This is a genomic window from Burkholderia sp. B21-005, assembly GCF_020843965.1.
Taxonomy (GTDB): Bacteria; Pseudomonadota; Gammaproteobacteria; order Burkholderiales; family Burkholderiaceae; genus Burkholderia; species Burkholderia ambifaria.
In genome coordinates this window covers 230,103-287,773 of record NZ_CP086302.1, presented here as the reverse complement: position 1 = coordinate 287,773, position 57,671 = coordinate 230,103, and the positions used below count along the sequence as shown (strand labels likewise).

The window sequence follows — 57,671 nt, the reverse complement described above, 5'->3', positions numbered from 1 at the left end:
AACACGGAAAGTTTTCCCTTTGGATGACGACTGGAACCCGGATTGCACGTGACGCGCCCTCGCCATCGAATGGCGGGGGCGTACGCGGACCGCGACGTAGCGCCGATTACCGACGCTTCGCAATCCTTTCTAAATGGCGAATGGCACGCGGACTGCGAGCGTCTGCGTTCAATGCGCCGAGGCTGAGCTATCCGGCGGATACCGTTTGAACAGCACCGATGCATTGACGCCGCCAAACCCGAACCCGTTCGACAGTGCGATCTCGATGGGAACGTGCCGTGCGGAAGGCCCGATCAGATCCAGGCCGGCGGCAGCTTCGTCGGGGTGCTCGAGATTCAGCGTGCCGGGCATCACGCCATCGCGCAGCGCGAGAATGGAAAACGCCGCTTCGATGGCGCCCGCCGCCCCAAGCAAATGCCCGGTGGCCGACTTGGTCGAGGAAATCGCCGGGCCGGCACCCACGCCGAAGACGGTTTTCAGCGCCTCGATTTCTCCGGAGTCGCCGACTGGCGTCGAAGTCGCATGCGCGTTGACGTAGCCCACCTGTTCCGGGGCGACGTCGCCCATGGCCAGCGCCAGCTTCATCGCCCGCATGGCGCCGGATCCGTCGTCGGGTCCGGCGGTCATGTGATAGGCGTCCGCCGTGGTTCCGTACCCGATGATTTCCGCGATCGGGCTGGCGCCGCGTGCGATGGCATGGTCCAGCGACTCGACCACCAGCATCGCGGCCCCTTCGCCCATGACGAAGCCGTCACGGGCGCGGTCGAACGGGCGCGAGGCCCGGGTCGGCTGATCGCCGAAACCGGTCGACAGCGCGCGCGCCGCCGCGAATCCGCCCAGGCTGACCTTGTCGAAGGCCGCTTCAGCGCCGCCGGCCAGCACGACATCGGCCTCGCCGTTCTGGATCAGGCGCATCGCATCGCCGATTGCCTGCACACTCGCCGCACAGGCAGTCACGGGACAGCCGAGAGGCCCGCGAAACTGGTGCTTGATCGAAATCTGGCCAGCCGCCAGATTCGACAGAAAGAACGGAATGGTGAACGGCGACAACCGCCGCACGCCACGCGTCTCGCCAATTCTCACCGCCTCCGCCAGACCGGGAAATCCACCGATGCCCGATGCGACGACCGTAGCGGTGCGCTCGCGCTGATGCTCGGTTTGCGGTGCCCATCCGGCTTCAGCGAGCGCCTCGTCCGCGGCGACCATCGCCATCTGGATGAAGCGATCCATCTTCCTCAGTTCCTTGTTCGGCACCGAAAGCTCCGGATCGAACCCGCCGTCGGGATCGTCGGTCTTGCCCTGTACGGTCCCGCCGACCTTGGCGGGCAGTTCACCGACGATGTCGTCGCCGAGCCGGCGCAGCCCGGAGCCGCCTCCGATCAAGCGCTGCCACACCAATTCCTTACCGCAACCCAATGGGGACACGATGCCAATACCGGTTACTACCACTCGAAGCGTCATTTCACCTTCCCCCTTCGGGCCGGGATCAGCCGAGCCACGTCGTTAAAACTGTTCATCTTCAGGCACACCCTTTCAGATAATTCATTGCACCGGGGCACGGCTGCGGCGGACCGCAGTGCTTCCCGGTGCGTGCGCATCGAGCGTTCACACCGCTTGTCCGAACGCGTGCGACATAGGCAGGGCGCGCGACAGGTTGAACGGCACGCTGTGCTCCAGCGCGTCGAGGTTCAGCGCCGCGCGCGTTTGCTCATCGATCTCGATCCAGAACGGCAAGGTCGGCTTGCCGTCGATCATTTGCGGCGGAGCAGCGCGATGCACGTTGACGCCCATCCGCTTCAGCAGCCGTTCGTTGCCGAGCACGGAGAAGGCAATGAGACGGTCGGCGCCATGTGCATGCGCGACACGGACGATTTCGGACATCAGGGCGCGCGTGTTTTGCCACGACTCTTCCGCGCTCAGCGACTCGCCGCGCGGCATGCTCATCGCGAAGCGGGACAGTTCCCACACGTTGCGCGCACAGGGAAGGGATGCGCCGCCCATCAAATCCGGAAACACCTCACCGAGCAGATAAGGCTCATCGGTCGGCAGCAGCCGACCGCATCCGACGATTTCGCCGTTGCGGTCGCAAGCGACCACATAGAGGGTGTCCGCGTGATCGAAGTCGTCAAATTCGATGCCGTCGCCGGTGGGTAATGACCAACCGAGTTCCTGTATGAAGACCTTATGCCGAAACTCCGCAAGTCGATTCATCGTCTCGCGACTCAAATCAGCGCTTCTTCCCGACAATAAAGTCAGCATCGTAAATGCCCTCTCTCTCTTATCTCAGAATTGTTAGCGCGAATTGGACCCGAAATTGCCAAGTCAAAAAAGCTGCCCGAATGGGCAGGGTCAGGCGTTCGGGCGAGATTCTTCGCGGCGAATGCGCTGGGACATTACGCCGTGCAAACGGGGGTGGAATTCAACGGGCGAGTACTACGCGAGCCGGTCGGAAAAACCGGCCGGAGCGCACTTGATTATCGGAGGGCCGCGTCACGGCATGGATGACCGTGGCTGTCATCGCACCATTGCCACACGGATCACGAGGATCGACGGAAATCGGGGGCGGAGCGGCATAAATGGTGCCGCGAAGCATAGGGTTTCATGCAAGATAACCCTATGCATTGAAAACAAAATCAGTGACCTGCGAAGATGGCCGATTCAAGTTCGCGCTGACGCACTCCCGAGCACAGCCAGCTCTGGATCAATTCCTGGCTGTATCGCGCTCCATAATCGTCACCGTTCATGTTGAGGAGTATCACGTTGCTGCTGACGTCGTCCTTCCCGACCCTCACGTCGGACTGGCCCACAGCCACATGCCATACGCAACCGACGCTCGCCGTCGGTCGCGTTTCGGTGCAGATCAGTTCGTAGTAGCCGGCATTGACGGCGCTAATGCCCTCGCCCCACAAGTCATGCAACACGTTCGGGGCTTGCTGACACATATGCTGGCGGAAGCGCAGCGCGTAAAACGCCGGCAAGGTCAATCGTACGTATCCATCGTTCAGTTTTTCTGGCATGTCCGTTCTCTCGACGTGGCACCTGTTAAAATCGCTGCCGCATAGTTTGGCAAGATTCGCGGCTATCGGCTAGGCGAAGGCCATTGCAACGCTTGTAGCGCGCCCGCGTTGTGATTCGTGATAACCGGCGCGATCATGTGCATATTATTTACGATTATTACAGATCATCCCAACAATGCCACCGCATTATCAGGATGTACAAGTCGCCATGCCCACATGCAAACCCCATAACTGGAGCAATCAATATCGAGCGCGGATCCCCTCTGAATCCGCCATCACGCAGAAAATTCGCGCACAACACCATGCTTGTCACTCGATACTTGAAACAATGAGCCTCCCTCTTGAATAATTTGTTGAAAAAACCGGTCAACGCACCAACCACACGATATAGCCCGCCTTCGTGGGCAAGATTGACCGCAAGGGAATGATATGCATGCCTGGAGAGAGAAGTATCTGAATGGATACGCTACGGCAAAATCCGAGACCGACGTGTTTCGGGAGTTCACGGCTGACGTGCGAGCACTTGGATTCGAGTACTGTTCGTTCGGTCTGCGCGTTCCGCTGCCGGTCAGCAAGCCGCAGTTCATGCTGCAGTCCAACTATCCGCAGACGTGGGTCGACCGCTATGTGAGCCAGAACTATTTTGCCGTCGACCCGACGGTTCGGCATGGGCTCAGTCAGATGAGCCCGTTGATCTGGCGCGCCGATAGCCAGACACAGAGCGTCGAGTTCTGGGACGAGGCGGAACACCATGGCTTGCGCCACGGCTGGTGCATGCCGTCCATCAGCCGCACCGGGGCGATCGGACTCGTGACCATGGTGCGATCGGGCGAGCCGATCGACGAGCGCGAGCTCGCGGAAAAGGGCTACCAGATGTCATGGCTCGCGAACATGGCCAACTATGCGATGAGCATGCATCTGCTGGCGCAGTTCGTGCCCGAATATGCCGTCGAGTTGACTGCTCGCGAGCGCGAGACGCTGCGATGGTCTGCCGCGGGGAAAACCTATGCCGAGATCGGCAAAATCATGCATGTCGACGACCGCACCGTCAAATTTCACCTCGTCAATGCAATGCGCAAGTTGAACGCGACCAACAAGACCGAAGCCGCGGTCAAGGCGGCGATGCTGGGACTTTTATTCTGACGATGTTCTCTTCATCGACCCTGTACGAACCTTTCCGCCGTTCCTAGGTTCGCTCGTCGCCCCCAGAGGCGCACCGGCACATGGCGTCAGCCCCATACTCGCGCCGTGCGGCCAGGCGACCGTTCGCCTCGCTGCGATGACGCAATGGCCGGCGTCATTCCTCTGACGATTCAGGCTTGGCGTTTGCCAAGCCTGCCACCCGCCCCTACCTGAACCCGCAGCCGGCTCGCGCTTGTCTTTCGCCACGCTGCGGGCGCGGCTTTTTGCCTGGTGCCCGAACGCGCGCGCGGGTTTTTGCTCGATTCCAGACGCCCATCCGACAGTCGGGCCGATCGCCCGTCAGCCCCGCCCCGCCCCCGATTACCTAGGTAATTGACACGTATAGACCTAGGTAATTGTCCTCCCTACCATGGGTTTCGACGCGACCCAAAGCGCCACACACGAAGAGGACACGACCATGACCACCCAGGACGTCGACACCAGAACGTTACGACGCGTGATCGCTGCAGCGTCGATCGGCAATTTCGTCGAATGGTTCGATTTCGCCGCATACGGCTTTCTCGCCACCATCCTGACACGCGAATTCTTTCCGAGCGGCGACCCGACGATCGGACTCCTGAAGACGTTCGCCGTCTTCGCGGTGGCCTTCGCATTCCGCCCGCTCGGCGGCCTCGTCTTCGGCGTCATCGGCGACCGGATCGGCCGCAAGCGCACGCTCGCGCTGACGATCCTGCTGATGGCCGGCTCGACGACGTTGATCGGCCTGCTGCCGACCTACGCGAGCATCGGCTACTGGGCGCCGTTGCTGCTCACGATCATTCGCTGCGTGCAGGGCTTTTCCGCCGGCGGCGAATACGCCGGCGCATGCGCGTACGTGATGGAACATGCGCCGCGCCGCCGCCGCGCGTTCTTCGGCAGCTTCGTGCCGGTATCGACCTTCTCGTCATTCGCTTGCGCGGCGGTGGTCGCCTATCTGCTCGAGTCGTCGCTGTCGTCGCAGGCGATGATCGAGTGGGGCTGGCGCGTGCCGTTCCTGATCGCGGCACCGGTCGGCCTCATCGGCGTCTACCTGCGTGTCAACCTGAATGAAACGCCCGCGTTCCAGGCGCTCGAAGGCAAGCACGACATTGCGCATGCCCCGCTGATGGAAACGCTGCATTCGCAGTCGAGGAATATCCTGAAGCTCGGTGCGTTCGTGTCCGTGACGGCGCTGTCCTTCTACACGTTCACGACGTATTTCGCGACTTACCTGCAAGTGGCCGGGCACCTGTCGCGCGGCACGTCGCTCCTCGTGACGGTGCTGGCCCTCCTGTTCGCCGCGGCACTGTGCCCGGTCGCCGGCCTCTTCTCCGACCTCGTCGGTCGCCGCGCGACGATCGCGACGACCGGCATCTTCATCATCGTGTCGGTGTATCCGGCCTTCTCGCTGGGCGGCTCGGGCGTGTTGTCGCACTCGCTGCTCGGCGTCGCGCTGCTCGCGATCGGTGCGGTGTTCTCCGGCGTGGTGACGGCGCCGCTGATGTCGGAAGTGTTCGCGACGAAAACCCGCTATACGGCGTCCGCGATCACCTACAACCTCGCCTACACGATCTTCGGCGGCACCGCCCCGCTCGTCGCCACGTGGCTGATCTCCGCGACCGGAACCAACCTGTCGCCTGCGTACTACCTGATCGCCGTGTCGATCTTCGCGATGATCGGCGGTCTGTCGCTGCCGGAAACGTCGAAGACGGCACTCGAGGAAGCCGGCCCGGCAACCGGCAGAGCCGCCCAGTCCGCCAAGCGCGGCGTCGAACGCGCCGTTTGAGCGACCGTCCCGCACAACATCAACGCACGGAGCGACACGATGACCAGCCTTCATGACGCCAGCATCATCATCGATGGCCTGAACATTTCGAAATTCGAGCGCTCCGTGTTCGAGGACATGCGCAAGGGCGGCGTCACGGCCGTCAACTGCACGGTCTCCGTGTGGGACGACTTCCAGAAGACGATCGACAACATCGCGGAAATGAAGCAGCACATCCGCGAATACAGTGAAATCCTCACGCTGGTGCGCACGACGGACGACATCCTGCGCGCGAAGAAAGAGAACAAGACGGGCATCATCTTCGGTTTCCAGAACTCGTATGCGTTCGAGGACAACCTCGGCTACATCGAAGTGTTCAAGGAACTCGGCGTGAACGTGGTGCAGCTCTGCTACAACACGCAGAACCTCGTCGGCACGGGCTCCTACGAGCCGGACGGCGGATTGTCCGGCTATGGCCGCGAAGTGATTCAGGAGATGAACCGGGTCGGCATCATGGTGGATCTCTCGCACGTCGGCGCGAAGACGTCGTCCGACGCGATCGCCTGTTCGACGAAGCCGGTCACCTACTCTCACTGCTGTCCGTCCGGCCTGAAAGAGCATCCGCGCAACAAGACGGACGATCAACTGCGCGAAATCGCGGAGGCCAACGGCTTCGTGGGCGTCACGATGTTCATGCCGTTCCTGCGGCGCGGCGCCGACGCGACCATCGACGATTATCTCGAAGCGATCGAATACGTGATCGACGTGATCGGCGAGGACAAGGTCGGTATCGGCACGGACTTCACGCAGGGCTACAGCACCGAGTTCTTCGACTGGATCACGCACGACAAGGGCCGCTATCGTCGTCTGACGGACTTCGGAAAGGTCGTCAATCCGCAAGGTATCCGAACGATCGGCGAATTCCCGAACCTCACGGCCGCGATGCAGCGCGCCGGCTGGAGCGAATCGCGCATCAAGAAGGTGATGGGCGAAAACTGGCTGCGGGTATTCGGCGAAGTCTGGAACGGTTGAATCGCCCAATACCAACGAACCCGCCATGCACCCGCAATTGCCCATCGACGTCGATCCGGATACCGGTGTCTGGACGACCGACGCGCTGCCGATGCTGTACGTGCCGCGCCATTTCTTCACGAACAATCATGTCGCTGTCGAAGGGACGCTCGGCCGCGAAGCCTATGCGTCGATTCTCTACACGGCCGGCTACAAGTCGGCCTATCACTGGTGCGACAAGGAAGCTAAGCAGCACGGCATCAGCGGCATGGCCGTGTTCGAGCATTATCTGAAGCGGCTGTCGCAGCGCGGCTGGGGCTTGTTCACCCTCGTCGAAGCCGATCCGGCGACGTCACATGCGCGCATCCATCTGCACCATTCGTCGTTCGTGCTCGCCCAGCCCGACAAGCACGGCAAGCTGTGCTACATGTTTTCGGGCTGGTTCGCCGGCGCGATGGACTGGGTCAACGACACCGCGGCCGACCCGGCGGGCAAGGGCCCGCGCGCGCACTCGGCCGAAGTCCAGTGCGCGGGCGAAGGACACGATTGCTGCGTCTTTCAAGTCGGGTGAGTGTTCGGCAAGCGCTACAATCCGGCAGGAGCGAACCTGCCCGATAGCCTTGGCCCGAACGCGGTTCGGGCCCGTCGACAAGCTGCCGAACATGACCGACACGACGCCCCGTCTCGATTACGAAGATCTCTTCCGACATCTGCCCGTCGCGGCGATCGTGGCCAGGGAGCGCATCATGGTCGAGTGCAACGAGAAGGCGCTGCAGCTGTTCCGGGCGACCCGTGACGACATCGTCGACCAGTCGTTCGCGAAGCTGTATCCGCAGCAGAAGGACTTCGCGACGACCGGCCGGCGCCTCGCGCCGCTGCTCGCGAAACATGCCGGGTTCAGCGACGATCGCATCATGCGCCGTGTCGACGGCAGCCATTTCTGGGTCACCGTGTGCGGCTTCGGATACAACTCGAAGCGGCCCTTCGAGCTGGCCGTCTGGACCTTCACGGACCTGTCGGAGAGCGCAAAGCATCCCGACGTCACGAGCACGCTGACCGATCGCGAGCGCGACGTCGCGGCATTCCTGGTTCACGGCCTGACGAGCAAGGAGATCGGCAAGGAACTAAACATCAGCCCGCGCACGGTCGACATCCATCGCGCGAGCTTGCTGCGGAAGTACGAGGTGCGCACGACGCATGATCTGATCGCGTGCTTGCTGGCGTGAGGTGCGTGCGGGTCAAAAGCAGCTGCTGCGTCTGAGCCATAACGAAAAAGACGCGCTGTAGATTTTCGCGGATGTCGGTTTCCGACCCATCGCCGCCGTTCGACGAGGCTCGCTTCTACGTCAGCAATGTGTCGGTTTGCAGACGTCCGCGGGAGCGACTGAACTGATCGACGTTGCAGCCTGCCGGTGGCACTTGTACCGCAGCGGGGTACGCATTTTCTGAAATGGCCCTCTTGAACCCCGTGGCTCCCAACTAGCTGAACCGGAGGATCGTCATGGTGGCAGCAAGGCCTGGCTCGTTGTCAGCGAACTCCAAAAAACCATGGTGCAGCGTCGCCACCGCTTTGACGAGCGCGAGCCCGAGTCCGACGCCAGGGGTTCCCCGGCTTCGGTCGCCGCGATAGAACCGCTCTGTCACCTTGGACCGTTCGGCGAGCGGGATACCGGGTCCGTCATCCGACACCGTGACGTCGATACGGTCGTCACGCTCACACAGCGACACCTCGACCTCGCCGTTGTCCTGCGCGTACTTCAGCGCGTTGTCGATCAGGTTACCAATCGCTTGCGCAAGCAGCAACGGGTCGACGTCGGCCAGCACCTCCCTTTCCGAACATAGCAACAGCGTCAGCGAAATGCCGCGCAACTCCGCGACGGGCTGATAGAACTCGACGGCATCCGACAGGATAGTCACGACGTCGCTTTTGACAAAACCCGAGCGCCGCACGCCCGCATCGATCTCGGCGAGACGAAGCAGCGCATTGAAAATACCGATCACGCGGTCCACGTCGGCCATCGCCACTTCGAGCTGGCCCAGCGTGTCTTCGTCGCCCTTCTTGCGCAGCCCGAGCAGCAGCACCTCGAGTCTCGAACGCAGTTCGGTGAGCGGCGTGCGCAGATCGTGCGCAATCGCGTTCGACACATTGCGAACGCCGTCCAGCACTTCGATCAACGCGTCCTGCGCCTGGACGCGCGTCTTGATCTCTTCTTCGAGCCTCGCGTTCTGTTCCTGCTGCAAGCGTTGCAATGCATGCAGCTTCAGATGCATCTGCACGCGCACGGCCACTTCTTCCATTTGCAGCGGCTTGGTCACGAAGTCCATCGCGCCGACGCGGAAACCCGTGATCTTGTCCTCGATCTGCGTCAGCGAGGTCATGAAAATCACGGGGATATCCCGCGTGACGGGATTGTCCTTGAGCGCGCGGCAGGTCTGGAAACCGTCGAGACCGGGCATCATCACGTCGAGCAGGATCAGGTCGGGCTTGACCAGTTCGGCGCGGCGCAGCGCTTCGTGGCCGTCGCGCGCGACGGCCACGCTCAGCCCTTCGGCTTCCAGCGTATCGACGACGAGCGCCAGATTCGCCGCCGTGTCGTCGACCACGAGCACGACGGGCGCGTCTTTGTTGTGCTCTCGCATCGTCAACTCCCTTCGTTGTTCAGATGATGTTCGATCAACGAAAGCAGGGCCTGCGATTCGTAGGTCATGGCAAGTTGCCGCAAACGCGCGGCGAACGGTTCATACTTTTCATGCGAACTCACAAGACGATCGGCGAGCCGGCTGATGTCGCGCATCGAGCCGAGCAGCGCATAGCGGTGCAGCGCCGTCATTTCCTCGCGCGGCGGGATGATCATCGGCCGGCAAGCTTCGCAGGATGGGTCGGCTCCCTGCTGTGTAACCAGGCCGAGCAACATTGCGATCGCGCCTAATAGGCGGTCGAGATTGAGCGGCTTTTGGAGAAATACGTTTGCGCCCGCGTCGATGTTCGCGCGTGCGTTCTGTTCGGAGGCGTCGGCGGATACGACGATCACGGGCGTCGCTGCCAGTGCTGGCGAACGGCGCAGATGGTGCAGCGTTTCTATGCCGCCCATCAAGGGCATCACCGTGTCGAGAACGATCAGTTCGGGCGCGCACGCTGCAGCCTTGTCGAGCGCATCCCGCCCATCGCTGCTTTCGATCACACGAAAGCCCGCCTGTCCCAGCACTTCCGCCAGAAGCGTGCGGTTCGCGGGGACATCATCGACCACCAGAATGACCCGGCGCGCGCCATCAAGGCTGCCCGCCTGAAGACGCGGTACGCATTCGCCCAGCCCCGCCGCCGACGCGGGCGCATCCAGTTCAAAACCAAACACGCTGCCCTCGCCGGCCGAACTTGTGACTTCGATCTCGCCGCCCATCATGCGGACGAGTTGCCGGCTGATCGCGAGACCCAGCCCGGCGCCGCCGCTGCGCCGCGTGTGATCGCCCGCCTGTTCGAACGGTTGAAAGATCGCTTCCAGCCGGTCGGCGCTCACGCCGATACCGGTATCGCGCACCTCGAAGCGCAGGCGCCCCTCCGCGCCTCGGCTGACCGACAGCGTGACCCCGCCGTGGTCGGTGAACTTGACGGCATTCGCGAGCAGATTGAGCAGCACCTGGCGTAGCCGGCGCTCATCGACACGGACCACGGCAGGCAGATCCGGCGCGGCCACATAGTTCAGCACGAGGCGCTTTTGCTGCGCGCGCACCGCGACGATTTCCGCGATCGTCTCGAGAAACCCGCGCAGCGACACTTCGCCGACCTGCAGTTCCAGCTTGCCAGCGCCCAGACGCGCGAAGTCGAGAATATCGTTGATCAGCGTCAGCAGATGCTGCCCGCTCTGCTCAATCACACCGACGCTCGCCAGCTGGCGCGTGTCGAGCCGCGCGTCACGCTGCAGTATCTGCGCATAGCCGAGAATGCCGTTGAGCGGCGTGCGCAGTTCATGGCTGATGTTGGCGAGGAACTGGTCCTTCGCGCGGCTGGCCGCTTCCGCCGCGTCCTTCGCGACGCGCACCGTGTCTTCCAGCGCCTTGCGCGCGGAGATGTCCTGAATGATCACGATGACGTGGGTCGTCTGACCTGACGCGTCGTGCTGAAGCGCAACCGACAGCGTTACCCACACGCGTTCCCCGTCGAACCTGACAAGCGGCACTTCCTCCGAATAATGTTTGAGCTTGCCTTCCGTCAGCAGGCGGAACCGGTCAATGCTCGCCACGCTGAAATCATCATCAATTAGCTCGTGCAGCCGTCGCTGTTGCAACGCGTCACGCGGCCAGCCGACGATCTCGCCCGACCGATGATTCACACGCAGAAAGCGCCCATCAAGATCGCAATGCGCGACGCCGACCGCGGCGTTTTCGAAGGTGCCGCGAAAGCGCTCTTCGCTCGCGCGCAGCGCCTGCTCGGTCATTTTCAGTTGCGTGATGTCGACCAGACTGCCGACGAAGCGCACCGGCTTGCCCGTCGCGTCGCGGCGCGCGGTGCCGCGCACCAGCACCCAGCGGTCGCTGCCGTCGCGATGCCGCAGCCGGTTCTCCAGTTCGAACAAGCCTGCGCCGCTTTCGAGGAACGACGCGACCGCGCAATCCGTACTGTCGCGATGATCGGGATGCAGCACGCTCATATACGCTTCGTAATCGAGGCGCGCTTGCGGCGTGTCGAAGCCGAGCCACTCGTAGATGTTCGAATAGCGAGCGAAGCCGCGCTTGTGATCGCCTTCGGGCATGTCGATTTCCCACACGCCGACATTCGAGCCGTACATCGCCATTTCGAGTCGCGCATTGGTCTCACGAAGAATTTCCGCTTCCTGCGCGCGGCGCTTTTGCGTCACGTCGCGAAACACAATCACGATGCCCTGCCGCACGCCGCGTTCGTCCGTCATCGGCGTGCCCGTGCATTCGACCGGCAGGTCGCTGCCGCCGCGCGCGCGCAGAATGGCGCGCGCGGGCAGCCCGCCGTCGCTCCCGGTTTGCAGCACGGCGGCCATCGGATCGTCGATCAGCGCGCACGTGTTCTCATCGTGCAGACGGAAAACCTCGCATAGCCGCCGTCCCGTCGCTTCGCTGCGCGACCAGCCCGTCAGCGCTTCGCCGGCGAGATTGACGAAGGTGACGAAGCCATCCACATCGGTCGACAGCACGCCGTCGCCGATACTCGACAGCGTGATCGCATAGCGCTGCTCGCTCTCGCGCAAACGCCGCTCGGCGCTGTGCTTGTAAAGCGCCATTTCGACGACGGTACGCAACTGCGTGTCGTCGAAGGGCTTGAGCACGTAGCCGTACGGTTCCGCTGCCGTCGCGCGGCGGATCGTCTCTTCGTCCGCATAGGCGGTGAGAAACACGACGGGAATGTCGCGCGCTTCGCGGATACGCCGCGCGGTGTCGATGCCGTCCAGTTCGCCTTCGAGCCGCACGTCCATCAGCACCAGATCCGGCTTGCTGTCTGCGGGCAGCGTGTCGACCAGCGCGAGCGCTTCTTCGCCGCTACCCGCGCTGCCGATCACGACATAGCCCGCGCGGGTCATCTGTTGCGCGATATCGCGTGCAACGATGCGGTCATCCTCGACGATCAAGATTTTCGCGCTGGTCATGGCGTGTGGCCGTCAACGTTCGGCTGCATTGAAATGAATGGTGAAAGTGGTGCCGTGCTGCTGCGCGATATCGACGCGGCCGCGCAATTGCAGCACGAGGTCGTGAACGAGGCGCAAGCCGAGCGTTTCATCGCGTTCGAACGAAAAGTCGGGCGCGAGGCCGACGCCGTCGTCGGCGACGATCAACGCGCATCGCTGGTCGTCGATCGCCTTGAGTTCGACCTTGAGCACGCCGCCGCGCTGATCCGGAAACGCATGCTTGAGCGCATTCGACACCAGTTCGTTGATGACGAGACCGCACGACACCGCGCGGTTCATGTCGAGCTGAATGTCGTCGACGTCGATCTGCAGGTCGACGCCCAGTCGCCCCATGTCGTAGACGCGTGCCAGATGACCGCATAACGTCTTCACGTGCGCCGTCATCGCGATGCGCGCGAAGTTGCCCGCGCGATACAGGTTCTCGTGCACCATCGCCATCGAGCGCACGCGATTGCGGCTGTCGGCGAACAGTTCGGCAACGGCCTTGTCCGTCACGCGCTCCGCTTGAAGATTCAGCAGGCTGCTGATCAATTGCAGATTGTTCTTCACGCGATGATGCACTTCATGCAGCAGCGCATCTTTCTCGGCGAGCAAGGCATGCTTCTCTTCGAGCGACGCATTTTCGAGCGACACGGCCGCCTGTGACGCAAGCAGCCTGAGCACGGCGAGACGCGCGGGCGTGAACACGCCCGGCGCGAGTTCGTTCTCCAGATACAGCACTCCGATCAGCTTCGACTGCTTGACGAGCGGCAGCGACAGCACCGAACGCGAATGCTGCGCGGCGAAATGCTCGTCGGTCGACCAGGTCTGGTCGGAGAATGCATCGTCGATCAGCAAGGCGCGTTGCGTGCGAATGCTTTCGAGCAGCACGGCGCTCGACAGATCCTGCGCATTCACCGGTCTGCTGCCGAAGCGCACTTCCGGTCCTTCGCGCGCCGCCACCGCGGTTGCTTCGATCCACAACGCGTCGGCGCGCGGCAGCACGAGCAGCGCGCGCCGCGCGCCCGCATGTTCGAGCATGATGGTCATCAGCGTGCGCATCAGACGCTCGGGAACCAGTTCGCCGGAGATCGCCTGCGACGCCTTCACCACGGTATCGACGTCGAGTTGTTCGGCGACGACGCCGGGCGCCGGCGCCTGCTCGACGGGCTCGCGCAGCAGCTCAGCATAACGCCGATCGAGCGACTTCACGCGCGCGATCGCGCCCCAGCGCAACCACGCGCGGCGCGCGTTGCGGACATACGCGGCCGCCGTCGTCGTAAAGCCGCGCGCCAGATAGAACTTCGCGGCAATCTCGTGCGCGAGCGCTTCGTCGTGCGGGAAATCATGCTTGCGCGCGAGACGGATCGCTTCTTCGTAGCTGTTCATCGCTTCGAACTCGCGGCCCGCGATGCGAGCGATTTCGCCGCTCATCAACGCCGCGCGGCTGCTGAAGTTGCTCGGGCAGTGCTCGGCCCACAGCGCCAGCTGCCGCTGATCCGCGGCGAGCTTGTCCAGATTCCCGGCCTTGGCGATTTCCGGCGCGCCGTCGTGCCAGCTTGCGCGCGTGAGCCCCGCAAAGAACTGATACTCGGCGATTTCGAAATGACCCGACGATGTCCACAGCAACGGCGACGCCTTACTATCCGCATGCATCGCGCCTTCGATATCGCCGGCCAGATAGCGCGCCTGCAGCTTGCGGATCCAGTACCAGCACGCCGCGATCGCGAGACTCGGATCGCCGTCGAGGCGCTGCTCGAACGCCGCGTCATCGAAGCGATCGGGAAGCGTGTCATGCGCGTCGAGGTTGCCGCGCAACGATTGAATCAGCGCGAGTTGCGCGGTGATGATGTCGACGATGAGGCCGAACTTCGCGGCCTGAACGATCTGCAGGCGACGCTGCGCTTCCTGCTCGACTTCCGCGAGCGGCTCGCCCGCGGCGATCAGCGTCGTGACCGTGCAGCAACTGCTGAAGCCGATGTAGGTCAGGTCCCCGCCTTCGCTCGCGACTTCGAACGCGCGGCGCAGCAAGGGCAAACCGGTACGGATCGGCTGCGTCCACGGCGTCACGTGATACGCGAAGCACATGTAGACGCGCGCCTTGAAACGGTCCAGCCCGCGCTTGTCCACGAGCGCGAGGCCGAGCTGGCCGAAGCGGTAGCCGGCGTCGTAGTCGTCGAACAGCGGACCCGCGACCATGCCGAGATACGCATAGCCGAGCGACGACGCATCGCTGTTGCCGTGCAGCAGGCTCAGGTTCGCCATCCGGCACAGCACGAGACACACGAGGTTTTCATCGCTGAAGAACGCGGGCGGCAACACGGCCGTCAGCACGTTCATCGTCGCGGCCAGTCCGGCATCGTCGAGCAAGGGCAGATCGACCAGCGTTTCGATCGGCGCGCCGCCGATGCCCCGCAACAGCGTGTCGTATTCTTCGCGCGCCGCATCGCGGCCCGGATGCGGATTCCAGTCGATGCCGACATGCCGCAGATAGTCGAGGCAGGTCTGCACCGCGAGGTTCATCCGATCGAGCGCCGTGTAGAGCGTGACGCGCAGAAACGTGACGGCCGCGCGGTCGGCCAGCGTGCGCGCGCGCGTGTCGAGCATCGACAGCCGTCGTTCGCTGCTTTCCATGGCGCCCGTCAGAAACTCGCATTCGGCGAGCTGGCATTCCAGCTGGAATTTGCGGGCATAGTCCGCGTCCCAGCCTGCTTCGCCGAGCAGTTCGCTGCCCGTCGACAGGTACGCGAGCGCCGAGCTGTACGCCGCCGACGCGCGTGCGCGCTGCCCCGCCTCGAGATTGAAGTCCACCACCCGCGCGCGTTCGGCGGGATCGTCGAGTAGAGGAATGACGCGGTTGTACTGGTTGACGATCTCGAAGATGCTGCGCGCTTCGTCCGTAGCCGGCTGCGCCGCGAGAATCCGGCCGATCCGCAGATGCGCCTGCGCACGCAACTGCGGCGGGATCAGTTCATACGCTGCCTCGTGCACGCGGTCGTGCACGAACGCATAGCCTTCGCGGCTGCTGTACAGCAGGCCGGCCTCGACGCCATCGGCGAGGGTCGTGGCCACCTGCGCCTCGTCCAGGCCGCTGATGCGCGCGAGCAGCGGCGACGTCGCGCGGCCGCCCAGACACGCGAACTGTTCGAGCAACGCCTGCGTGCCGCGCGGCAACCGTTCGATCTTGCCGACCATCAAATCGACGATGGTGTCCGCGAAACGCGCTTCGCGCAGCCTTTCGTTGTCCCACGTCCAGATGCGGCAGTCGAGATCGAACGCGAGGAAACGCTCGTCGGCGAGAAATTGCAGAAACTGCACGACGTAGAACGGATTGCCGCCCGTGCGCTCGAACACGAGACGGCTCAGGCCCTCCAGTTCGGGCCGCGTGGTCGTTAGGGCGTCGCCGATCAGATGCGCGACGTCGTCAGGTTGCAGCGGCGTCAGCATGATTTCGTCGACGCGCGTGCCCGTCTGCCGGATCAGATCGACTGTGCGTCTGAGCGGATGCGCGACGCCCACTTCGTTGTCGCGATACGCGCCGACCACGAACACGTTGCGCGCGCCCGGCCCGCACAGCTGTTCGAGTACGCTGAACGTGCCCGCGTCGCTCCATTGCAGGTCGTCGAGAAACAGCACGAGCGGCTGGCCGTCGCACGGGAACGCAGCGATGAAACGCGTGAACACGGCGAGAAAGCGCATGCGTGCTTCCTGCGGCGCGAGTTCGGGCACGGGCGGCTGCGGCCCGACGATCGCCTCCAGCTCGGGAATCAGATCGACGATCAGCTGGCCGTTCGCGCCGAGCGCATCGTGCAGGCGCTGGCGCAGGTCCGCGTGTGTGCGCATGCCGTCGTCGATCAGCTCGCGGATCAGCGTCTGGAACGCCTGCGCGAGCGTGGCGTACGGAATGTCGCGCTTGTAGCGTTCGAACTTGCCCGATGCGAACCATCCGCGTGACGCAGCAGGCGTCATGCGCAACCCGCTCACGAGCGTCGATTTGCCGATGCCCGAATAGCCCGACACCAACGCCACGCCAGTCTCGCCGCTCTGCACGACGCGCTCCAGCGCGGCTTCGAGCTTGTGCTGCTGCTTCTGGCGTCCATAAAGACGAAACGGCCGTTGCAGCTGATCGGGCGCATCGGAGGCACCCGACGCGAACGCCTCGACGTTGCCCGATGTGCGCCATGCGTCGAGACAGCGCCGCAGATCGTGTTCGAGCCCTGCTGCGGTCTGATAGCGCTGCGCGGCGTCCTTCGACAGCAGGCGTGCAACGATCGCGCTCAGTTGCGCGGGCACGCCGTCGATGCATTCGTCCACTGGAACGGGCACTTGCGCCGTATGGCAATGCAGCCATTCCGCCGCCGAAGCGGCCCGATACGGCAACTTCCCCGTCATCATTTCGTACAACACGACGCCGAGCGAGTACAGATCGGCACGCGAGTCAGACCAGCGGTTCATCAGCCCCGTGCGTTCGGGCGACAGATAGGGAAGCGCTTCGACGGCGATCGCGGGCGGGCCGTCGCGCGGACGCTCGCGCGGCGCACGGGAGACAAGGCCGAGACCCGTCAGCGCGATGGCCTGGGTCGCATCGTCGATGAGAATGTTGCCCGGCCGGATGTCGTTGTGCGTGAGGCCGCGGCTGTGCAGGGAGCGCAGCGCCGACGCGAGGTTGACGGCAAGGGTAAGGAACAGGCCTATCGGCAACGGCCCCGCTTGCGCCACGCGAAGCGATCTGCCGCCCGGATCCTCGAGCACGAGCGTCGCGTTGCGCTCGTCGCGCAGCAGCGCGTGAGGCCGCGTGACATGCGCGCCGTCGAGCATGCCGCGCAACTGATACGCGTGCTCCAGACGCTCGTGGCTTTCCGGCTGCGGCTGCGATGCCGACAACGTGACCGTCAGCCAGCTGTCCGACGCCCCCGGGCTCGTCAGGCGCGACAGCACGAACTGACCATCGTCGCTCAATGTCGTTACGTCGTAGCCCGTCAGCATCATGATTCCTATCTCGCGAGACGCTCTGGGTCAGTCGGCGGCAGTGAGCATGTAGCCCGCGTTGCGGATGGTCCGCAGCAGCGAGCGGTCAAAGCCCGTGTCGATCTTCTGGCGCAGCTTGCTCACGTGCACGTCGATGACGTTCGTTTGCGGATCGAAATGGTATTCCCAGATGTTTTCGAGCAGCATCGTGCGGGTGACGACCTGCTCTGCGTGGCGCATCAGATATTCGAGCAGCTTAAACTCGCGCGGCTTGAGCAGGATCGCATTGCCCGCGCGCGCTACTTTCCGCGACAGCAGGTCGATGCAGAGATCGCCGACCTTGAGCTTCGTGTCGAAGCCGTTGTCCTGCGAACGCCGCGCGAGCGCTTCGAGCCGCGCAACGACCTCGCCGAACGAAAATGGCTTGACGACGTAATCGTCGCCGCCCGCCTTCAGCCCGCGAATCCGTTCGTCGACTTCGTCGAGTGCGCTGAGGATCAGCACGGGAACCTTGCTGCCCGCCGCGCGCAGCGCCGCGACGATCTTGAGTCCGTCGATACCGCCGGGCAGCATGCGGTCGAGCACGATCGCGTCGTAGGATTCCCCGATCGCGAGCGCCATGCCGTCGCGGCCGTTGTCGGCCCAATCGACGACGTGGCCGGTTTCAAGCAGGCCTTTCTTCAGAAAGCCCGCCACCTGCTGATTGTCTTCGACCAAGAGGATTTTCATTTCTGGATTCGCGGCCCGTCGGTCACGCGTCGTGTGCGACCTGACAGAAAGGCCGCCGACGTGTGCAGGTCGGGCGAAATAGTGCACCGTCGCGCTGACCTTTCATTATCGCCTCGTCGGGACAGATGAAGCGACCGCGCCGTATTAAATTTTTTTAATCAAGGCGCGCGTGGGCTACCTGCCGCCGTTTGCCAGCGGGGCTCGGCGGCATCCGACCGCGCACATTAACAAACGTTAACGGTATCGCAACGCTCCGAAAAGCCGCCGCTTCATAAGATGACGGTGCGAAACTCACGCGCACCGAGCCCCGCCGGCAGGTGCAACCCATTCACACTTTGTCAGACGATGCTTATGAACACGGTGATGGAACAGCCGGCCAGGCCGCAGTATCGAAGTACCCCCGAGCATTCCGTCATCGCGCTGGGGGAATTCGAACTGAACCTCGGCATGCGTGCGCTGTGCAAGGCGGGACGCGAAGTGCCGCTCGGCTCGCGCGCGTTCGACATTCTATCGGTGATCGTGCTTGCATCCGGGCGCATCGTGTCCAAGGACGAACTGATGGACACCGTATGGCCCGGTGTGTTCGTCGAAGAAAACAACATCCATGTGCATCTGAGCGCGGTCCGTAAAGCGCTCGGCGACCATCGTCAACTGATCGACACCGTACCGGGGCGCGGCTACCGATTCAAGGTATTCCACGGCATGTCAGCGGAGCCCGGACGCGACGTACCGACTGAGCGGCATGCGCCGCTCTTCCGCAACGCGGATACAATGACCCCGCCGAGGCATCGATTGCCGGGCAGAAGAACGCTGCTCGGTCGCGCCACGGCTCTTGATGAAATTGAGGGTCGCTTTGCGCTCAGCCGCGTGGTCACGCTGACGGGGCCAGGTGGCGTCGGCAAGACTTGCCTCGCCATTGAACATGCGCACCGCACGACCGCCGCCGGCACGTCAGATGTCGTATTCATCGACCTCGAGGAAGCGGGATCGCTCGCGGCCGTCTCGCAGATCGGGCCCGCGCCCTCGCGGCCCGCCGGTACACTGCTCGTACTGGACAATGCAGAGCACATCGTTGACGAGGTGGCGGACCTCGTGGAACGGCTGATCGGCCAATGGCATGGCTTGCGCGTGCTGCTCACGAGCCGCGAGCGCCTTCGCATCGCGCCCGAGACTGTGTTCCGCGTCGAACCGCTAGCGCTACCGGCAGACGAGTCGTGCCGCGACAAGCTGATGCAGTCGCCTGCCGTCGAGCTGTTCCTGGAGCGCGCAAGCCGATGCGGCGTGCGAGTTGACGACGAGCATCAACTCAGGCTCGTCGCTGAAATCTGTCGCCGGCTCGACGGGCTTCCTCTTGCGATCGAGCTCGCCGCCGGGCGTGCGTCCGTGTTGGGTATCGAAGGGGTGCACCAGCGTCTCGAAGAACGCTTTCTGCTTCTCGCAGGCGGTTATCGCACGGCGCAACCGCGACACCGAACATTGCGCGCCGCATTTGACTGGAGTTTCCAGCGGCTCACGCACAACGAACAGGCCGTCGTTCGTCGCATCGCACGGTTTGACCATGCGTTCACGCTGGATTCGGCGTACTCCGTCGTTTGCGACGACAGTGTCGACCGCACGACCGCGCTCGACTGCATTGCTCAACTGGTCGAAAAGTCGATCCTCGACGTGAGCTTCGTCGGTGTCACGGCAAGCTACCGTCTCTCGGAATCGGCTCGCACGTACGCACTTGCGCTTGGATCGGGTAATGAACCATGCAATGTCGCAAAGCAGCGCGCCCGCTACCTGCAGTGAGCGACGGATCCGAAGTGACAGTTCAGCGGCAATTTTGAATGGATGCGAGCATTGCCGATCCGGCGGGCCGGGCTGCACGCCAGCGGAGTGGTCCTAACGTTTTCTCCCGGGCACCGTATCGGGTTGCCTGCAACTAGCGACGACCAGCACCCGACTTTTCCCCTGCTCGTCTCACCCGCTGCTTCCCGTTACCGTGTGAGGTTAGCCGCCTTGGGGTATTAGGAAAAGTCTGCTACCTGCGAGACAGGCGTCATTCGATCATATGAGGTGAGCGGCCGCTTTTGGCCGAACCCGGTCGGTTGGCATCGGGGCGGCGGCCGACTGGCGGATGCCGACCCACTTCGGCCCGTCGCCCCAGCTCGACGACAATGACGGCGTTCAACATACAACAGTCGCTCGCGCGACGTCAGCTTCGCCGGGCTATCGAACGCGCGCGCATTTGATCCAACGCATCCTTCGTTTTGGCGCACCTCGCTCCCGCCTCATGCTGCTTCCGTGAAGGCGAGGTAAGCTCTGTTAGATACTGCGTTGGAGGCCTTTGTCGCTGTAAGCAGTTTCTATTGCCATGAGGAAAACGGAACATCTGTCTGAAACACTCGATATACAAACGATACGCGTTCCCGCAGGAACGATTGCATTGAGGGACGACAGAATTGGCCGTAGATGGTCTGTCGAGCTGCCGCATTTTTTGATCGGCCGCTATCCCATCACGCAGGCGCAATATGCTGCGGTAACCGGACAATGGCCATCGTCGCATGTCGCCGCGCAATGTCCAGTAGTCAACGTATCCTGGATTGATGCCACCCGGTTCTGCAACATGCTTTCAAAGGCAGCCGGCCTTCTCGACTGTTATGAATTTCATGGCGATGGAACGGGGGCTTCTCTTGTCCCGGAAAGTAACGGCTATCGCCTGCCCACCGAAGCTGAATGGGAGTACGCTTGCCGCGCCGGAACAAATGGTCCGAGATACGGCAAACTCGGCGATATAGCCTGGTATAGAGAAAACTCGGGGGGCCACACGCATGAGGTGGGTCAAAAGCAAGCAAATGATTGGGGGCTTTTCGACACGCTAGGAAACGTTTGGGAGTGGTGCGCCGATCTATACGACCCGGAAGTCTATGGTTCGTATCGCGTGTTTCGTGGCGGCGGATGGGCGGATGCCGAACGAGGCTGCCTTGCGACGAATCGACGTCGTAGCCATCCGACGTTTGCAATCGATGATCTTGGCTTTCGGGTTGCCCGATCGCTTGATGCTCGTGATGGGTAATCACGAGCACATCCGGCTTGGTCGACCAGCAGTGCTGGACGAATCTGGAGCTTGCCCGACAGCGGGCTGTTGAAGCCCATCAAGTAGCGACGCGACCGAGGGAACAACCGTTATCCAAGGCGCAACGGACATCCGAACGTCCGCCTGAGCGCGCGGTTGAACGACCGAAAGTGGCCGAATACCGCCCAATTAGCCGTCAACTCATGAAGCAGTCGATCAAAAAAACCTCCCCCGAAATTGGCACCGATCGCGGTCGAGTTCTGCGTTCGCGGAACTGGTCACACGCCAAGGCTCACCGGCGCAGCCCGAACACGCCGTGCCAGAGAGCGCTGAAAAAGTCCGTATGCGCGTGTTCGCCACTCCTTCGCGCGTCGCTCTTTGACGCCTGCGCCGATGCCGCCTGTGTCGCCCTCTCGTCGCATTGCGGCATCTGCTCATCACGCTCACCGTCCGGCGATGCGCCCGGCTGGCGCGACGCATGCAACTCGACCACGCTGCCGGCAATGCGCTCGGCGAGTTGAACATCGCAATCACGGCCGAGCAGAACACCGAACACGACGTCGCGGTTGTGCCCTTGCTCGGCGAAGCGCATCGCCCATGCCACGAACCGCGCATATTCCGCTTCGCGCTCCGCGTTCAAGCGCTCCTCTTCTTCGCGAAGCCGTGCGTGACGGAGCATTTCCTCTGCGTAAGCGGTGTCATAGACGCGGCGCAGCTCCGGGTCCGAGAGAATCGCGTATGCCTCCTTGATCTCCTGAAATCGCGCATGCGCGTCCGCTTCGCACCCGACGTTGCGGTCGGGATGCGCTTTCATCGCCGCCTTTCGGTAGCCTCGCTTGATTTCCTCGTTGGTCGCGTTCTCGCACACACCGAGCAATTCATACATTGTCGTCATTGTGCGTCAGGATGAAAGTCGGATCGCGTTGATCGTAGCATGTCGCCGCAGCGCCAATCCGACGGGTTGAGAATTCACCGGGTTCTGAACACCCTGAGTGCAGGTCAGGAGCGCTTTGGCAGATGACGGATCTGAATCATTCTCATCGGAACGGCCGTTTGCCGACTGGAGCGGTCGCTCGAGTGTCCGAATGTGCATGCAGGCGAACGGCGCTTCATGGCCGACAAACGCCCCTCATCGGGCCGCTACACACCGAAGAACGCCAGCCCTGCCAAGACGACGCCGATCGCGGCAGCACCCATCGACAGGCGTTGCATCCATTTCCGCCGCGTGAGAATCGTGATCGCAGCAAGCGCGATCGAAATCTGGATGATGGTAGTGGCCTGCGCCCATCGATGGTGCCGGTGTAGCCGCTCCTCGCTCGCAGCATTGCTTTTCACGACTTCTTGCTCGAGCGCTTCGGCGCGATTGCGGATCGGCTCCTTCTCTTCGCGATACCGCGCCGCGTCTGCTTCGAAACGCTTTCTTTGCGGCGACGCTTCCTGGCTCAAGGCCGCACCGAGCTCGGCTAGATTCTGCTTTTCGCCCTTCGCTTGGTAATAGGCCCACAGGTTGGCTGCCTCGGTTTTCTGGATCGCGGCCTCGTTCTTGTGCAGCAACGCGAAATTCTCGTCCGCACCGCTCTGGTATGCGGAAATCGCACCGATGCAGGCCAGGACAGCAGTCATCACGGCGATGCGCGCCGCTCCGTGGTCTTCTCCATGCGCCGCATGGTGCTCTACTGCATGATCGTGCGGGCCGTGAACTTCGAAATCTTCTGGCATAACAAGAACGTTCGCATGAGTTGAAGGGCTTATACGCGGTTCCCACGCACGTGAGGAGCGGGCAGCAAAAGTGGTGGCTCTATCGCTGGGTCGCAGCTCAGTTGGGGCAGTCAGTTCGTGCGAAAGTGTGAACGAACGGACAATCGTCTGCGGAACCTCACGCTGTTTGAACGCCGACTCCCGCCAAAAGGGCGAGGGTTCGACATTGTGCATGAATTGCCGCCTCCCAAGTGTGAGTCGGCAGTAGTCCACCCTGAGACGACGTCGGGGTTCTGGCGGCTCGAACGGCCGGTTCCGGAGAGGTACTGGCGCCCGATTGTCATGGCCGCGCCGCGAACAAAAGTCGCCTTCTGGCCGAACGCGGTCGGCCGCCCCGCAACGCGCGATCGGCGCAGATCGACCCTTCTCAGACGCTCGTTGCACCGCACCGCGAACGGCAGGCACCCGGGGCGCAAGGGCCGTTCGCTATGGCCGATTTATACTCCGGTCAATCAAAGCCGGGGATAGCTATGTCAAGAGCTATCGTGATCAGCCTTGTCGCTTGCGCGCTGTCCAATGCCGCCTTTGCGGAAACCATCAAGCTCGCATGCCACTTCAATGAAGAAGTAAGTTTCCCGTCCGAGTGGAGGTCATGCCATCAAAGCCACGAGCTCGCTAATGGCGGCTTCCAAGCCAGAAGGGACTCCAATCCGACGCCCCGCTTCACCGAGCGGGGGCGTCTCCGCTGTTAATCCCTGTCAGCCTGCCGAATTGCGGGCCGTGACGATCCACGCCGCGCCGTCGATCATCATCGACCGCTCGCCGGGGAGGCCCGCGAAGGCGGCTCGAACCGCGGCCGAGGCGCGGGCCCGGATGTCGTCGGGCTGATCAGCGAGAACGCGCGACAGCGGGCCGACCTCGAGTGTCATCTCTACCGCGGCGTCGATCGCTGCGTCCCGCGTCTCCCCCTCGCCGAATGGGATGGAAGCATCGAATGGCGCGATAGCGATATCGGTGAAGCCGGCCGCCGTCAGGATGCGTGCCACGCGCCCCCGGTCGCCGAACGAGAATGGGCCGGGCGCCTCGGGATCGGGCGGCGCCGTCGGCGGGACGATGCCCTTGATCGCGCCCATCGGCAAGCGCACCCAATCGTTCTCGGCCATGCCGCGCCAGCAGACGAAAGCGACTCGCGCGCCCGGCTTGAGCGCACGGCGCATATGAGCGAACGCCGCTGTGGGATCGTCAAAGAACATCACGCCGAAGCGCGAGAACAGGAGGTCGAACGCGCCCTCGGGCAGCTCGGCGCTGCTGGCGTCGGCCACCCGGAACAGCGCCGGCGCATCCTGTGGCGCAAGCGCGCGCGCTCGGCGGATCAGCGGTTCGGATATGTCCACGCCGAGCACTTGGCCCCCCGCGCCGACGCGGGCGGCCAGATCCAGACTAGACGCGCCCGCGCCGCAGCCGACGTCCAGCACGCGTTCGCCCGTGGCGGGCGCGGCGGCTTCGATCGCGGCCTGGCCGAACACAGCCATCATGGCATCGAGCCGGGCCTGGTAAGCGACCCAGCGCTCCCCGCTTTGGCCATTCCAGTCGGCTACCTGATCAACATTTTTCTCTGCCATGCCATCTCCTTGTTCTAATCCGTTCGTAACTAGACTACCCGTCCGCGTGGTCGCTGCGACCGTGTGCGGCGATGAACATGGCGACGGCCGAGCGGCAATAGGATTCGATTTCGTTGTCGTCCCTTGCTCTCGCCTCATCGAAGCGCGCGATAAGCAGGAGATCGGATCCTTTGAAAAGCGCGGCAAACAAGCGGGCGGACCTGAGAGCATCGGGTACGTTCAGAATCGCTTTCGCGTGCAACTGACGCAACACGGCCTCGATTTGGGCGATGACATGGGCGGGCCCGGCTTCGTAATGGAGCTTGCTTAACGACTTTTGATTCGTCTTGTCGGCCAACACCATGGCTTCGACACTGCGGACGTCGGGGCTCAACAGCGTGCGAAGCAGGGATGATCCCACCGCCATGAGCTGATCGTCGGCCGAACCGTCGACGCCTTCAAAAAGGGCCTGTGGTGCAAACTGATGGCAGTGGGCCGCCATGGCCGCGCTGAACAGCGCCTCCTTGTTCTCGAAGTGCCGATAGATGCTCAGCTTGGATATCTTCGCCCGCTGGGCGACCTTGTCCATGGTCGTCGCTTGAAAACCCAATTCCACAAAGAGTTCGCAGGCGGCGTCGACTATCGTTTGGCGAAGCGCCTCGTTGGCGGGCCGGCCGCGCCGGCCCTGGCTGTTTTCGGTCACGACAATTCCGGTACTTGACAGTATTCAAATTCTTGCACTACGATACCATGCAGTATCTTAAATGTGCAAGCCAAGGGTTGGTTTCAACCGGTTGTCCAAATCAGGTTCCCCCGGGGCGCCCGGCGATATCGAATGCGGCATTGTCCGGCCGGTCAATACAGCCATGGGCAACTTTCTCGCCAATGCCGAAGCCCTGCTCGCTGACCGTCTCAAGCGCGTATCGCCGGACGATATTGCACACCACGCCCAGCCCCCTCCATCCACAACCCGGAGCCGATCACCATGAATGACGTCATCATCATCGGCGGCAGCTTTGCCGGCCTCGCCGCCGCCCTGCAGCTCGGCCGTGCCCGCCGCAAGGTCATCGTTCTCGATACCGGCCGGCCGCGCAACCGCTTTGCCGGCCACTCGCATGGCCTGCTCGGCCACGATCACAAGCCGCCGCTGGACATCCTGGTCGAGGCGCGCCAGCAGCTGGCGCGCTATCCAACGATCCGGCTGGTCGATGCCCGGGCCGAGAGCGTGTCTGGCGCCATCGACGATTTCTGCGTCGTCACTGACGATAACAAAAGCCTTAGGGCGCGCCGCCTGATCCTGAGCTATGGCGTCGCCGACCAGATGCCTGATGTTCCGGGCTTTGCCGAAAGCTGGGGCACGTCCATCGTGCCCTGCCCGTATTGCGACGGCTTTGAAGTCGCCGGCCAGCATTGGGGCCTCGTTTGGTCCGGCCCGCAGTCGCACCAGTCTGTCAGGCTGTTCCGCGATTGGACTGACAAGTTGACTGTCTTCGCCGATGGTCATGACATTGCGCCCGATATCCAGGCCGATCTGGCGCGCCGCAACATACCTGTCGTCGATGGTCGGATCGTCGAGATCGCCCATCACAAGGGCCATATCACCACCGTCAATCTCGATACCCGCCGCAACGTCGCGGTCGACGTCCTGTTCGCCCATCCGCGCACCAAGCCGTCCGCGAATCTGCATGAATCGCTGGGCCTCGCCACAATGGATACGCCCGTCGGCATCGCCCTCAAGGTCGACGAGCGCCGCCAAACCAGCATGCCCGGCATCTACGCCGCCGGCGACCTTGCCACGCCCCTCTTGCCCTCGATCACCCAGGCATCATCGCAGGGCGCGATGGCGGGCATCTTCGCCCAGCAGTCGATGCTGGTTTGAGAGCACAGATCCAGCGCAAATTTATCTTTTTCTTGGCCGACGGATAAAGGAGGGAAGCAAGCGTTTCTGCGACGAGTCGACGGAGCTATGTGGTGGCGTTGGGATGTGCCCTCGCGAGCAGCATGAGCGGCGCCAGTGAGTTTTCACGGAAGTGGATCACGGTACTTAACGCGATAGCCGGCTTTCTCGTCGCCATCAATGGCGCGTTGCTTGCCTTCGTGTGGACGGGCGCAAAGTTGCCCGACAGCACGCTGCATTGGGTGAAGGCGTTCGTCTATGTCGCGTCAGGCCTCGCGCTGATATCGCTTTTGCTAGCAGTTTCGGTTGCATTCCCCCGGATCAAGCTTGAAACGAAGCCTTCAGTCGAGCCGGTCACATTGACTTCTTCGGGGCGATGTTCGCAATGATCGGCAACGCGACAAATTGAACACTGTGGCGAGCGTCCGCTAAGCAGATAGGACAGGACATCTAAATGCCCGCTCGGCAGCGCGCGCGAACGGCCGGAGATGGCCGAACCCGGTCTGTTGGCATGAAGCGCATGCGTGCAACTGAGCTTCTTCGAGTATTCGTAATAGCGACCGTCCGCTCCTGCCCGAATGCCGACCGCCTCCCGGCCCCCCACTCGTAATCCCCGAAGAACAAAAAAAGCCCGGCAAAGCCGGGCCAATCAGGTTGAGACACAAGGAGAATCCCGCCCACCCCACACCGGGCGGTCACGCCGCGCTACACGACGTTCTTTTCGACGATCGGCCGGTTTTCGAGCACGCGCTCCCAGCCGAGCGACGACAGGTCGAGCGATTCATACCGCCCGCCCAGAATCAGTTCACTCACCCCACGCCCGGTCGCGGGCCCCTGCTGCAGCCCGTGCCCGCTATAGCCGTTCGCGAACACGACGTTATCGAGCTCGGGGTGATACCCGATGATCGCATTGTGATCGAACACGTTGTACTCGTAGTACCCGGACCAGCAGTTCTCCACGCGCAGCGCTTCGAACGCCGGCACGCGATTCGCGAGCGTCGGCCAGATCACCTCGTCGAACAGGTCGTGATCGACCTCGTCGAGCGGCAGATCGTCCGGATCGCGATCCGGGCTCGGCGACGTCCCGCAGATATACGTGCGCCCTTCCGGCCGGAAATACACGCCGGTCGGATCGATCAGCAGCGGACAACCGGTGAGCTGCGCCGGCGACGACACGTTGAAGATGCTGCGGCGCCGCGCATACACGGGAATGTCGATGCCCATCATCGACGACAGCGTGCGCGTCCACGCACCCGCCGCGTTGACAAGCGTGTCGCATGCATAGCGCTCGCCGTCGCTCGTCATCACATGCGTCACCTTGCGACCGTCGCGAACGACGCCGGTCACATCGGCCGGCACGTAGCGCGCGCCCAGTGCCTGCGCCTTCTTGCGCAGCGCCTGCACGAGCCCGTAGCCGTCGAACCACCCTTCGCCGCTGACGCCATAAGCGCCCGACACGAGATCGTCGACGTTCAGCCACGGAAACTTCGCGCGCAGCGCATCGCGATCCATCAAGCGGATATCGGCGCCAAGCTTCGTCTGCAGCGCATGATTCTCGCGCAGCGTCGCATCGCCTGCCGGCGTCGCGAGGAACAGGTAGCCGCCTTCATGCAGATCGATCGACGGCCGCGTGCCGTCGACCTCGAGCCGCTCGCCGATCGTGCGCAGGAAGTCGATCCCGAACAGCGACATCTCGATCGACAGCGGCGTCGAGAACTGCTGGCGAATCGATGCGGCCGACAGCGCCGACGACGACCTCGCATAGGTCGGATCGCGTTCGATGACGGTCACGGACACCGTCGGATCGGTAGCGCGCAGAAAATAGGCGATCGAGCTGCCGATCACACCACCGCCGACGATGACGACTTGAGAACTCACGACTGACTCCAGTTGCACGTGAAAGGCGCGGCCAGCCGGCCGCGCCCGTAGGTTGTTCGTGCCGCGTCACGCGCGGCGCCGTGCGTGCGGACCACCCGGCGAATCGCCCCGACATGCGCGGCGATCGCATTCGATCGCCCTGGATATTTCAGCACGTCCGGCGTCGCCGCGAAAGTCCGCGCGCGTTCAGGTATTCAGTCCGCCGTTTGCGTGGTGACCGGCTGCCACGCGGCGTTCTTCACTTCATACAGCGTCGAGCTCGGGTTCTTCAGATCGCCCGTGTTCGTGAACGCGATCGTGCCGGTGATGCCGTCGTAGCGCGTGCCCTTCAGCGCGCCGTTGAAATCGCCCGGCTTCGTCGAGTTCGCCTTCTGCATCGCGTTGATCGCGATCCACGTCGCGTCGTACGCGAACGGCGCATACGCGAGCATGTCGACGCCGTACTTCTGCTTGAATTTCGTTTCGAACTGCTTGCCCTTCGCGAGACGCGACAGCGGCTGACCGTACTCCCACACGGACGCGCCTTCGGCCGCGTTGCCGGCGAGCTTGATGAAGTTCGCGTTCATCACGCCGCCGCCCGCCAGGAACTGCGCGCGGATACCGAGCTGGCGCATGCGCTTGACGAGCATCGCGGACTGCGCGTCGAGGCCGCCGAAGAACACCAGGTCGGCGTTCGTGCTCTTGATCTTCGTGAGCTGCGCGCTGAAGTCGACGGCCTTGTCGTTCGTGAATTCGCGCGCGACGATCGTGCCGCCGTTCGCCTTCGCGGCCTTCTCGAACTCGTCGGCTTCGCCCTGGCCGAACGCGGTGCGGTCGTCGATGATCGCGATGCGCTTCGCCTTGGTCACGCTCGCCGCATAGGCGCCGGCGTTGCCGGCGTTCTGCGCGTCGGTGGCGATCACGCGGTACACGGTGCCGAGCCCGGCGCGCGTGATGTCGGGATTGGTCGCCGACGGCGTGATCATCGGAATGCCTGCCTTCGCGTAGATCTTCGACGCGGGCAGCGTCGTGCCCGAATTGAAGTGGCCGATCACGACAGCCACTTGCGCATCGGTCAGTTGCTGCGCAGCCTGTACGCCGATGCGCGGATCGCTCTGGTCGTCCTGCGACGCGACGACGAACTTCACCGGCTTGCCGCCGATCGTCGTATGCGCGGCGTTCGCCTCGTCGACGGCCATGCGCACGCCGTTCTCGATGTCCTTGCCGTAGGCGGCGCCGCCGCCGGTCAGCGGCACGGCCACGCCGACCTTGATGACCGTCTCCTGCGCGTGGGCCGCGCCCGTCTGGAACGCGAGGAGTGCGGCGGTCAGGGCAATGCCGGAAAGCGAACGAATGCGGAACGTCATCGGCCAATCCTTCTTGTATGGGTCGGGTGCGCCGCGCGACCATCGCGCGGCGGCGACCTCCCGCGTGCCGGTGAATTCTGCTGTCGCCGGGGCTGCGCCAAAGGCGCGTCGCCTGCCGGTCGATCACCGCGGTTCCGTCTCCGAAGAACCTGTCAGCGCGAAAGAGGTGAACCGATTGTGGGTAGCCAATACGCGTGCAGCAAACGAAATATCGGAACTATGTTGTGAGGAATTGTCATCAAGTTCCATGCGTGTCGACGGCGCCGGCCCGCGCGACGGCGGGCCGGGAAGGAGAAACATCGGGCCGGACGCGCGCAAGAGCCTTCGGATCAAGGCTGCGCGGGGTGATGCCGATCGAGCATCATCGCTGCGTCATGCAGCGTCGACGCCTCGCGCGATGGGTCAACGGCGCTCAATGCCGGTCGGTGCCCGTATGACGGCGCACCTCGTCGGCCGCTTCGCCGGCCTTCTCCTGGATCTTGCCGGCCTGCTGTTCCGCCACGCCTTCCGCCTCCGTCTCGCGGTCGCCCGTCACCTTGCCGAGTGCTTCCTTGACCGAACCCTTCAGTTGTTTGAGCTTGCCTTCGATGCGATTCCTGTCCATGGTCGTCTCCTGCAATGAATTGGGGAGAGAGCCGACGGTGCCGCAGCCCGCGCCGCACCGCCGAGTGGACAGGATCGCAGCCGCGCGCCGCGCGCGGCAGATGCGGATGCACCAGCCTGCATGGTGCATTCGCACCGATGGGGGAGACGGCCTGCGCCCGGCGTCAGTCCTTGCCGTTCGCGCCGCCCCTGTCGGCGCCCTTCTCGGCGCCCTTCTCGCCGCGCGTGCCGTTCGCGTCAGCCGCGCCGACGATTCCGCGCTCGCGCGCCCACACGATCGCCTCGCCGCGGCTATGCACGTCGAGCTTCGCGTAGATCGTCGCGACGTGATTGCGGACCGTGTTCGGCGCGAGCCCGAGGCGGCCGGCGATCTCCTTGTCGGCGAGGCCGTGACACAGCAGGTCGAACACGTCGCGCTCGCGCGCGGTGAGATCCGACAGCTGCGCACCCGCGTCCGGCGCATTCGCGCGCCGCACGTTCGCCAGTTTCTCGATCAGCGTGCGGCTGAACCACGACGCATCCTGCATCGCGGTCTCGATCGCGTAGACGAGCTCCATCTCGGTACGCTTGCGATCGCTGATGTCGAGCAACGCGATCAGCAGGCAATCCTGCCCGTGAATCGCGACCGGTTCGGCCGACACCACGCAATCGCGCACGTCGCCGTCGCGCGTGCGGATCTGCACGTCCGCGTTGCGCACGTTGCCGTCGCGCGCGAGTTCGCTGTCGATCCGCTGGCGCGCGCCGCGCTCGGCCCACAACCCGATCTCGTCCGCGGACTTGCCGAGCAGATCGTCCCGCGCATGGCCGGCCATCGCGACGAATGCATCGTTCACGTCGAGCAGCTCGAAGCGGTCGGCCGTGACGATCGCGGTCGCGACCGGCGCCATCCGGAACGCCTTCGCGAAGCACTCCTCGCTCTGCCGCAGCGCGAGCTCGGCCTGCTTGCGCGGCTCGAGATCCATGAACGTGAACAGCATGCACGCTTCGCCGTTCATGTCGATCGGCTGCCCGGCGACGACGACCGCCTTCGTGCCGCCGTCCGCGCGCTTGAGCACGGCCTCCATCTGCGGGATCGTCGCGCCCTCGCCGAGCCGCTCGATCGCGAGTTCACGCCGCTCGGCCTGATCGAGCACATCGACTTCGTAGACGGAGCGGCCGAGCACGTCGTCGCGTGCGTGGCCCGTCATGTCGAGGAAGCCTTGATTGACCTTCACGTAGCGCAGGTCGTCGAGCCGGCAGATCACGGCCGGCGCCGGGTTCGCGTTGAACGTGAGCTCGAAGCGCTCCTCGGCGCTCGCCCATTCGGTCGCGTCGTGCAGCACGAGCGCGAGACAGTCGGGTTCGCCGGCGGCATTCGTCAGCACGAGGCTGCGGATCCGGTGGACCCAGCTCACGTTCTCGTCGGCGGCCGATTCCACTTCGACCGTCACGTCGCTGAACTCCTCGCCCGCGATCACACGGTCCATCGGATAGTGGCCGTCGCCCACCGGATGGTTGTTCCGGTAGCGCAGCCGGAAGCGCTCGCGATACTCGGTCACGTCCGCGCCGAGCGCGTCGAGCTCGGTGACGCCGTGCATCGCGAGCGCCGCCTCGTTCGCCCACACGATGCGCTGGTCGGGTTCGATGAGGATCACGCCTTCGGTGAGCCCCGCGATGATCTGATACAGCTGACGCCGGTCGGTATGCGACTTGAGCGTCTGTTCGTTTACTCGATCGTCCATTGAAGGGTCGTCCACGTCGTCTGCATGGTTGCCGGTTCGGCCGCATCCGCGCCATGAGGCGCCGACATGCGCCGGCCCGGCGCGTTGTCGCGATGGTCGCGTGCCGCCGATGCGCTCGGCACGCGCGGATGCACCATGCGCAATAGTACATTCGCGTGCCACGCCGCCAGCGTGCGCTATCCCGCCGAGCGGCGCGCAGCGCGGCACCCGCGCCTGTCCTTCCGCATCGCCCGTCTGTCGGCGCATTTCCCGTTCCCGCGCGGCCGTTCCGTCCCCGTGCAAACGCACTAGCCAACCCGGTGAATTTGCGCGATGTGTGCGTGCGTTCGCGCCGGTACGCTGGTACTGCATCGGCGCTCACGCGCTGACCTACCGCAGAGGAGGACCACCCGATGAAGCTGCATCAGACACCTGATCCGACGCGGCCCGAACCGGCTCCGGACCATCCGCCCGAACCGTCGCCCGGCACCGACCCACCCGTGCCACGGCCACCCGACGTGCCGCGCCCGGACATGCCGCCGCGCGAGCCCGGCTACGACACGCCGATCGCGCGATAACTCGCGGCGCGATCCCCATTCACATTCATTCACCCACGCCAATCGAAGGAGAACATCAATGAACAAGACCTCGCACCTTTCGACGCTGCTCGCCGTCAGCGCGGCCTTCCTGCTCGCTGCCGCACCGCTCACGAACGCGCACGCACAGGCGTCGTCGGCCGACAAAGCCATGACGGCGGAATCGGACCAGCCCGTGACCGATACATGGATCACGACCAAGGTGAAGAGCGAACTCGCGACCACCGATGGGGTGAAGAGCACGCATATCAGCGTGAAGACGGTCGACGGTGTCGTCACGCTGACGGGCGTGCTGCACTCGAAGGTCGCGGTAAAGAAAGCCATCGCCGTGACACGCTCGGTGAAGGGCGTGAAGCACGTCAACGCATCCGGCCTGAAGGCGAAAGCCTGAGGTGTCACGCGGCCTAGCGCCGCACTTTTCTCCCTTTACGACAAGGAGCACACCATGAACGAAGACAAGATCAAAGGTCAATGGAAGCAGTTGACCGGCAAGCTGAAGACCAAGTGGGGCAAGCTGACCGACGACGACCTGGCCGTCGCCGAAGGCAACCGCGAGTATGTGGTCGGCAAGATCCAGGAGCGTTATGGGATCGCGCGCGACGAAGCCGAGAAGCAAATGAAGGAGTTCGATCGCGAGCTGTAACGCGTCAGTCTCCTCACACCGCCGCGACGCGTCCCGCGTCGCGGCCACGCGGAGGATAACGACATGGGCAAGTATCTGATCGCATGGCTCTTGGGCGTACCGATCGGCGTGCTGGTGCTGTTCTACCTGGTCACGCATCTGTTCTGACGCGCGAGGCGCTCATGCAACGCAAACGGGCCGGCGGCTGTCATCAGCCGCCGGCCCGTTTGTCTTGCGTGCGTCGCGCTTACTTCGCCGCGTTCGCCGTCATCTTGAAGATGCCCTGCGCGTTGCCCGCATCGAAACGCAGGTCCGTCACCCAGCGCCGCGCCGCCTGGTCGAACGTGCGACGGCGCGTGATGAATTCATAGAACGAGCCCGGCACGTTGCGCTTCACCGTGCCGCCGTCGCGCGTGCGGAACTCGCGCTCGACGATGTCCGCGCGGTACGCGGTCTGGAACACGCGGCCCGAACGCGAGCGCTCGACCTCCGGCTTCATCGGCCGGCCCTTCGCCTTCTCGTCGTCGGACAGCTTGAACACGTCGGTCACGCGATCGGTCGCATGGTTGAACGCGTTGCCTTCGGTCGCGATCCACGCCATCTCGGCCGATTCGAGCAGCAGCGTCTCGTAGTCGAGTTCGTTCGGCAGGTCGTGCTGGCGCGCGAACGCGCCGACGATCTCGGGCAGCAGCGCGTGCGCGGCGTCGAGCGACAGCCAGCCTTCGCGCTCGATCTCCCACAGCAACGCGACGGCCGCCGGCGACAGCGGATCGCGCGACGAGCTCACGACGTTCGTCACGGCCTGCTGGAATTCCTTCGAGAAACGTTCGGGATGCAGTTCGCTGACGAAGAACTGCGCGATCTCGTCCGGCGCGTCTTCATGGGCGTAGGCGCGGCCGGTCATGCCGAGCTTGTCGAGCGGATAACGGCCGTTCAGGCGGAAGCCGAGCGGACGCAGGATCCGCGTGAACGCGGCTTCGCCCGGCGGCAGCGCGCCCGTGTGCGGCCAGCGCACCGTGCGCAGCGCGCCGTGGTCGAAGTAAACCGAGCCGCCGTTTTCGATTGCTTCGGCCGTGTACGCGCGGCCGTTCGCCGAACGTTCGAGCAGCCCTTCGAACAGCGCCATGTTCATCGCCTGGGCGATTTCCGCGCGCGTGACGACGTCGGTTTCCCATTCGTCGAGGATGGCCGGCATGTTCAGGGTCGCGAACAGGGCGTCGGTCTTCGCCTGTCCCAGCAGCTTCGTCAGCAGGCTCTCGATATTCGGATTGCGCATCAGGATTCTCGTGTCGGGGGACCACCGGCAAACGTGCCGGCATCTCGGCTGGCCGGCTGCCCAGCGGGCGCCTGACCTTGCGTGGGATGCATTATTCAAAGGGTTGCAGCCGGGCGTAAAGCGAGATTAAATTGACACGTGATGAGTTTTTGGAATTATTCGTGGTTCCCGCCCTCGTCCGCCGGCCCGCCTCGGGCGGGTCCGTTCGTCAGACAAAATCATGCGCAAATTCAAGATCCCCAACATGGGTGCGCTCGTGGCTTTCGAAGCCGCGGCGCGCCACGAAAGCTTCACGCACGCGGCGAAGGAGCTGTTCCTGACCGAAAGCGCGGTATCGCGGCAGATCGCGACGCTCGAAGCGAGCCTCGGCGTGCGGCTGTTCGCGCGCGTGAAGCAGCGCGTCGTGCTCACGCGCGCCGGCAAGCTGTACGGCACGCAGGTGCGGCGCGCGCTGGAGGCGCTCGATCGCGACACGCTGTCGATCATCGCGCACGGCAGCGGCGGCGGCTACCTGGAGCTCGCCGTGCTGCCCACCTTCGCATCGCACTGGCTGATCCCGCGCATCAAGAGCTTCTACGACCGCACGCCGGACGTGCGTGTGAACATGGGCAGCCGCACCGACCTGTTCTCGTTCGAGGATACGCACTTCGAAGCCGCGATCCATTACGGCAAGCCGACCTGGCCCGGCACGTCGTCCGACTATCTGTTCGGCGAGGAAGTCGTGCCGATCTGCTCGCCCGCGCTGCTCGACGGGCCGGTCGAACGCGTGGAGGATCTGCTCGCGTATCCGCTGCTGCACTCGACGACGCGCCCCGGCGCATGGGCGCAATGGTTCGAGACGCACAGCGTCGAGGACATCCGCACGATGCAGGGCGTGCGCTACGAACTCCACACGATGCTGATCAGCGCGGCCGCGGCCGGACTCGGGATCGCGCTCGTGCCGAAGTTCTTCGTCGAGGAACAGTTGCAGCAGCTCGGCCTCGTCGTGCCGTGCGACGCGGCGACGGTCGGCGATTCGGCGTACTACCTCGTGTATCCGACGGAGCTCAGCCACAGCAAGCCGCTGGAATCGTTTCGTGCGTGGTTGCTGGAACAGGCAAGCGCGTATGCGGCGCCGGGGCGGGACGGGGAGGAAGACGATCTCGATGCGGAGGATGACGAAGACGTCGAGTGATCGCGGCGTACCGCGACAGGTCCGGTGCGCGCCGGGCGGGCAACCCCGACCCGGCGCTCCGGGCAGCCGACCTCGCTTCGGCAGCGCGGCGGCACCTTCTCTCATTTCTTCACTGCGTATGTTTTCTCTCAGGTCCCGGGGCAATTTTTTCTGTGCCGCGCGTGGCCATTATCCGCCCAAACCGGCCGTCGTGAAACGTTTGCGCATGCACCGATCGGCTTATTTCCGGCATTTGGAAACAGTCCTACAAAATGCTTACGCACCGAACGATCGCGTTCGGTAAATCTTGCAATCGGCTCGGCGTTCCTTTTTAATGGAACTGGTTCCTGTCCGTGTTTCGGCCATGCCGTCGCGTGACGCCGCGTGACGTCACGTCGTGCGCGCGTCATCATGCCGATTCAAGGATCGAGGATCATTCAGCTCAGGATTCCGCATCGCCCGTCCTTTCCGGACACCTGTCAAACGAGACCGTCATGCCCGATTCCGCCTCCCTGCAGCAGCTGTTTCCCGCCTATCAAGACATCCCCGCCGAGTTCCGGCTCGCCGCCCCGATCCACCAGCGCGTCTCGCTGGTCGACGGCGAGTTACGCCCGTGGGACGGCACGACCAAGACCGTGCTGTCGCCCGTGTGCGTGCGCCAGCCGGACGGCAGCGTCGCGCAGATGGAGATCGGCAGCTATCCGGTGATGGGCGAGACGGAAAGCGACGCGGCGCTCGACGCCGCGGTGCGCGCGTACGACTCGGGCCGCGGCGAGTGGCCGACGATGAAGGTGGAACAGCGCATCGCGTGCATGCAGGACTTCATCAAGCGGATGGTCGCGCAGCGCGAGCTGGTCGTGAACCTGATCATGTGGGAGATCGGCAAGAGCCTCGCCGATTCGCAGAAGGAGTTCGATCGCACCGTCACGTACATGACGCAGACGATCGACGCGCTGAAGGAGCTCGACAACGCGAACTCGCGCTTCGTGATCGCGGAAGGCACGATCGGCCAGATCCGCCGCACGCCGCTCGGCGTCGTGCTGTGCATGGGGCCGTACAACTATCCGCTGAACGAAACCTTCGCGACGCTGATCCCCGCGCTGCTGATGGGCAACACCGTGGTGTTCAAGCCGCCTCAGTACGGCACGCTGCTGTTCGAGCCGCTGCTCGAGGCGTTCCGCGACGCGTTCCCGAAAGGCGTGATCAATACGATCTACGCGCCGGGCGCGGTGGTCGTGCCGCACATGCTCGCGTCGGGCAAGATCAACGTGCTCGCGCTAATCGGATCGAGCAAGGTCGCCGATCACCTGAAGAAGCAGCATCCGAAGTCGCACCGGCTGCGCGCGATCCTCGGCCTCGACGCGAAGAACGCGGCGATCGTGCTGCCCGACGCCGATCTCGACCTCACGGTGAAGGAGTGCCTGCTCGGCGCGCTGTCGTTCAACGGCCAGCGCTGTACCGCGCTGAAGATGCTGCTCGTGCATCGCTCGATCGTCGACGCGTTCCTGCAGCGCTTCACCGCCGCGCTCGAACAGCTGAAAATCGGCATGCCGTGGGAGAAAGGCGTCAGCATCACGCCGCTGCCGGGCATGCATCGCACCGCGTACATGACCGACGCGATCGACGACGCGAAGGCCAAGGGCGCGCAGGTCGTCAACCACTCGGGCGGCGAGTTCAGCAAGACGCTGTTCTACCCGGCCGTCGTGTATCCGGTGTCCGAAGGTATGAAGCTGTATCGCGAGGAGCAGTTCGGGCCGATCATTCCGGTCGCGACGTTCGACGACGTGGAAACCGCGCTCGACTACGTGACGACGTCGGACCACGGCCAGCAGGTCAGCATCTTCGGTTCCGATCCGGCGCAGATCGGCGCGCTCGTCGATCCGCTCGTGAACCAGGTCTGCCGTGTGAACATCAACTGTCAGTGCCAGCGCGGGCCGGACGTGTTCCCGTTCGCGGGTCGCAAGGACTCGGCGGAAGGCACGCTGTCGGTGACCGATGCGCTGCGCGCCTTCTCGATCCGCTCGATGGTCGCGGCCAAGCAGACCGAGGGCAGCAAGCAGCTGCTCGACTCGATCGTGTCGGATCACCACTCGAAGTTCATCAATACCGGCTTCATTTTCTGAGGCGCGGTGCCCGGAACAAGCCGCTGCCCGCGCCGGTGCAGCGGCTTTTTTGCGCGTGCGCGCCACGCGCGGACCGGGAACGCCGACGCGTCGATGCGCGCGCCGCCGTTTCGCGACGCGCCGCCCTATACGTTCGACGCCAGCAACCGGACTCCCGCCACGCCGAACACCACCGCGAGACACGCTTCCATCGCGCGCCGGCCGCGCACGTACAGCCGGCGCGCGCCGTCCGTCGAGAACACCAGCGCATAGCCGCCGAACACCACGCATCCGATCGCGATGCAGCCCGGCACGACGGCGCCGTGCGACGCGCCCGCGCCGTTCGACGACAGCGCGACGATCGACACCCACACCAGGATGGCTTTCGGATTCGTCAGGTGCAGCATCGCGCCGCGCGCGTAGAGGCGCGACAGCTTCTGCTCGGGCGCCGCCTTCAGCGTGTCGGCCGCCCTGGCCGACCACGCGGTGCGGCCCGACTTGAACGCGAGCCACAGCAGATACACGCCGCCGAACAGCTTGATCGCGACCAGCAGCTTCGACCATGCGAGCAGCGCCGCCGACACGCCCAGCGCGGCCACCGTCGCCCAGAACATCGATCCCGAGATGACGCCCAGCGCGAACGCGAGCGCCGCCTTGCGGCCATGGTTCGCGGCGACCGACATGATCGCGAGATTGCTCGGGCCGGGGCTGGCCGTGCCGATGAAATAAGCCGTGTAGGCCAGCAGCAGGTTGGCCGAGAAGAAGGCGTGGACGCTCATGTCGAACCTCGCAGGGATGATACGGAGATTGTTCGCAAACACGGCGGGGCTGCCCATGGACAGTTGTCCGGTTATTCGCAAGGCCAGTTGGATCGCGCGGGCGACCTCCGTTGCCTACGCATCCGGATCGCCGCGCGCGAAAACGTCTCGGATATGAAACATCCGGCGCAGGTGTCGCGGCATTCGACGGTGCGGCGGACGTGGTCGCGGCGCACGTCGCGCAGCCGCCCGAGGCCGCGGGACGTCGCCAACACACAGGCGTCGCGCCATGCCGGCAATCCGTCGACCGAAACACGCAACCGGTTTCAACGACGCGTTACGTTACATCGCTGAAGCATTTCATCCGTCCGGGCCCCGATGCGCGGTCGATCGTGACCGCGCGCGGCGTATGAACCCCTTCGTCGATTTTCCACGCAAGCCAGCACCGGCGGGACGCGATGACCGCGGCCGCGCCCCGCGTCAACATTGCTCAACAATCGGATCGCGCCGCTGGTACGAAACCTGCATTCGCATTGCAGTGACACCCGCGTCACCGGTCGACGCGGACATGAACCGGATCGGGATCCGTCCACCGGATACGCCCGAACGATCCACGCAAGCAACGAGGCTTCCCATGGATGCGCTGCCCAACTCATCCGATACGTCGTTCCAGCTCTTTCTCGCGAAACTGCTCGAACAGCCGCAGCCCGAATGGACCGAAAAACAGCAGATGGAACTCGAGATGGCGCGCTCGCTGTCGACCCAGATGGTCCACTTCGCCGAAGGCATGCGCGGCGGCAACGCGGACCTCGCGCGCTGCCTCGTGCTGCTGCGTTACGCGAAGGTGCTCGACTTCATGCTGACGTCGCTCGCCGCGCGCCGCGACATTCATCCGCAGACGCTGCGCACGCTGTTCCGGCTCGCGAACCTGAAGGTCGACGATGCGTATCCGGTCTGAGCCGGCATCAGGCCGCACGACGCATCGCCCTCACGCCTAACGCGCCGCCCGCGCCGCCATCCACTTGCGGTAGCGCCGCGTCTGGCACTGCGCGCTCCCGCGGCCGATGCGCAAGCGCGCGTAACGCGCGCGGCCGGCATCGCGTTCGGCCGGATGGATTTGCTTACGTCGCACGTAATCGACGCGCGCCGCCCGCGCACCGATCATGGCCGCATCGATCAACGAATCGATCGACGCATCGCATCGACGCATCGCATCGACGCCACGGAGCCCGCCATGACCGCCTACGCCATCGCCCACCTGCACGACGTTCACATGTGCGACGACATCGTCGACTACCTCGAGCGCATCGACGGCACGCTCGCGCCGTTCGACGGCCATTTCGTCATTCACGGCGCGCGGCCCGACGTGCGCGAAGGCGTGTGGCGCGGCGACCTGATCGCGATCGCGTTTCCCGATCTCGACACCGCCCGCGCATGGTACAAATCGGACGCGTACCAGCAGATCCAGCCGCTGCGCGCGCGGCACGCGAGCGGCCCGTTGATCCTGATCGACGGCGTGGATGAACGGCACAAGGCGACCGACATCCTGCGCTGATCCACGCCGTGCGCGGCGCTTACTTCGCGTTGCGCTCCATCGGCTCGCCGACGACGAACCCGCCGCCCTGGTAGCGCTGCGCGGGATCGTCGTACTCGGCGGTTGGCGCGGTGAGCGGGAACAGCCCCGCGAACTGCGCGGAGCTGTCCTGCGGCTGGAAGCCAAGGAAGCCGGCCTTCGTGTTGTCCCACCACTTCACCGGGTTGTCGGACACGCCGTAGACGATCGCATGCCCGACGCGGTTCGTCAGCAGCGAGCAGCGCACGAGCTCGATGAAGTCGCGATAGCTGAGGAACGTCACGAGCATGCGCGGGTTCTTCGGCGCCTCGAACGACGAGCCGATCCGCAGGCACACCGTCTCGATCCCGAAGCGGTCGAAGTAGTAGCGCGACAGCGACTCGCCGAAGCACTTGGTCACGCCATAGAGACTGTCCGGGCGCAGCGGCGAATCGGCATCGAGCACTTCCGTGACCGGATGGAAACCGATCGCATGGTTCGAGCTCGCGAACACGATCCGCTTCACGCCATGCTTGCGCGCGGCTTCGTACAGGTTGTACGTGCCGGTGATGTTCGCATCGACGAGATCGTCGAACGGCGCATCGACCGAAATGCCGCCGAGATGGACGATCGCGTCGACGCCGTCGACGAGCTCCATCACCGCCGGCCGATCGGCCAGGTCGACGACCCGGGTTTCTTCGTGCGGGGCCGCGTCGTCCAGCGCGGCGATGTCGCTCACGCGCACGACGTCGGCCCAGTTCGCCAGCGCGCCGCGCACCTGGCGGCCGAGGTTGCCGGCCGCGCCGGTCAGCAGCAGGCGCCCGAACGGCTTGCGTGCGCCGGTGGATGAGGCGTTCATCGAGTCTCCTTGAATCTGTCCTGAAGGGTGTCCGGGAAGTTGCCCGAAATCGGGGAAGCGACCGAAAGCGGAAAACGTTTTCCAACTATACGCGGGACAAAAGCCGACCGTCAATGCTTGAACTCGCCCGCAGCCATCCGCACTTTCCCGATATCGACCGGCGGTCGGACGCCGGCTTTTTCTGCCACAATCCGGGGCAACGGAACGAAAACGTTACCCTCTTCATGAAAAAAGTTTCCCCGACGATCCGCGACGTGGCGGCGGAAGCCGGCGTGTCGGTCGCGACGGTATCCAAGTACGTGAACGGCACGCAGCGCTTTTCGCCGGCCGTCGAGGCGCGGCTCAAGGAAGCGATCGAGCGGCTCGGCTATCGTTCGAACCCGCTCGCGCGCTCGATGATCACCGGACGCACGCGCACCATCGGCGTCGTGATCCTCGACATCAGCAACCCGTACTTCACGAACGTCGTCAAAGGCGCGAACCGCGTCGCGCTCCAGCATGACTACACGCTGCTGCTCGTCGATACCGAAGAGAATCAGGCGCGCGAACGCTCGCTGATCGAGGCGCTCGCGCAGCGCGTCGACGGGCTGATCGTCAGCACGCGGATGCCCGACGAGGAAGCCGGCTGGATGCTCGACCTGCACAAGCCGCTCGTGCTGCTGCGACGCAGCCCCGGCCTGCCGATTCCGAGCGTCGGCATCGACAACCGGCTCGCCACCTACATGCTCGCGCGCCACCTGCTCAATCTCGGCCATACGCGCATTGCGTACCTCGGCTTCGGGCCGGCGCGCGTGAACGACGAACGGATTCAGGGCGCGCGCGACTGTCTCGCCGAGGCGGGCCTCACGCTCGACGTGCACGATGCGCATGCGCCGACCGCCGAGGCCGGCGAGCGCGCGTGCTCGCGCGTGATGCTCGGGCCGCAGCGTCCGCAGGCCGTGATCTGCTACAACGACCTGATCGCGCTCGGCTTCATGAAGGAAGCCGCGTCGCTCGGCTTCCAGCTGCCGCGGGACGTGTCGGTCGCCGGCGTCGACAACGTGCCGTACGGCGAATACGCGGCGCCCGCGCTGACCACCATCGACATCCAGAGCGAGAACATGGGCGAGCTCGCGATGCAGAAGCTGATCGACGCGCTCGCCGGGCGCACCGACGCAAGCTATTCGACGTTCGAGCCGCGGCTGATCATGCGCGCATCGACGGCCGCGGTCGGCTGACGCACGCGCCCTCCGCGACACCCAGCGCTTGCGCGCCCCGCACATGAAAACGCGCCGCCTCCGGGCGGCGCGTTCGTTTGCCGACACGTCATCACGCGTCGAGCTTCGCGGGCTTCATCTTCGGCGTAAGCACGTGCATGACCGCCAGCGCGAGCAGGTAGGCCAGCGCGCCGATCGCGAACAGCACCCAGTAGTGTCCCGTGCGTTGCAGCACCTGGCCGATCACTTCCGAGAACAGCACGCCGCCGATCGAGCCGGCCATCCCGCCGATGCCGACCACCGACGCGACCGCACGGCGCGGGAACAGGTCGGACGCCGTCGTGAACAGGTTCGCCGACCAGCCCTGGTGCGCGGCCGCGGCGAGGCCGACGATCAGCACGGCGATCCACAGGTTCTGCACCTGCGACACGAACGCGATCGGCAGCACGCAGCATGCGCAGATCAGCATCGCCGTCTTGCGCGCGCCGTTCACGCTCCAGCCCGCGCGCAGCAACGCCGACGACAGCCAGCCGCCGCCGATGCTGCCGACCGTCGTCAGCGCATAGATGCACACGAGCGGCAGGCCGATATGCTGCATGTCCATCCCGCGCGACTCGTTGAGCCACTTCGGCAGCCAGAACAGATAGAACCACCACACCGGATCGGTCAGGAACTTGCCGATCAGGAACGCCCACGTCTCGCGCTTGCGGATCAGTTCGCCCCAGCGCGGCGCGCCGGCGTTCACGTTCGCCGCGTCGAGCGCTTCGGCTTCGTCGCGCGGCTCGTCGTATGCGTCGGCGAGTGCGCGCGTGTCGGCCGTGCGATAGAGCACCAGCCACACCGCGAGCCACACGATGCCGATCGCGCCGACGATCACGAACGCCGCGCGCCACCCGTAGGCCACCGCGATCGCCGGGATGATCGCGGGCGCGAACACCGCGCCGATGTTCGCGCCGGAGTTGAAGATGCCGGTTGCGAGCGCACGTTCGCGGCGCGGAAACCATTCGGCCGTGGTCTTGATCGCGGCGGGAAAGTTGCCGCCCTCGCCGATCCCGAGCAACGCGCGCACCGCCGCGAAGCCCATCACCGAGCCGACCATCGCGTGCAGCATCGCCGCGATGCTCCACACCAGCATCGCGACCGCATACGAGATGCGCGTGCCGAGCCAGTCGACGATGCGTCCGAAGCAAAGCAAGCCGATCGCGTAGAACGCCGAAAACGCCATCACGATGCGGCCGTACTGCACCTGGCTCCAGCCGATGTCGTGCTGGAGCATCGGCGCGAGCAGGCCGAGGATCTGGCGATCCATGTAGTTGATGACGGTCGCGAAGAACAGCAGCGCACAGACGGTCCAGCGGTAGCGGCTGGCGGCGGCGCGCACCGCGCCGACGACGGCAGATTGCATGAGTGTCTCCGATGCGCGGCCGCGCCCGTCGCGCCGCAGTTTGTTGCCTGTCCGTGACCGGCGACGGGCGCCGGGACGGGCGGCGGCCCGCCCCTTTGGTGGCGCGGCCGATTGTCCGTCGAGTCGTGGAAAACGTTTTTCAAAGCATAGGGCGTGGGCCGATGCCGTGTCAGTCGGGGATTTCGATGAGTCATCTCGAATTTGGCCGCGCAAAAAGAGACGACTGTTTCGCAGATTGGCATTAACCGTTTTTCCGGAATTTTCCCGCAGGCAAAACGGGGGCATGACGCGAACCCGTGCGCCCGATACACAGGTCCGATTCCAGCCAGAATCGGCGATGACGATGGTTGACAGTCGTCGCATGCGCGTAGCGCGTTCGGTATCATCTGGCCTATAATCAGGCATCATTTGATACCTTATCGGGAATCGCCATGTCACTCGTTACCCCTGAAGCGGTGGCCGCGGTCATGGGGCTGCAACCCCTCCCGCATACGCTGGCCGAGCTCGAGGCGCTTGTGCGGGACGGCCTGCCGAAATCCGCTCTGCGCGCGGGCGTCGAACATGCGACGCAAGGTGCCGACGCTCGGCGCGCGCTCCTCGCCCGCATCATCCCCGAGGCGACCTATAAGCGCCGCCGCGATCGACTGACGCAAGACGAATCGGAGAAGACCGAGCGCCTGGCCCGGATCGTTGCGACGACCACCTACGTCTGGAATGACGAAGAGGACGCGCGGGAATTCCTGTCGACACCGCATCCGGAACTCGAGGGGCGCGCGCCGCTCGACGTCGCGCTGACCGAGCTCGGTGCGCGCCGGGTCGAAGAGCTGCTCTGGAAACTGTTCTATGGGCTGCCGGCATGAAGCTGTTCCGCATTGCCGACACGCGACACGCGATCTGGAGCGGGACCGGCGCGATGCTGGTCGGCGGCCGCTTCAATAGTCCAGGCCGCCCGGTCATCTATGCGGCGTCGACCTTCGCAGGCGCGATGCTCGAGGTGCTCGTGCACGCGCGCATCGGCAAGGTGCCGAAGACGCACGGATGGGTCGAAGCAACGGTTCCCGACGATGTTCCCGTTGAACGCCATACGGCTGAAACATTGCCGGTTGGATGGAATGCGGCTGCGCTGCAGGAGGCGCGTCGGTTCGGTGACGCATGGCTGACCGAATCCCGCACAGCGCTCCTGGTCGTGCCTTCCGTTGTCGTCCGAGCGGAGTCCAACGTGCTGGTGAATCCCGCGCATCCCGACGCCACGCGAATCGTCGTGAACGAGCTGCAACCCGTCGTGTGGGATGAGCGCCTGTTTGTGATGCCGCCGGCCGGACAGTCATAGGAGAACTTTCGCAATGACTCTCGCTCATCTGATTCCGAGCCCGCTGGGCGACATCGCCATTCGTATCGAGGACGATGCGCTGACAGGCCTGTTCTTCGTCGGCCAGAAATACTATCCATCGCTGGCAATCGCGCCGGATGCGGACGCGCGCAATGTGCCGCCGCTCGCGCGCAAGGTTGCCGAAGAAGTCGCCGACTATTTCACCGGCACGCGCGAAACCTTCTCGGTGCCGATTCATCTGCGCGGCACCGCGTTTCAGCGCAGCGTGTGGAAGGAACTGCTCGCGATTCCGTTCGGCGAGCTCGTGTCGTACGGCGACATCACCGAACGCGTCGGGCTGCCGATGAGTGCCGCGCGTGCCGTCGGCGGCGCGGTCGGCCGCAACCCGGTGTCGATCATGGTGCCGTGCCATCGCGTGATCGGCGCGTCGGGCAGCCTGACCGGTTATGCAGGCGGGATTGAACGGAAACGCGCGTTGTTGTCGCTCGAAGGCGCCGGGTTCGCGCGCGACGAGCGTCATCCGGCGCAGCAGACGCTCGGGTTCTGACGCATGCCGCGCGTCACGCGCTCAACACGGGCCGACGCGCTTCACGCTTCGCATACGCGCCGGGCGTCACGCGGAATTTCGCCTGGAACAGCGCGATGAACGACGATGTCGAGTCGTAACCCAGTCGCGCGGCCACCGTGCCGATCGGCTCGCCCGCGTCGAGCAGCGGCAGCGACGCGAGCAGCCGCACGGCCTGCCGCCATTCGGTGAACGACAGCCCCGTGTCCTGCCGGAACAGCCGCGACAGCGTGCGCCGCGTCGCGCCGACCTGATTGCCCCATTCGTCGAGACTGCGCGTATCGCCCGGCGCCGCATGCAATGCGCGCGCGATTTTCAGCAGGCGCGGATCGCGCGGCAGCGGCACCGTGAGCGGCGCGGGCTGCATGCGGGCGATCCGGTCCGCGATCACGCACACGAGCGCACCGTCCGGCCCCGTCTCGTCGTAATTCACCGGCAATTCGCGAGTCGCGATCACCAGCTCGCGCAGCAGCGGCGTCATGCAGAGGATCGTGCAATCGTCGTTCACGTCGCTCCGTGCGATCGCCGCATCGAGATACAGGCTGTGGAACGCGACGCAATCGCGCGTCGATACCGCATGCGGCACGTGCGGCGGAATCCACATCGCATAGTGCGGCGGCAGCAGTTGCCGGCCCGACGGCGTCGACACCTCGAGCACGCCGCTCGTCGCATACATTAGCTGGGCCCACGGATGACTGTGCGCATCGACGCTCACGTTGCCGGGAATCCCGAAGGCGCGCACGTACAGCGGCCTCGGCAGGCGCGCCATCGGCGGCACTGCGTATGGGTCGCCGGGTTGTCCTGCCAGCAACATAAGACGTCCTCCGAAGGTCATTGCACGAACGAGCGCGATGCTACCGTGGCGGCTCTTCTTTCACACGGCTTCCGTTCATGAGCGCTCATACCCGCACCACCCGCAAGACCGTCACCGCGATCCGCTCGACCAAAGGGATCGGCAGCCTCGTGTCGCTGACCGCGTATTCCGCGCCAATGGCAAAACTCGTCGACGACGTGGCCGACGTGATCATCGTCGGCGACTCCGTCGGCATGGTGCTGTACGGGATGCCCGATACGCTGCGCGTCACGCTCGACATGATGATTGCACACGGCGCGGCCGTCGTGCGCGGCGCCGCGCAGGCGTGCGTCGTCGTCGACCTGCCGTTCTCCACGTTCCAGGAATCGCCCGCGCAGGCGTACCGCTCCGCCGCGCGGCTGCTCGCCGAAACCGGCGCGCAGGCCGTGAAGCTCGAAGGCGGCTGCGAGATGACCGATACGATCCGCTTCCTGACCGAGCGCGGCATTCCGGTGATGGCGCATGTCGGCCTCATGCCGCAGCAGGCCAACGCGACGGGCGGCTTTCGCGCGCAGGGGATGGACCCGCTTTCGGCCGCGCAGGTGTTCGACGCCGCGTGTGCGGCCGAACGGGCCGGCGCGTTCAGCGTCGTGATCGAAGGCACTGCCGAGGCGCTTGCGCGCCACCTGACCGGAACGCTGACGATCCCGACGATCGGCATCGGCGCATCGCCCGCGTGCGACGGGCAAGTGCTCGTGACCGAGGACATGATCGGCGCGTTCGACGCGTACACGCCGCGCTTCGTGAAGCGTTACGCGGATGCGAACGCGGTGATGCGCGACGCGATCCGCCAGTACGCGCATGACGTGCGGCACCGCGTGTTTCCGGAGCCCGCGCATTGCTTCGGATACGGGAAGCCGCTGCAACTGGCCGATGCGGGCGCAACGGTGTGACGTAAGACGAATGACGCGTTCACCTCACGCTATGCGCGCTTGCGCATCGCATGCGTGACCCGCGCGTTCGCCTCGAACTTCGCGCGATGCGTCGAGAAGAACGTCCGCACGTTGCGCACGTTCGATGCGCCGGTGAACAGCCGCCGCGCGAACTCATCGTATTCGGCGACGTCGGCCAGGTCGGCCACCACCACGAAGTCCGGCCCCGGCGACACGCGGTAGCACTGCGTGACCGCCGGCTCCGCACACACGTAGGCTTCGAACGCATCGTAGTCTTCGGCCGTCTGCCGGTCGAGGCTGATCTCGATCAGCGCCGTCACCGCCGTGCCGATCGCGACCGGATCGAGCACCGCCACCTGCCGGCGGATCACGCCCGCTTCCGTCAGCCGCCGCACGCGGCGCATGCAGGTCGGCGGCGACGACAGCGCACGCTCGGCCAGTTGCAGGTTCGACACCGATGCGTCGTCCTGCAGGATCGCGAGAATGCGCAGGTCGAGATCGTCGAGCGTGATGCCGGCCATCGGTGGCTCCTTCCGGTCAGGGTGTGAAATTTAATTTCAATATGATAGCCTATCGCCGATTCGTTTCACTTATCCGTGTATTTTGAAATTTAATTCCACATTCTCGCCTCTACCATCGCTGTCATGGGTCCAGACAGGACATTTACGGAGCGCGATATGTGTGGAATTGTCGGGGCGGTTGCCCAGCGGGACATCCTGCCGAACCTCGTCGACGGGCTGAAGCGGCTCGAATACCGCGGCTACGATTCGTGCGGCGTCGTGGTCTATCGCGACCGCGCGCTGGCACGCGCGCGCAGCGTCGACCGCGTCGCCAACCTGCAGCGCGAGATCGCCGCGCACGCGCTGTCGGGCTATACCGGCATCGCGCATACGCGTTGGGCGACGCACGGCGCGCCCGTCACGCTCAACGCGCATCCGCACTTCTCGCCGAGCGACGACAACGCGCGCATCGCGCTGTCGCACAACGGGATCATCGAGAACTGCGATCAACTGCGCGCGGAGCTGCAGGCGCACGGCTACGTGTTCGCGAGCCAGACCGACAGCGAGGCGATCGCGCACCTGATCGATCACCTGTACGACGGCGACCTGTTCGACGCGGTGCGCCGCGCGGTTGCGCGACTGCGCGGCAGCTACGCGATCGCGGTGATGTGCCGCGACGAGCCGCACCGGATCGTCGGTGCGCGCGACGGGATGCCGCTCGTTGTCGGTGTCGGCGATGGCGAGAATTTCCTGGCGTCGGATGCGATCGCGTTGTCGGGCATCACCGATCGCATCGCGTATCTGGAGAACGGTGATGTCGCCGATATCCAGCTGCATCGCTACTGGATCGTCGATGCGGCCGGCCAGCGCGTCGAGCGCGCGGTGCAGCGGGTGGCGGCGCACAGCGGCGCGGCCGATCTTGGGTCGTATCGTTACTACATGCAGAAGGAAATCTTCGAGCAGCCGCAGGCGGTGGCCGATACGCTGCTCGACGTCGCGTCGATCATGCCGGAGCTGTTCGGCGACGACGCGTGGCGCGTGTTCAACGACGTCGATTCAGTGTTGCTGCTCGCGTGCGGCGGCAGTTATCACGCGGCGCTGACCGCGAAGTACTGGATCGAGAGCATCGCGAAGCTGCCGGCGAGTGTCGAGATTGCGAGCGAGTTTCGTTATCGCGACAGCGTGCCGAATCCGCGCACGCTGGTTGTCGCGGTGTCGCAAAGCGGCGAGACGGCCGACGTGCTCGGCGCCGTGCATGTCGCGAAGCAGCGCGGGATGATGCATACGCTCGCGATCTGCAACGTCGCGACGAGTGCGCTGATGCGCGAATGCGCGCTGCAGTTCGTCACGCGTGCGGGGATCGAGATCGGGGTGGCGTCCACGAAGGCGTTCACGACGCAGCTCGTCGCGTTGTTTCTGCTCACGCTGGCGCTTGCGCAGGTGCGTGGGCGGTTGAGTGAAGACGACGAGAAGGCGCATCTGCGTGCGCTGCGGCATCTGCCCGATGCGATGTCGAAGGTGCTCGCGCTGGAGCCGCAGATCATGGGCTGGTCGGAGCTGCTCGCGCGACGCGACAACATGCTGTTTCTCGGACGCGGGATGCATTATCCGATCGCGCTCGAAGGCGCGCTGAAGATGAAGGAGATTTCGTATATCCACGCGGAGGCTTATCCCGCCGGGGAGTTGAAGCACGGGCCGCTGGCGTTGGTCAGTCATGAAATGCCGGTTATTGCGGTGGCGCCGAATGATGCGCTGCTCGAGAAGCTCCGGTCGAACATGCATGAAGTCAGTGCGCGCAATGGCAGGCTTTTTGTGTTCGCGGATGTGGACTGCGGGTTGGTGCCGAGTGAAGGAATCGAGGTGATTCGGCTCAACGAGTACTACGGGCCGCTGTCGCCGATTCTGCATACGGTGCCGATGCAATTGCTGGCTTATCACGCGGCGTTGGCGCGGGGGACGGATATTGATAAGCCGCGGAATCTGGCGAAGTCGGTGACGGTGGAGTGAGGGTACGAGAGGCCTCGCGTAGCGCTCTTCATTGATGGATTGTGATGCAGGTCGACCGGATGGTTTGGCTCGGCGACCTTGCTCAGGAGCTCAAGAGAGATAAGGACCTTCCTGTCGAAGGACTCGCCTCGGTGAACTTATCGCATATCTGAAAAGCGAAAATGCCCGTCGATGAAGGGTTGACCGCATTGCAGCAGGCGCACTGAATTTTCGGCTCTCAATCAGACACTCTTCCCATTGCGGGCGGCCGGTCCAACACGTCACGGGGCAGCGCGCGCCGGAAACGGACAATCATATTTCCCAATCATCTGTATAAATATACAGCAATGACTCTATACTGCGAGGGTTGAACTGCGGGGATTGTGTGTCGTCGCTTTCGAGCATCGAGAAAACGCGAGCACATGACAGAAGCATGGCTATTTCGCAGCAACCGCAGGAAGCCCGATAAAATCGCAACCAAATTGAGAGGTCGAATAATGAGCGGCGGGCAAAGCAAGATTGAGTGGACGGAGCGCACGTGGAATCCAACGGTTGGGTGCACGAAAATTTCCAAGGGCTGCAAGAACTGCTACGCCGAAGGCATGGCGAAGCGATTGCACGCCATGGGCACTCCTGGCTACGAGAACGGGTTCAAACTGACCATTCTGCCGAATCGCTTGGACGAGCCGTTGAAGCGCAAGAGTCCGACGGTGTATTTCGTCAATTCGATGTCCGACCTGTTCCACCGCTCGGTTCCTGATGCCTACATCGCGCAGGTATTCGACGCGATTCGCGCGTGCCCTCAGCACACGTTCCAGATTCTCACAAAGCGCGCTGAGCGCCTCGCGAGCTATTGCAGCCGCCGTGATATTCCGGCAAACGCCTGGCTCGGTGTGACCGTAGAGGACCGCCGGTATGGGGTCCCTCGCATCGATGAGCTGCGCGCAGTGCAAGGCGGTGTACGCTTTCTGTCCGTCGAGCCACTGCTCGAGGACCTTGGAACACTAAATCTCGAGAACATCGACTGGGTCATCGTCGGAGGGGAGTCCGGTGCGAAGGCGCGCCCGATGCTGGAAGAATGGGTGCAGAACGTCAAGATCCAGTGCGAGGAGCAAGGCGTAAAGTTCTTCTTCAAGCAGTGGGGTACATGGGGCAGCGATGGTGTACGTCGCTCCAAGGGCGCGAATGGGCGGCTCCTCGAAGGACGCACCTGGGACGATATGCCCGACCGAGTGCGGCTTACGTGAAGAAGTTTCGCTGGGGCGAGTATTCGATGATGTCGGAGGGTTTGTAGTGCTTTGACGGCCGCCGCACTCTGTCGTCTTTATTCGACACCACAACACTCCCGGAGGCGTGCAAGCCCCGGATAACCATTTGCAGCCGAGTTTCGTCTGCAATAGTGTTGGAAATGTGGTCGGTGAGCAGTTGCCGAACGGTGAGCGGCTGCTGCCGGCCTGACAGAACGCGGCCAAGGTCTTCCTTCAATGTCTCGATGCAGAGCTCTGCCCCACCAGCATCGAAGAGGATCGACTGACCAGTATATTGCTCGTCCCGTTTCGGGTCGTAGCCAAGCATGAAGAGTCCCGGCTCGAGTTCGTGTCCGAACTCGCTCGAGTGCGCCCAGTGCAGCGACTTCATCACATCGTGGGCCTTGTACTGCTGCGACAAGTGCACGAGCCAGTAGCTCCACGGATTTGCCGAGTCTGGTCGAACAAAGAACAGCGTCATGTACGGCGCGCCTGTTTCAGCTTTGATGCCATGCGCGACGTAACGTTGGAGCGCCGCTCGTCCAGACTCCGCCTTGATGTGCCCCAGTTGCTCCCAAGGGATGTACTGCTCAATGCCGATACTGCGAACGGCCTTCCGATTTGCCTCTCTGTCGCTGATGTAGGTGAGGAGCGAGTCGACGTTGAAGGTCATGATGACCTCCGCGTTCGGCAGCTCGGTCATCAGCCACCGAAGCTTGTCCATCGGAACAGCGTTGTAGCTGTACTGATCGAGCAGAAAAATAGCCCGGCCGCCGCCTCGGCGTGCTTTTATGCGCCCGACTATTATCGGCAGCTCGTCGAGAAATCCACCATTCAGCACTTTTGACCGCTCAAAATCCTGTTGCGCGATGGCACCTTCCGCTCGCCGCCGTTCCAAGTGCTGACACAGATACTCCGCAGATTCCCGCTTTTTCTCCACGAAGAAGAACTCAGTATCCACTTCGCGCAACGTGCGCCGACCGACATTGAGGGTGGCTCGCGCCAGGTGGGCCCCCCTCATCATAAGCAGAGGCGTGCCATCAACTGATTTGGCATCTTGGTTGAGGTATTCCCCGCCGCCGGCAAACCCGTCGACCAACGTCAAAGTTAGTTTGGGCATGGTCGGCAAACTCATCAGGGTTTCGATGTATTGCTGAACATACGCTTCGACAATCGAATGCTTAACGGCGCTGTGCTGGTCAAGAATCGGCGGAGGATGCCCGACCTGCCAGAAATACTTGTCTTCTGTCTTTGCCATTGTTGGTGTAATGCAGGGCTCTTGGTCTCTCGAAAGGTTATCAGGTTTTAGTAAATATTTCGAAATAACGGCATACTATTTGACATCCCCATTGAGCCCCCCAAAAATACGGGACAAAAGCGTGGCCTCAAAAAACGACGAGATTGTTATGGACCCGGCTGACGGTCTGCCGGTCATGAAGGTCGGCCCTTGGTCGGAAGACAAACATGTGGCGCTGTCCCGTTATGTCGACGCAGCCCGGAAAGCTCGCGCAAAATGGCCATATGCCTCGTTTATCGATCTTTTTTCGGGGCCAGGACGAGTCATGAACCGTGAATCTCGGGTTATCTCTGATGGCGGCGTGCTGTCCGCCTGGCGCATGTCGAAACGCGGTAGAGCGCCGTTCAACGAGATATACATCGCCGATGCCGATGCTGAAAGCGTGGAGGCTTGTAGCTCGCGACTTTGCGCTGCGGGCGCCAAAGTACAGGCATGTGTGGGCAATGCGTCCCAGACCGTTGACTGGGTGCTCGGGACGCTTCCGAGGGGATTACATTTCGCCTTCCTCGACCCATTCAACATCGAGCACTTGGACTTCGAGATTATCCGCAAGCTTGCCTCTCGGCCGAACATCGACCTCCTGATTCACTTCAGTGTAATGGACGTTCAGCGAAACATCGGTGTCGACTTCAATCTGGCCAGCTCAAGATTGGATGCCGCCGCGCCGGGGTGGCGCAACAACTTGCGGCTGAAAGAGGTTCCCAAGCGCGAACAAGTCAGCGTGTATCTTGAGTATTGGGAATCGCTCGTCACGGACCTGACTAAGATGCAGGTTGCCCAGTCTAAGCCGCTATTCGTCAACATGAACAAGGGGCCGCTATATCGCCTCATCCATCTTGCCCGTCATCCGCTCGCTACGAAGCTTTGGAATGACGCTGCGTTGCCGACATCGCGCCAGCAATCGCTGCCTGGAATGTGATTACTAGGCGTACGGATGCTGTCGTTCGCCGTGACTTGGACGAGACCGACGCTCGCGGAATCCACCGGGGAGACCTGATGGCACAGTCGTCCAACCTGTGGTCGGGCTTCAGGTGCCCCGCGCCGACCGACGGGGCGCTGGGGTTCGCGCACTACCGGAAGCCCGCAAACGGGTCCTGAAATGCACCCACATCGCCCCGCCGGCCCTCGGTAGGCAACCGCTTGAAGCGAAGGCTAGAATGGCGTTTCACTGACCGACCCGAGGGAGCCGAAAGACATGCTCTCGACGACCATGTCCGTTCTACCGCGCTTCCCAAGTTAGCTATGCTCGTGTCATCGAACTGACGGCGAAGGCTGCGTTCGACTACCTGCGCGTGGCAATCGCAGACGGCCGTCGGTGCCCTGAACCCTGAGCGTTCCACCTTCTCTCTATGATTTCATTCCAGCAGGCCGTCAGCCTTCGCGAGATTGAAGCCGAATACGATGCGGCTGGCCACGACCCGATTTTGCGGATTCCACTCTCCCTTCGGTACGGCGGTGCAGTTGGCGTCCCATCGGCGTTGATGCAGTACGTCGCGACGTGGTCGCGCCTTCAGGCGAATTCCGCGCTTCGACTGTACGGAAACGTTGACAGCAATCCGATGGAAGCCCTGGCGCAAGAGCCTCACGGGCTGGTATCCACATATTTCGCCGGCTCAGTCGAAGTGCCGGGACGTGAAGACCCGTTATCGACACGGGAGGCACTGTCGTTTGGTGTCGGCAGAATCCAGGCCATGCAGGAGAGTCAGTTCCGCGACACGATGCGCGGCAGAGGGGTCTTCCTCTGTTGCTTTGCACGGGCGAAGAACGAATATCTCCTTCCGTTCTATAACCGGCCGCAGCCCGGTGCGCTGCGCTCGCGAGCGGATTTCGTCTGGCTCACCTCGAAGATAATCACTGCAATCGCGCCCGCGGCGGAGTGGAAGGTTTCCGAGGAAGCCAATACCTCGATTGGGACGTTGATATACGAGCTCTTCAAGAACACCGATGAGCACGCCACCGTCGACGAGGACGGGAAGCCGTATGTCAGAAACGTACGGGCGCTCATGGCAAAGTTCATTTCCTATGACCGCGATGCTCAACACGAGCAGGTGGTCTCCGACGACGCGGTGTTTAACGAATACCTCGCAGAGCATTCTGCGGCTCACGCGGCGGCGGGGCCCGGCGGAGATTCCCCGCTTCAGCGTACGTCGTTTTTGGAGTTGACGGTGCTCGACACTGGCCCGGGCCTCGTGCGTCGCTGGATGTCACGATACGGCGCGCCGTCGGCAGGCACTCTCTCCATTGACGAAGAGGTCGACATTGTTCAGCGGTGCTTCGCTCTGCACCAAACAACGAAAGACACGAATGCGAGCGGTGGTGGGCTTACCTATGTACTCAAGACACTGAGCGAGTTGAACGCATATCTCCGACTCCGCACGGGACGGATTTGCCTCGTCCAGGATTTTTCGAACACACCCGCCGGCGTATTTGAGCCAACGCATTGGCTCGAAGACCAGAGAGAACTGAGCCACACCGTAGGCGCGTCGTACTCCATTGTGATTCCCATGACGACGGCGGTGTCGCGATGAAGGGTTTTTTTGCGTTTGATTGCGTACTCGAAAGCAGTTCGCCGCTCCGAAACTTCCATTTCCTCTTCAAGCCACCAGGCACGTTCAACGTAGCAAACCTGGCCGATGCCATTGAGGCCGGCTTGCAAGGCATCCATCCGCCGGACGTGGTCGCCATCATTTGCGAGACAGGGGAAGCCGCTGAGGTCAAGAAGGCGTTCGAGCAACCGCTGCTCGTCCAGGCTTCGAACCGTACGTCGAACAAAGTTTGTCTTTGTATCTGCTCATTTGGCCATGACGGTACCATCAAGCAGGTGGATGCGCTCACCAACCCGGTTGCCGACCTGGAACGGTTGTTCCGCGGCCAGACCGCAGCCATCCGGACCGCGGGTCTCAAAGAACTGTTTTCGGCCAGGCACGTTTCCGTCGTTGCGCCGCCGGGCTTCACTTTCGTCAAACCATCTCAAAAGCGCTCGACGCACTTCTTGCGCGCCGAAGAAGCGTTGACCGAAGTTGAGGGAGTCCAGTTCCTCGCGTTCGCCCTGCTCGAAAAGCTCTGCAATCGCGCCCGGAAAGTTGGGGCGAAACTCGATGTGATTTTCGTCGACACGATGGGAATTGCTGCGGTGGCCTACGCCCTACGTGACATGTACTGCACGTTGTTCGACGTTCCAAAGCCTCGCGTGGTCACATTCCATTCTCATGACGGGATAGATAAAATCGATGCACCACTTCATGGCACGTCGTTCACGCTCATCTCGGCATCATCGTCGATGAATCTGGAGCGAGATTGGAAACAGAAGGTGAAATGCGACGCCACCGAAGTCGTCACGCTTCTGACGCTGCTCGACGCGAAGGACGCCAAGGACGCTCTCTTTGCACTTCCGGCTCCCGCAGGCCTCGATGACAAACCGCACCATAAACACCTGAAGGACCTCCCAATCGTCGGCGAGCGATTCGCTCCAGAGGACTTGTTGCCGAAGTCGGTCCTGCTCCGAAAGAAGCAACATCGACTGCAAGAAGTCTCTGATTTCTGTAAGGCCTTCGGTCTGAACGGCGCGCTCGCTGTTCAAGCTCGTGGCCCGATTCCAACCGCCAAGGTCCGCCCCATTTATCTCGATGGACGGAAGCTGTTGGGCGACCTTGGCTTCAGGAGTTTCGCCGACAAGCTGGTGAGTCAGCAGACCCCCGCATCGGTGAGCGCCATCGTCTATCAAGCTGATGAAGCGTCGCATGAGATTGCGAAATACTGCGCTGCGAGGCTGCAGGAGGTTATGAATCGAGCGACTCCGCTCACTCTGATAAGCGATACCGAAATCGAGTCTGGCGACGCCGAGCTGGACGGCACCGCCGGGATTCTGGTGGTTGCAGCGGTGGTGGGGCGTGGCACGCGTCTCCTTTCGATAAGCCGTGACTTACGCGATGTTCACTCGGGCGCGCGCACCTACTTCATTGGGGCCCAGATTGCGGAGACCGCAGCTCAGCTCTCCGCACTTCCGTTGAATCTGAAACACTCGGCTTCCGAGGCAGAAATCAGAATCGAGAGATTTAAGGGCGTCGCCGTTGGGCAAGGCATCGACGAATCGTTCCAGGAAGAGTTACAGACGCTGCGAAACATTCGACGGCGGTTGGGCGACCCTTTCGCTGTGCGCCTAGAGCGACTTGCCGGCTCTGCGGACGGCTTGGGGAACGCGGTCTTCATGCCCCGCGACGACAGTCTCGTTACGGATATGCGACTCCGTCCTGATTTCGCGTACTGGGACGGTTTCTACGAGGAAGAGCAAGACACAAACGCTGCTGTTCTGGCGACGGCCGGCGCGCTTCTCCAGAATGCCAGAGAGGGGAAAAAATTCACGAGTGAAAGCGACCGGCTCGCCACCGACGCATTCCAGCAGGTCATCCTCAATCCAGAGAACTTTACCCGGTACAACGATGGCGCAATCCAAGCAGCACTCTTGCGCTGCGCGCGACCCAGCGAGCTGGACTACTCGCGAGAAGCGAGCGCCAGCCAGTTCATGCTGGACCTGTTGGCAAACATCTTCGAGCAGCACAACCGGCGACAAGGCGAGGCAGCGTGCGAGTTTGCGTTCGCGCTGTACACACGCAAATTGCGCCTCCAGCAACAGCACCTTGATGAGCTGAAGGCTCGCATTCAGCCAAAGCTGGAAGGCTCCACCCACAAGCTTCGCCTGCTCCGAATCCTGTTTGAATTTGACGCGATGCCGGCAAGCGATACCCTTCCCGACGAGTTCTGAACGGGGCATCGTCAGAGTCATCGCCAGCTAACATGGGTGACTAACGGAGACATCCACGACCTTGCAGGAACCTCCGTAGCAAACGCGAGAGCACTCGGGATTATTCAGCATGAGCGCGCCTGGGGGGACCGTGAAGCCGCGGCACTGGGCTTCGAAAAGCGAAACGCGATGCCTGCCGTCCCCGTATCGCCGCGGGTATCGAGTTCGGTCAACGATTCATACGCAGCCCGGTACCGCGCCAGAAAGGCCGCCAGCAAGGAAGCCAAAGCCGAGTCGCCGGAAAGATAGGGTGTCTCGATTTGCGGCACAGCCGAGCACAATAATTCCGCATCGCTCGGGACGCGGCCAGTATGCAGCGTAGTGCCCGCGTCGCATCCCGCACACCGGGCTCTGTAGAGCCCAGGAAAGTCACTCACCGCCAGGGAAATCTCGCCAGGCGGACGCAACCCCTTTTAATCCCGATGTGCGAAAAATCGTGTTCGACGTCGTTTGCATCGAATTTCTGGGGAGTTGGCACAAGGTCAGAAGCGCTTACGCGGAAGACAAGGCGTTGATTGGATGGAGGAATTTTTGGCGGGCAACCATGGAATCTGATGTGTAAAGGCTTCTAATCTAGAGAGCCACGCGCGCATCTGCGATCATGCGATTAACCGGCTT

General features: G+C 63.4%; 50 protein-coding genes (1 of these 50 only partly in view). 26 read left to right on the top strand and 24 right to left on the bottom strand.

The features are described 5' to 3' along the window. The 4 genes from LMA02_RS17690 to LMA02_RS17675 form a co-directional block, all read right to left on the bottom strand. Positions 1-5 carry the 5' end (the start) of an NAD(P)/FAD-dependent oxidoreductase gene (locus LMA02_RS17690; RefSeq protein WP_228908938.1) on the bottom strand. 1,381 nt of this gene lie to the left of the window's left edge, so the window shows 5 of its 1,386 coding nt (coding positions 1-5); it begins with the start codon at positions 3-5; its stop codon lies beyond the left edge, outside the window. 163 nt (positions 6-168) lie between these two features. Beyond that, a complete protein-coding gene (fabF, locus tag LMA02_RS17685) occupies positions 169-1,461 on the bottom strand; it encodes a beta-ketoacyl-ACP synthase II (protein WP_228908937.1) in 1,293 nt (430 codons plus the stop codon). A 144-nt stretch (positions 1,462-1,605) separates the two neighbouring features. Then, entirely contained in the window at positions 1,606-2,259 is a 654-nt protein-coding gene (locus tag LMA02_RS17680; protein ID WP_267478986.1) for an acyl-homoserine-lactone synthase, read from the bottom strand. 374 nt (positions 2,260-2,633) lie between these two features. Further along, positions 2,634-3,017, bottom strand: coding sequence for a DUF4902 domain-containing protein (locus LMA02_RS17675; protein ID WP_228908935.1), 384 nt, complete (start codon positions 3,015-3,017; stop codon positions 2,634-2,636). Positions 3,018-3,506: 489 nt separating this feature from the next. On the opposite strand from LMA02_RS17675, the gene LMA02_RS17670 reads away from it, so the two are divergent. From LMA02_RS17670 to LMA02_RS17650, 5 genes are all read left to right on the top strand, one after another. Further along, positions 3,507-4,160: a helix-turn-helix transcriptional regulator gene (locus LMA02_RS17670; protein ID WP_228908934.1), complete on the top strand. Its 654-nt coding sequence runs from the start codon at positions 3,507-3,509 to the stop codon at positions 4,158-4,160. Between the two features lie 457 nt (positions 4,161-4,617). Further along, entirely contained in the window at positions 4,618-5,964 is a 1,347-nt protein-coding gene (locus LMA02_RS17665) for an MFS transporter (RefSeq protein WP_228908933.1), read from the top strand. A gap of 39 nt (positions 5,965-6,003) precedes the next feature. Continuing rightward, positions 6,004-6,975: a dipeptidase gene (locus LMA02_RS17660; protein ID WP_228908932.1), complete on the top strand. Its 972-nt coding sequence runs from the start codon at positions 6,004-6,006 to the stop codon at positions 6,973-6,975. Between the two features lie 25 nt (positions 6,976-7,000). Then, the gene (locus LMA02_RS17655) at positions 7,001-7,525 is read left to right on the top strand and encodes a DUF5943 domain-containing protein (protein ID WP_228908931.1); all 525 of its coding nucleotides are present in this window, start codon (positions 7,001-7,003) and stop codon (positions 7,523-7,525) included. Positions 7,526-7,607: 82 nt separating this feature from the next. Continuing rightward, entirely contained in the window at positions 7,608-8,180 is a 573-nt protein-coding gene (locus LMA02_RS17650; RefSeq protein ID WP_228910046.1) for a PAS and helix-turn-helix domain-containing protein, read from the top strand. A 253-nt stretch (positions 8,181-8,433) separates the two neighbouring features. Here LMA02_RS17650 and LMA02_RS17645 read toward each other — a convergent pair whose 3' ends face one another. From LMA02_RS17645 to LMA02_RS17630, 4 genes are read right to left on the bottom strand one after another with little or no spacing between them, the layout of a single operon-like run. Then, positions 8,434-9,594 (bottom strand): hybrid sensor histidine kinase/response regulator, encoded by a 1,161-nt coding sequence (locus LMA02_RS17645; protein ID WP_228908930.1) that lies wholly within the window; start codon positions 9,592-9,594, stop codon positions 8,434-8,436. Between the two features lie 2 nt (positions 9,595-9,596). Next, a complete protein-coding gene (locus LMA02_RS17640) occupies positions 9,597-12,566 on the bottom strand; it encodes a response regulator (protein WP_229050598.1) in 2,970 nt (989 codons plus the stop codon). A 12-nt stretch (positions 12,567-12,578) separates the two neighbouring features. Continuing rightward, a complete protein-coding gene (locus LMA02_RS17635) occupies positions 12,579-17,573 on the bottom strand; it encodes an AAA family ATPase (protein ID WP_228908928.1) in 4,995 nt (1,664 codons plus the stop codon). A gap of 27 nt (positions 17,574-17,600) precedes the next feature. Beyond that, positions 17,601-18,281: a response regulator transcription factor gene (locus tag LMA02_RS17630; RefSeq protein WP_012363588.1), complete on the bottom strand. Its 681-nt coding sequence runs from the start codon at positions 18,279-18,281 to the stop codon at positions 17,601-17,603. Positions 18,282-18,632: 351 nt separating this feature from the next. Here LMA02_RS17630 and LMA02_RS17625 point away from each other — a divergent pair, with 351 nt between their 5' ends. Beyond that, a complete protein-coding gene (locus LMA02_RS17625; protein WP_228908927.1) occupies positions 18,633-20,072 on the top strand; it encodes a winged helix-turn-helix domain-containing protein in 1,440 nt (479 codons plus the stop codon). A 565-nt stretch (positions 20,073-20,637) separates the two neighbouring features. Next, entirely contained in the window at positions 20,638-21,339 is a 702-nt protein-coding gene (locus LMA02_RS17620; protein WP_228908926.1) for a formylglycine-generating enzyme family protein, read from the top strand. Between the two features lie 292 nt (positions 21,340-21,631). Here the strand turns inward: LMA02_RS17620 and LMA02_RS17615 are convergent, their stop codons facing one another. The 4 genes from LMA02_RS17615 to LMA02_RS17600 all read right to left on the bottom strand — a co-directional run bounded on the left by LMA02_RS17615 (position 21,632) and on the right by LMA02_RS17600 (position 25,341). Continuing rightward, positions 21,632-22,234 carry a J domain-containing protein gene (locus tag LMA02_RS17615; protein ID WP_228908925.1) on the bottom strand — a complete coding sequence of 201 codons (603 nt, stop codon included), beginning with the start codon at positions 22,232-22,234 and terminating at the stop codon, positions 21,632-21,634. Positions 22,235-22,479: 245 nt separating this feature from the next. Then, positions 22,480-23,058, bottom strand: coding sequence for a DUF4337 domain-containing protein (locus LMA02_RS17610; RefSeq protein WP_105831672.1), 579 nt, complete (start codon positions 23,056-23,058; stop codon positions 22,480-22,482). Positions 23,059-23,795: 737 nt separating this feature from the next. Then, positions 23,796-24,659 (bottom strand): class I SAM-dependent methyltransferase, encoded by an 864-nt coding sequence (locus LMA02_RS17605; RefSeq protein WP_228908924.1) that lies wholly within the window; start codon positions 24,657-24,659, stop codon positions 23,796-23,798. A gap of 34 nt (positions 24,660-24,693) precedes the next feature. Continuing rightward, entirely contained in the window at positions 24,694-25,341 is a 648-nt protein-coding gene (locus tag LMA02_RS17600) for a TetR/AcrR family transcriptional regulator (RefSeq protein WP_228908923.1), read from the bottom strand. 282 nt (positions 25,342-25,623) lie between these two features. Between LMA02_RS17600 and LMA02_RS17595 the strand changes: the two genes are divergently transcribed. Next, positions 25,624-26,517: an NAD(P)/FAD-dependent oxidoreductase gene (locus LMA02_RS17595; RefSeq protein ID WP_228908922.1), complete on the top strand. Its 894-nt coding sequence runs from the start codon at positions 25,624-25,626 to the stop codon at positions 26,515-26,517. Between the two features lie 122 nt (positions 26,518-26,639). Next, positions 26,640-26,924, top strand: coding sequence for a hypothetical protein (locus LMA02_RS17590; RefSeq protein ID WP_228908921.1), 285 nt, complete (start codon positions 26,640-26,642; stop codon positions 26,922-26,924). A gap of 316 nt (positions 26,925-27,240) precedes the next feature. Here LMA02_RS17590 and LMA02_RS17585 read toward each other — a convergent pair whose 3' ends face one another. From LMA02_RS17585 to LMA02_RS17570, 4 genes are all read right to left on the bottom strand, one after another. After that, entirely contained in the window at positions 27,241-28,413 is a 1,173-nt protein-coding gene (locus tag LMA02_RS17585) for an NAD(P)/FAD-dependent oxidoreductase (protein ID WP_166721604.1), read from the bottom strand. 194 nt (positions 28,414-28,607) lie between these two features. Then, the gene (locus LMA02_RS17580) at positions 28,608-29,759 is read right to left on the bottom strand and encodes a branched-chain amino acid ABC transporter substrate-binding protein (RefSeq protein WP_228908920.1); all 1,152 of its coding nucleotides are present in this window, start codon (positions 29,757-29,759) and stop codon (positions 28,608-28,610) included. A 412-nt stretch (positions 29,760-30,171) separates the two neighbouring features. Next, complete coding sequence (locus LMA02_RS17575; protein WP_006749575.1) at positions 30,172-30,363, bottom strand: CsbD family protein; 192 nt, start codon at positions 30,361-30,363, stop codon at positions 30,172-30,174. 163 nt (positions 30,364-30,526) lie between these two features. Beyond that, positions 30,527-32,083, bottom strand: a complete 1,557-nt coding sequence (locus LMA02_RS17570; RefSeq protein WP_228908919.1) for a helix-turn-helix transcriptional regulator — start codon at positions 32,081-32,083, stop codon at positions 30,527-30,529. 392 nt (positions 32,084-32,475) lie between these two features. Between LMA02_RS17570 and LMA02_RS17565 the strand changes: the two genes are divergently transcribed. Genes LMA02_RS17565 through LMA02_RS17555 form a run of 3 tightly spaced genes read left to right on the top strand, consistent with a single transcriptional unit; the run spans position 32,476 to position 33,301 of the window. Next, on the top strand, positions 32,476-32,640 hold the full coding sequence (locus tag LMA02_RS17565) for a hypothetical protein (protein ID WP_166721607.1): 165 nt from the start codon (positions 32,476-32,478) through the stop codon (positions 32,638-32,640). A gap of 58 nt (positions 32,641-32,698) precedes the next feature. After that, a complete protein-coding gene (locus LMA02_RS17560) occupies positions 32,699-33,049 on the top strand; it encodes a BON domain-containing protein (protein ID WP_228908918.1) in 351 nt (116 codons plus the stop codon). Between the two features lie 54 nt (positions 33,050-33,103). After that, entirely contained in the window at positions 33,104-33,301 is a 198-nt protein-coding gene (locus LMA02_RS17555; protein ID WP_228908917.1) for a CsbD family protein, read from the top strand. A gap of 226 nt (positions 33,302-33,527) precedes the next feature. Here the strand turns inward: LMA02_RS17555 and LMA02_RS17550 are convergent, their stop codons facing one another. Further along, complete coding sequence (locus tag LMA02_RS17550; RefSeq protein ID WP_175794355.1) at positions 33,528-34,556, bottom strand: DUF1338 domain-containing protein; 1,029 nt, start codon at positions 34,554-34,556, stop codon at positions 33,528-33,530. Between the two features lie 220 nt (positions 34,557-34,776). Between LMA02_RS17550 and LMA02_RS17545 the strand changes: the two genes are divergently transcribed. Continuing rightward, a complete protein-coding gene (locus tag LMA02_RS17545; RefSeq protein ID WP_228908916.1) occupies positions 34,777-35,730 on the top strand; it encodes a LysR family transcriptional regulator in 954 nt (317 codons plus the stop codon). A 473-nt stretch (positions 35,731-36,203) separates the two neighbouring features. Next, positions 36,204-37,832 carry an NADP-dependent glyceraldehyde-3-phosphate dehydrogenase gene (locus tag LMA02_RS17540; RefSeq protein WP_228908915.1) on the top strand — a complete coding sequence of 543 codons (1,629 nt, stop codon included), beginning with the start codon at positions 36,204-36,206 and terminating at the stop codon, positions 37,830-37,832. Between the two features lie 125 nt (positions 37,833-37,957). Here the strand turns inward: LMA02_RS17540 and LMA02_RS17535 are convergent, their stop codons facing one another. Next, positions 37,958-38,590 carry a LysE family translocator gene (locus LMA02_RS17535; protein ID WP_228908914.1) on the bottom strand — a complete coding sequence of 211 codons (633 nt, stop codon included), beginning with the start codon at positions 38,588-38,590 and terminating at the stop codon, positions 37,958-37,960. Between the two features lie 613 nt (positions 38,591-39,203). Between LMA02_RS17535 and LMA02_RS17530 the strand changes: the two genes are divergently transcribed. Next, the gene (locus LMA02_RS17530; protein ID WP_006756972.1) at positions 39,204-39,527 is read left to right on the top strand and encodes a hypothetical protein; all 324 of its coding nucleotides are present in this window, start codon (positions 39,204-39,206) and stop codon (positions 39,525-39,527) included. Between the two features lie 36 nt (positions 39,528-39,563). Here LMA02_RS17530 and LMA02_RS17525 read toward each other — a convergent pair whose 3' ends face one another. Continuing rightward, on the bottom strand, positions 39,564-39,749 hold the full coding sequence (locus LMA02_RS17525) for a hypothetical protein (RefSeq protein ID WP_228908913.1): 186 nt from the start codon (positions 39,747-39,749) through the stop codon (positions 39,564-39,566). Positions 39,750-39,803: 54 nt separating this feature from the next. Between LMA02_RS17525 and LMA02_RS17520 the strand changes: the two genes are divergently transcribed. Beyond that, positions 39,804-40,124 (top strand): DUF1330 domain-containing protein, encoded by a 321-nt coding sequence (locus tag LMA02_RS17520; RefSeq protein ID WP_228908912.1) that lies wholly within the window; start codon positions 39,804-39,806, stop codon positions 40,122-40,124. Positions 40,125-40,143: 19 nt separating this feature from the next. Here LMA02_RS17520 and LMA02_RS17515 read toward each other — a convergent pair whose 3' ends face one another. Beyond that, complete coding sequence (locus LMA02_RS17515; protein WP_228908911.1) at positions 40,144-40,980, bottom strand: NAD-dependent epimerase/dehydratase family protein; 837 nt, start codon at positions 40,978-40,980, stop codon at positions 40,144-40,146. 113 nt (positions 40,981-41,093) lie between these two features. Here LMA02_RS17515 and LMA02_RS17510 point away from each other — a divergent pair, with 113 nt between their 5' ends. After that, positions 41,094-42,197 (top strand): LacI family DNA-binding transcriptional regulator, encoded by a 1,104-nt coding sequence (locus tag LMA02_RS17510; RefSeq protein ID WP_228908910.1) that lies wholly within the window; start codon positions 41,094-41,096, stop codon positions 42,195-42,197. 91 nt (positions 42,198-42,288) lie between these two features. Here LMA02_RS17510 and LMA02_RS17505 read toward each other — a convergent pair whose 3' ends face one another. After that, positions 42,289-43,581, bottom strand: a complete 1,293-nt coding sequence (locus LMA02_RS17505) for an MFS transporter (RefSeq protein ID WP_006756967.1) — start codon at positions 43,579-43,581, stop codon at positions 42,289-42,291. 431 nt (positions 43,582-44,012) lie between these two features. On the opposite strand from LMA02_RS17505, the gene LMA02_RS17500 reads away from it, so the two are divergent. From LMA02_RS17500 to LMA02_RS17490, 3 genes are read left to right on the top strand one after another with little or no spacing between them, the layout of a single operon-like run. Next, positions 44,013-44,441, top strand: a complete 429-nt coding sequence (locus tag LMA02_RS17500; RefSeq protein WP_228908909.1) for an antitoxin Xre/MbcA/ParS toxin-binding domain-containing protein — start codon at positions 44,013-44,015, stop codon at positions 44,439-44,441. After that, positions 44,438-44,911: an RES family NAD+ phosphorylase gene (locus LMA02_RS17495; RefSeq protein WP_228908908.1), complete on the top strand. Its 474-nt coding sequence runs from the start codon at positions 44,438-44,440 to the stop codon at positions 44,909-44,911. Before LMA02_RS17500 ends, LMA02_RS17495 begins: the two co-directional genes overlap by 4 nt. 13 nt (positions 44,912-44,924) lie before the next feature. Continuing rightward, positions 44,925-45,458: a methylated-DNA--[protein]-cysteine S-methyltransferase gene (locus LMA02_RS17490; RefSeq protein WP_228908907.1), complete on the top strand. Its 534-nt coding sequence runs from the start codon at positions 44,925-44,927 to the stop codon at positions 45,456-45,458. A 13-nt stretch (positions 45,459-45,471) separates the two neighbouring features. On the opposite strand, the gene LMA02_RS17485 is transcribed toward LMA02_RS17490, so the two are convergent. Then, entirely contained in the window at positions 45,472-46,290 is an 819-nt protein-coding gene (locus LMA02_RS17485; protein ID WP_228908906.1) for an AraC family transcriptional regulator, read from the bottom strand. A 77-nt stretch (positions 46,291-46,367) separates the two neighbouring features. On the opposite strand from LMA02_RS17485, the gene panB reads away from it, so the two are divergent. Then, positions 46,368-47,222 (top strand): 3-methyl-2-oxobutanoate hydroxymethyltransferase, encoded by an 855-nt coding sequence (gene panB, locus LMA02_RS17480; RefSeq protein WP_166721622.1) that lies wholly within the window; start codon positions 46,368-46,370, stop codon positions 47,220-47,222. Positions 47,223-47,251: 29 nt separating this feature from the next. Here panB and LMA02_RS17475 read toward each other — a convergent pair whose 3' ends face one another. Continuing rightward, the gene (locus LMA02_RS17475; protein ID WP_021160045.1) at positions 47,252-47,743 is read right to left on the bottom strand and encodes an Lrp/AsnC family transcriptional regulator; all 492 of its coding nucleotides are present in this window, start codon (positions 47,741-47,743) and stop codon (positions 47,252-47,254) included. A gap of 156 nt (positions 47,744-47,899) precedes the next feature. Here LMA02_RS17475 and glmS point away from each other — a divergent pair, with 156 nt between their 5' ends. Beyond that, positions 47,900-49,729, top strand: coding sequence for a glutamine--fructose-6-phosphate transaminase (isomerizing) (gene glmS, locus LMA02_RS17470; RefSeq protein ID WP_228908905.1), 1,830 nt, complete (start codon positions 47,900-47,902; stop codon positions 49,727-49,729). A gap of 401 nt (positions 49,730-50,130) precedes the next feature. Next, a complete protein-coding gene (locus LMA02_RS17465) occupies positions 50,131-50,955 on the top strand; it encodes a DUF5131 family protein (protein ID WP_228908904.1) in 825 nt (274 codons plus the stop codon). On the opposite strand, the gene LMA02_RS17460 is transcribed toward LMA02_RS17465, so the two are convergent. Next, positions 50,948-52,213 carry a three-Cys-motif partner protein TcmP gene (locus tag LMA02_RS17460; protein WP_228908903.1) on the bottom strand — a complete coding sequence of 422 codons (1,266 nt, stop codon included), beginning with the start codon at positions 52,211-52,213 and terminating at the stop codon, positions 50,948-50,950. The two genes, LMA02_RS17465 and LMA02_RS17460, sit on opposite strands and share 8 nt — an antisense overlap. 148 nt (positions 52,214-52,361) lie before the next feature. Between LMA02_RS17460 and tcmP the strand changes: the two genes are divergently transcribed. The 3 genes from tcmP to LMA02_RS17445 all read left to right on the top strand — a co-directional run bounded on the left by tcmP (position 52,362) and on the right by LMA02_RS17445 (position 57,014). Continuing rightward, positions 52,362-53,171: a three-Cys-motif partner protein TcmP gene (gene tcmP / locus LMA02_RS17455; RefSeq protein WP_228908902.1), complete on the top strand. Its 810-nt coding sequence runs from the start codon at positions 52,362-52,364 to the stop codon at positions 53,169-53,171. Between the two features lie 430 nt (positions 53,172-53,601). Further along, positions 53,602-54,780: a hypothetical protein gene (locus tag LMA02_RS17450; protein ID WP_228908901.1), complete on the top strand. Its 1,179-nt coding sequence runs from the start codon at positions 53,602-53,604 to the stop codon at positions 54,778-54,780. Further along, entirely contained in the window at positions 54,777-57,014 is a 2,238-nt protein-coding gene (locus LMA02_RS17445; RefSeq protein WP_228908900.1) for a hypothetical protein, read from the top strand. The genes LMA02_RS17450 and LMA02_RS17445 overlap by 4 nt, the downstream gene beginning before the upstream one ends. Positions 57,015-57,671 lie beyond the last annotated feature (657 nt).

Coding starts and splice junctions, on each gene's coding strand:
- fabF (WP_228908937.1), bottom strand. CDS start 1,461: ATGACGCTTCGAGTGGTAGTAACCGGTATTGGCATCGTGTCCCCATTG.
- LMA02_RS17680 (WP_267478986.1), bottom strand. CDS start 2,259: ATGCTGACTTTATTGTCGGGAAGAAGCGCTGATTTGAGTCGCGAGACG.
- LMA02_RS17675 (WP_228908935.1), bottom strand. CDS start 3,017: ATGCCAGAAAAACTGAACGATGGATACGTACGATTGACCTTGCCGGCG.
- LMA02_RS17665 (WP_228908933.1), top strand. CDS start 4,618: ATGACCACCCAGGACGTCGACACCAGAACGTTACGACGCGTGATCGCT.
- LMA02_RS17660 (WP_228908932.1), top strand. CDS start 6,004: ATGACCAGCCTTCATGACGCCAGCATCATCATCGATGGCCTGAACATT.
- LMA02_RS17655 (WP_228908931.1), top strand. CDS start 7,001: ATGCACCCGCAATTGCCCATCGACGTCGATCCGGATACCGGTGTCTGG.
- LMA02_RS17645 (WP_228908930.1), bottom strand. CDS start 9,594: ATGCGAGAGCACAACAAAGACGCGCCCGTCGTGCTCGTGGTCGACGAC.
- LMA02_RS17640 (WP_229050598.1), bottom strand. CDS start 12,566: ATGACCAGCGCGAAAATCTTGATCGTCGAGGATGACCGCATCGTTGCA.
- LMA02_RS17635 (WP_228908928.1), bottom strand. CDS start 17,573: ATGATGCTGACGGGCTACGACGTAACGACATTGAGCGACGATGGTCAG.
- LMA02_RS17630 (WP_012363588.1), bottom strand. CDS start 18,281: ATGAAAATCCTCTTGGTCGAAGACAATCAGCAGGTGGCGGGCTTTCTG.
- LMA02_RS17625 (WP_228908927.1), top strand. CDS start 18,633: ATGAACACGGTGATGGAACAGCCGGCCAGGCCGCAGTATCGAAGTACC.
- LMA02_RS17620 (WP_228908926.1), top strand. CDS start 20,638: ATGAGGAAAACGGAACATCTGTCTGAAACACTCGATATACAAACGATA.
- LMA02_RS17615 (WP_228908925.1), bottom strand. CDS start 22,234: ATGACGACAATGTATGAATTGCTCGGTGTGTGCGAGAACGCGACCAAC.
- LMA02_RS17610 (WP_105831672.1), bottom strand. CDS start 23,058: ATGCCAGAAGATTTCGAAGTTCACGGCCCGCACGATCATGCAGTAGAG.
- LMA02_RS17605 (WP_228908924.1), bottom strand. CDS start 24,659: ATGGCAGAGAAAAATGTTGATCAGGTAGCCGACTGGAATGGCCAAAGC.
- LMA02_RS17595 (WP_228908922.1), top strand. CDS start 25,624: ATGAATGACGTCATCATCATCGGCGGCAGCTTTGCCGGCCTCGCCGCC.
- LMA02_RS17590 (WP_228908921.1), top strand. CDS start 26,640: ATGAGCGGCGCCAGTGAGTTTTCACGGAAGTGGATCACGGTACTTAAC.
- LMA02_RS17580 (WP_228908920.1), bottom strand. CDS start 29,759: ATGACGTTCCGCATTCGTTCGCTTTCCGGCATTGCCCTGACCGCCGCA.
- LMA02_RS17575 (WP_006749575.1), bottom strand. CDS start 30,363: ATGGACAGGAATCGCATCGAAGGCAAGCTCAAACAACTGAAGGGTTCG.
- LMA02_RS17570 (WP_228908919.1), bottom strand. CDS start 32,083: ATGGACGATCGAGTAAACGAACAGACGCTCAAGTCGCATACCGACCGG.
- LMA02_RS17565 (WP_166721607.1), top strand. CDS start 32,476: ATGAAGCTGCATCAGACACCTGATCCGACGCGGCCCGAACCGGCTCCG.
- LMA02_RS17560 (WP_228908918.1), top strand. CDS start 32,699: ATGAACAAGACCTCGCACCTTTCGACGCTGCTCGCCGTCAGCGCGGCC.
- LMA02_RS17555 (WP_228908917.1), top strand. CDS start 33,104: ATGAACGAAGACAAGATCAAAGGTCAATGGAAGCAGTTGACCGGCAAG.
- LMA02_RS17550 (WP_175794355.1), bottom strand. CDS start 34,556: ATGCGCAATCCGAATATCGAGAGCCTGCTGACGAAGCTGCTGGGACAG.
- LMA02_RS17545 (WP_228908916.1), top strand. CDS start 34,777: ATGCGCAAATTCAAGATCCCCAACATGGGTGCGCTCGTGGCTTTCGAA.
- LMA02_RS17540 (WP_228908915.1), top strand. CDS start 36,204: ATGCCCGATTCCGCCTCCCTGCAGCAGCTGTTTCCCGCCTATCAAGAC.
- LMA02_RS17535 (WP_228908914.1), bottom strand. CDS start 38,590: ATGAGCGTCCACGCCTTCTTCTCGGCCAACCTGCTGCTGGCCTACACG.
- LMA02_RS17530 (WP_006756972.1), top strand. CDS start 39,204: ATGGATGCGCTGCCCAACTCATCCGATACGTCGTTCCAGCTCTTTCTC.
- LMA02_RS17520 (WP_228908912.1), top strand. CDS start 39,804: ATGACCGCCTACGCCATCGCCCACCTGCACGACGTTCACATGTGCGAC.
- LMA02_RS17515 (WP_228908911.1), bottom strand. CDS start 40,980: ATGAACGCCTCATCCACCGGCGCACGCAAGCCGTTCGGGCGCCTGCTG.
- LMA02_RS17510 (WP_228908910.1), top strand. CDS start 41,094: ATGCTTGAACTCGCCCGCAGCCATCCGCACTTTCCCGATATCGACCGG.
- LMA02_RS17505 (WP_006756967.1), bottom strand. CDS start 43,581: ATGCAATCTGCCGTCGTCGGCGCGGTGCGCGCCGCCGCCAGCCGCTAC.
- LMA02_RS17500 (WP_228908909.1), top strand. CDS start 44,013: ATGTCACTCGTTACCCCTGAAGCGGTGGCCGCGGTCATGGGGCTGCAA.
- LMA02_RS17495 (WP_228908908.1), top strand. CDS start 44,438: ATGAAGCTGTTCCGCATTGCCGACACGCGACACGCGATCTGGAGCGGG.
- LMA02_RS17490 (WP_228908907.1), top strand. CDS start 44,925: ATGACTCTCGCTCATCTGATTCCGAGCCCGCTGGGCGACATCGCCATT.
- LMA02_RS17485 (WP_228908906.1), bottom strand. CDS start 46,290: ATGTTGCTGGCAGGACAACCCGGCGACCCATACGCAGTGCCGCCGATG.
- panB (WP_166721622.1), top strand. CDS start 46,368: ATGAGCGCTCATACCCGCACCACCCGCAAGACCGTCACCGCGATCCGC.
- LMA02_RS17475 (WP_021160045.1), bottom strand. CDS start 47,743: ATGGCCGGCATCACGCTCGACGATCTCGACCTGCGCATTCTCGCGATC.
- glmS (WP_228908905.1), top strand. CDS start 47,900: ATGTGTGGAATTGTCGGGGCGGTTGCCCAGCGGGACATCCTGCCGAAC.
- LMA02_RS17465 (WP_228908904.1), top strand. CDS start 50,131: ATGACAGAAGCATGGCTATTTCGCAGCAACCGCAGGAAGCCCGATAAA.
- LMA02_RS17460 (WP_228908903.1), bottom strand. CDS start 52,213: ATGGCAAAGACAGAAGACAAGTATTTCTGGCAGGTCGGGCATCCTCCG.
- tcmP (WP_228908902.1), top strand. CDS start 52,362: ATGGACCCGGCTGACGGTCTGCCGGTCATGAAGGTCGGCCCTTGGTCG.
- LMA02_RS17450 (WP_228908901.1), top strand. CDS start 53,602: ATGATTTCATTCCAGCAGGCCGTCAGCCTTCGCGAGATTGAAGCCGAA.
- LMA02_RS17445 (WP_228908900.1), top strand. CDS start 54,777: ATGAAGGGTTTTTTTGCGTTTGATTGCGTACTCGAAAGCAGTTCGCCG.